This is a genomic window from Emergencia sp. (genome assembly GCF_048465375.1).
Lineage (GTDB): Bacteria > Bacillota > Clostridia > Peptostreptococcales > Anaerovoracaceae > Senimuribacter.
The window spans coordinates 168,934-226,604 of sequence record NZ_DBFWLQ010000008.1 but is presented as its reverse complement, the minus strand read 5'-3'; the positions used below and the strand labels follow the sequence as shown (position 1 = coordinate 226,604).

The 57,671-nt window shown below is 45.3% G+C and carries 57 protein-coding genes (2 of these 57 only partly in view); 42 read left to right on the top strand and 15 right to left on the bottom strand.

Annotated elements, in window-relative coordinates; all coding sequences use genetic code 11:
- Positions 1 to 475, bottom strand: partial view of a LysR family transcriptional regulator gene (locus tag ACMQ5W_RS07360; protein WP_419024576.1) — the 5' portion only. The gene continues 398 nt to the left of window position 1, outside the view; 475 of the gene's 873 nt are visible here — the first part of the coding sequence; it begins with the start codon at positions 473 to 475; the stop codon falls past the left edge of the window.
- Between the two features lie 226 nt (positions 476 to 701).
- Here ACMQ5W_RS07360 and ilvD point away from each other — a divergent pair, with 226 nt between their 5' ends.
- The 7 genes from ilvD to ACMQ5W_RS07325 all read left to right on the top strand — a co-directional run bounded on the left by ilvD (position 702) and on the right by ACMQ5W_RS07325 (position 9,724).
- Positions 702 to 2,381, top strand: coding sequence for a dihydroxy-acid dehydratase (gene ilvD / locus ACMQ5W_RS07355; protein ID WP_419024574.1), 1,680 nt, complete (start codon positions 702 to 704; stop codon positions 2,379 to 2,381).
- 19 nt (positions 2,382 to 2,400) lie between these two features.
- Positions 2,401 to 3,183, top strand: coding sequence for an aspartate/glutamate racemase family protein (locus ACMQ5W_RS07350; protein ID WP_419024572.1), 783 nt, complete (start codon positions 2,401 to 2,403; stop codon positions 3,181 to 3,183).
- Between the two features lie 22 nt (positions 3,184 to 3,205).
- Entirely contained in the window at positions 3,206 to 3,997 is a 792-nt protein-coding gene (locus ACMQ5W_RS07345) for an aspartate dehydrogenase domain-containing protein (RefSeq protein ID WP_419024570.1), read from the top strand.
- Positions 3,998 to 4,584: 587 nt separating this feature from the next.
- Complete coding sequence (locus tag ACMQ5W_RS07340; protein WP_148490510.1) at positions 4,585 to 5,457, top strand: LysR family transcriptional regulator; 873 nt, start codon at positions 4,585 to 4,587, stop codon at positions 5,455 to 5,457.
- 130 nt (positions 5,458 to 5,587) lie between these two features.
- Positions 5,588 to 7,963, top strand: coding sequence for a glycyl radical protein (locus ACMQ5W_RS07335; protein ID WP_148490511.1), 2,376 nt, complete (start codon positions 5,588 to 5,590; stop codon positions 7,961 to 7,963).
- Between the two features lie 16 nt (positions 7,964 to 7,979).
- Positions 7,980 to 8,900, top strand: a complete 921-nt coding sequence (locus ACMQ5W_RS07330; protein WP_419024568.1) for a glycyl-radical enzyme activating protein — start codon at positions 7,980 to 7,982, stop codon at positions 8,898 to 8,900.
- 14 nt (positions 8,901 to 8,914) lie between these two features.
- On the top strand, positions 8,915 to 9,724 hold the full coding sequence (locus ACMQ5W_RS07325) for a shikimate dehydrogenase family protein (protein ID WP_419024566.1): 810 nt from the start codon (positions 8,915 to 8,917) through the stop codon (positions 9,722 to 9,724).
- A 324-nt stretch (positions 9,725 to 10,048) separates the two neighbouring features.
- On the opposite strand, the gene ACMQ5W_RS07320 is transcribed toward ACMQ5W_RS07325, so the two are convergent.
- Entirely contained in the window at positions 10,049 to 11,332 is a 1,284-nt protein-coding gene (locus ACMQ5W_RS07320) for a sensor histidine kinase (RefSeq protein ID WP_419024564.1), read from the bottom strand.
- Complete coding sequence (locus tag ACMQ5W_RS07315; RefSeq protein ID WP_419024562.1) at positions 11,329 to 12,054, bottom strand: LytR/AlgR family response regulator transcription factor; 726 nt, start codon at positions 12,052 to 12,054, stop codon at positions 11,329 to 11,331. The genes ACMQ5W_RS07320 and ACMQ5W_RS07315 overlap by 4 nt, the downstream gene beginning before the upstream one ends.
- A gap of 175 nt (positions 12,055 to 12,229) precedes the next feature.
- Between ACMQ5W_RS07315 and ACMQ5W_RS07310 the strand changes: the two genes are divergently transcribed.
- Positions 12,230 to 12,376, top strand: a complete 147-nt coding sequence (locus ACMQ5W_RS07310) for a cyclic lactone autoinducer peptide (RefSeq protein ID WP_419024560.1) — start codon at positions 12,230 to 12,232, stop codon at positions 12,374 to 12,376.
- Positions 12,369 to 12,932, top strand: coding sequence for an accessory gene regulator B family protein (locus ACMQ5W_RS07305; protein ID WP_419024559.1), 564 nt, complete (start codon positions 12,369 to 12,371; stop codon positions 12,930 to 12,932). Before ACMQ5W_RS07310 ends, ACMQ5W_RS07305 begins: the two co-directional genes overlap by 8 nt.
- Positions 12,933 to 13,010: 78 nt before the next feature.
- Here the strand turns inward: ACMQ5W_RS07305 and ACMQ5W_RS07300 are convergent, their stop codons facing one another.
- A complete protein-coding gene (locus ACMQ5W_RS07300; protein WP_148490518.1) occupies positions 13,011 to 13,640 on the bottom strand; it encodes an anti-sigma factor family protein in 630 nt (209 codons plus the stop codon).
- Between the two features lie 10 nt (positions 13,641 to 13,650).
- On the bottom strand, positions 13,651 to 14,124 hold the full coding sequence (locus tag ACMQ5W_RS07295; protein WP_148490519.1) for an RNA polymerase sigma factor: 474 nt from the start codon (positions 14,122 to 14,124) through the stop codon (positions 13,651 to 13,653).
- 270 nt (positions 14,125 to 14,394) lie between these two features.
- On the opposite strand from ACMQ5W_RS07295, the gene ACMQ5W_RS07290 reads away from it, so the two are divergent.
- Positions 14,395 to 15,813, top strand: a complete 1,419-nt coding sequence (locus ACMQ5W_RS07290; protein ID WP_419024557.1) for an MATE family efflux transporter — start codon at positions 14,395 to 14,397, stop codon at positions 15,811 to 15,813.
- On the top strand, positions 15,803 to 16,387 hold the full coding sequence (locus tag ACMQ5W_RS07285; protein ID WP_419024555.1) for an AAA family ATPase: 585 nt from the start codon (positions 15,803 to 15,805) through the stop codon (positions 16,385 to 16,387). Before ACMQ5W_RS07290 ends, ACMQ5W_RS07285 begins: the two co-directional genes overlap by 11 nt.
- Positions 16,388 to 16,498: 111 nt before the next feature.
- Here ACMQ5W_RS07285 and trxA read toward each other — a convergent pair whose 3' ends face one another.
- Both trxA and ACMQ5W_RS07275 read right to left on the bottom strand, forming a co-directional pair.
- Entirely contained in the window at positions 16,499 to 16,810 is a 312-nt protein-coding gene (trxA, locus tag ACMQ5W_RS07280) for a thioredoxin (RefSeq protein ID WP_419024553.1), read from the bottom strand.
- A gap of 5 nt (positions 16,811 to 16,815) precedes the next feature.
- A complete protein-coding gene (locus ACMQ5W_RS07275; protein ID WP_148490523.1) occupies positions 16,816 to 17,583 on the bottom strand; it encodes a lysophospholipid acyltransferase family protein in 768 nt (255 codons plus the stop codon).
- Between the two features lie 115 nt (positions 17,584 to 17,698).
- Here ACMQ5W_RS07275 and ACMQ5W_RS07270 point away from each other — a divergent pair, with 115 nt between their 5' ends.
- The 8 genes from ACMQ5W_RS07270 (at position 17,699) to ACMQ5W_RS07235 (ending at position 22,967) form a co-directional block, all read left to right on the top strand.
- Positions 17,699 to 17,926: a hypothetical protein gene (locus ACMQ5W_RS07270; RefSeq protein WP_148490524.1), complete on the top strand. Its 228-nt coding sequence runs from the start codon at positions 17,699 to 17,701 to the stop codon at positions 17,924 to 17,926.
- A complete protein-coding gene (locus tag ACMQ5W_RS07265) occupies positions 17,907 to 18,218 on the top strand; it encodes a YbjQ family protein (protein ID WP_148490525.1) in 312 nt (103 codons plus the stop codon). The genes ACMQ5W_RS07270 and ACMQ5W_RS07265 overlap by 20 nt, the downstream gene beginning before the upstream one ends.
- Before the next feature lie 23 nt (positions 18,219 to 18,241).
- A complete protein-coding gene (locus ACMQ5W_RS07260; protein WP_419024551.1) occupies positions 18,242 to 18,886 on the top strand; it encodes a phosphatase PAP2 family protein in 645 nt (214 codons plus the stop codon).
- A complete protein-coding gene (gene cysK, locus ACMQ5W_RS07255; RefSeq protein ID WP_419024549.1) occupies positions 18,876 to 19,802 on the top strand; it encodes a cysteine synthase A in 927 nt (308 codons plus the stop codon). The genes ACMQ5W_RS07260 and cysK overlap by 11 nt, the downstream gene beginning before the upstream one ends.
- Positions 19,803 to 19,814: 12 nt before the next feature.
- Positions 19,815 to 20,996 carry a PucR family transcriptional regulator gene (locus tag ACMQ5W_RS07250; protein WP_148490528.1) on the top strand — a complete coding sequence of 394 codons (1,182 nt, stop codon included), beginning with the start codon at positions 19,815 to 19,817 and terminating at the stop codon, positions 20,994 to 20,996.
- Entirely contained in the window at positions 20,993 to 21,157 is a 165-nt protein-coding gene (gene rd, locus ACMQ5W_RS07245) for a rubredoxin (protein ID WP_148490529.1), read from the top strand. The genes ACMQ5W_RS07250 and rd overlap by 4 nt, the downstream gene beginning before the upstream one ends.
- A gap of 12 nt (positions 21,158 to 21,169) precedes the next feature.
- Complete coding sequence (locus ACMQ5W_RS07240) at positions 21,170 to 21,772, top strand: flavin reductase (RefSeq protein WP_148490530.1); 603 nt, start codon at positions 21,170 to 21,172, stop codon at positions 21,770 to 21,772.
- A 193-nt stretch (positions 21,773 to 21,965) separates the two neighbouring features.
- Positions 21,966 to 22,967, top strand: coding sequence for a GGDEF domain-containing protein (locus ACMQ5W_RS07235; RefSeq protein ID WP_419024546.1), 1,002 nt, complete (start codon positions 21,966 to 21,968; stop codon positions 22,965 to 22,967).
- A 406-nt stretch (positions 22,968 to 23,373) separates the two neighbouring features.
- On the opposite strand, the gene ACMQ5W_RS07230 is transcribed toward ACMQ5W_RS07235, so the two are convergent.
- The 4 genes from ACMQ5W_RS07230 to ACMQ5W_RS07215 form a co-directional block, all read right to left on the bottom strand.
- Positions 23,374 to 23,922 (bottom strand): ferredoxin domain-containing protein, encoded by a 549-nt coding sequence (locus ACMQ5W_RS07230; protein WP_419024544.1) that lies wholly within the window; start codon positions 23,920 to 23,922, stop codon positions 23,374 to 23,376.
- A gap of 134 nt (positions 23,923 to 24,056) precedes the next feature.
- Entirely contained in the window at positions 24,057 to 25,364 is a 1,308-nt protein-coding gene (locus tag ACMQ5W_RS07225) for an MFS transporter (RefSeq protein WP_419024542.1), read from the bottom strand.
- 75 nt (positions 25,365 to 25,439) lie between these two features.
- Positions 25,440 to 25,844 carry a VOC family protein gene (locus ACMQ5W_RS07220; protein WP_419024540.1) on the bottom strand — a complete coding sequence of 135 codons (405 nt, stop codon included), beginning with the start codon at positions 25,842 to 25,844 and terminating at the stop codon, positions 25,440 to 25,442.
- Positions 25,845 to 25,862: 18 nt separating this feature from the next.
- A complete protein-coding gene (locus ACMQ5W_RS07215; RefSeq protein ID WP_419024538.1) occupies positions 25,863 to 27,269 on the bottom strand; it encodes a hypothetical protein in 1,407 nt (468 codons plus the stop codon).
- Between the two features lie 160 nt (positions 27,270 to 27,429).
- On the opposite strand from ACMQ5W_RS07215, the gene ACMQ5W_RS07210 reads away from it, so the two are divergent.
- Positions 27,430 to 28,320, top strand: a complete 891-nt coding sequence (locus ACMQ5W_RS07210; protein WP_419024536.1) for a LysR family transcriptional regulator — start codon at positions 27,430 to 27,432, stop codon at positions 28,318 to 28,320.
- A gap of 102 nt (positions 28,321 to 28,422) precedes the next feature.
- On the opposite strand, the gene ACMQ5W_RS07205 is transcribed toward ACMQ5W_RS07210, so the two are convergent.
- Both ACMQ5W_RS07205 and ACMQ5W_RS07200 read right to left on the bottom strand, forming a co-directional pair.
- Complete coding sequence (locus ACMQ5W_RS07205) at positions 28,423 to 29,190, bottom strand: Uma2 family endonuclease (RefSeq protein ID WP_419024534.1); 768 nt, start codon at positions 29,188 to 29,190, stop codon at positions 28,423 to 28,425.
- A gap of 182 nt (positions 29,191 to 29,372) precedes the next feature.
- Positions 29,373 to 30,413, bottom strand: a complete 1,041-nt coding sequence (locus ACMQ5W_RS07200) for a zinc-dependent alcohol dehydrogenase (RefSeq protein WP_419024532.1) — start codon at positions 30,411 to 30,413, stop codon at positions 29,373 to 29,375.
- 234 nt (positions 30,414 to 30,647) lie between these two features.
- On the opposite strand from ACMQ5W_RS07200, the gene ACMQ5W_RS07195 reads away from it, so the two are divergent.
- The 6 genes from ACMQ5W_RS07195 (at position 30,648) to ACMQ5W_RS07170 (ending at position 36,294) form a co-directional block, all read left to right on the top strand.
- Positions 30,648 to 31,190, top strand: a complete 543-nt coding sequence (locus ACMQ5W_RS07195) for an RNA polymerase sigma factor (RefSeq protein WP_419024530.1) — start codon at positions 30,648 to 30,650, stop codon at positions 31,188 to 31,190.
- Positions 31,187 to 31,960, top strand: a complete 774-nt coding sequence (locus ACMQ5W_RS07190) for a hypothetical protein (RefSeq protein WP_419024528.1) — start codon at positions 31,187 to 31,189, stop codon at positions 31,958 to 31,960. Before ACMQ5W_RS07195 ends, ACMQ5W_RS07190 begins: the two co-directional genes overlap by 4 nt.
- Positions 31,945 to 32,823: an ABC transporter ATP-binding protein gene (locus ACMQ5W_RS07185; protein WP_419024526.1), complete on the top strand. Its 879-nt coding sequence runs from the start codon at positions 31,945 to 31,947 to the stop codon at positions 32,821 to 32,823. Before ACMQ5W_RS07190 ends, ACMQ5W_RS07185 begins: the two co-directional genes overlap by 16 nt.
- Positions 32,816 to 33,895, top strand: coding sequence for a hypothetical protein (locus ACMQ5W_RS07180; RefSeq protein WP_419024524.1), 1,080 nt, complete (start codon positions 32,816 to 32,818; stop codon positions 33,893 to 33,895). Before ACMQ5W_RS07185 ends, ACMQ5W_RS07180 begins: the two co-directional genes overlap by 8 nt.
- 183 nt (positions 33,896 to 34,078) lie before the next feature.
- The gene (locus ACMQ5W_RS07175; RefSeq protein WP_419024522.1) at positions 34,079 to 35,353 is read left to right on the top strand and encodes an ATP-binding protein; all 1,275 of its coding nucleotides are present in this window, start codon (positions 34,079 to 34,081) and stop codon (positions 35,351 to 35,353) included.
- Positions 35,354 to 35,373: 20 nt separating this feature from the next.
- On the top strand, positions 35,374 to 36,294 hold the full coding sequence (locus ACMQ5W_RS07170; RefSeq protein WP_419024520.1) for a sugar phosphate nucleotidyltransferase: 921 nt from the start codon (positions 35,374 to 35,376) through the stop codon (positions 36,292 to 36,294).
- A gap of 72 nt (positions 36,295 to 36,366) precedes the next feature.
- On the opposite strand, the gene ACMQ5W_RS07165 is transcribed toward ACMQ5W_RS07170, so the two are convergent.
- Positions 36,367 to 36,993 carry a GNAT family N-acetyltransferase gene (locus ACMQ5W_RS07165; protein WP_419024518.1) on the bottom strand — a complete coding sequence of 209 codons (627 nt, stop codon included), beginning with the start codon at positions 36,991 to 36,993 and terminating at the stop codon, positions 36,367 to 36,369.
- Positions 36,994 to 37,076: 83 nt separating this feature from the next.
- Here ACMQ5W_RS07165 and ACMQ5W_RS07160 point away from each other — a divergent pair, with 83 nt between their 5' ends.
- From ACMQ5W_RS07160 to ACMQ5W_RS07125, 8 genes are all read left to right on the top strand, one after another.
- Positions 37,077 to 37,892 (top strand): MerR family transcriptional regulator, encoded by an 816-nt coding sequence (locus ACMQ5W_RS07160; RefSeq protein ID WP_419024516.1) that lies wholly within the window; start codon positions 37,077 to 37,079, stop codon positions 37,890 to 37,892.
- Between the two features lie 147 nt (positions 37,893 to 38,039).
- Positions 38,040 to 38,327 (top strand): 30S ribosomal protein S6, encoded by a 288-nt coding sequence (gene rpsF, locus ACMQ5W_RS07155; protein ID WP_419024514.1) that lies wholly within the window; start codon positions 38,040 to 38,042, stop codon positions 38,325 to 38,327.
- 19 nt (positions 38,328 to 38,346) lie between these two features.
- Positions 38,347 to 38,814 (top strand): single-stranded DNA-binding protein, encoded by a 468-nt coding sequence (locus tag ACMQ5W_RS07150; protein WP_148490548.1) that lies wholly within the window; start codon positions 38,347 to 38,349, stop codon positions 38,812 to 38,814.
- An 18-nt stretch (positions 38,815 to 38,832) separates the two neighbouring features.
- A complete protein-coding gene (gene rpsR / locus ACMQ5W_RS07145; RefSeq protein ID WP_330385052.1) occupies positions 38,833 to 39,066 on the top strand; it encodes a 30S ribosomal protein S18 in 234 nt (77 codons plus the stop codon).
- Positions 39,067 to 39,325: 259 nt separating this feature from the next.
- On the top strand, positions 39,326 to 43,219 hold the full coding sequence (locus ACMQ5W_RS07140; protein WP_419024512.1) for a SpaA isopeptide-forming pilin-related protein: 3,894 nt from the start codon (positions 39,326 to 39,328) through the stop codon (positions 43,217 to 43,219).
- A gap of 159 nt (positions 43,220 to 43,378) precedes the next feature.
- Complete coding sequence (hisD, locus tag ACMQ5W_RS07135) at positions 43,379 to 44,638, top strand: histidinol dehydrogenase (protein WP_148490550.1); 1,260 nt, start codon at positions 43,379 to 43,381, stop codon at positions 44,636 to 44,638.
- A gap of 51 nt (positions 44,639 to 44,689) precedes the next feature.
- Positions 44,690 to 45,226 carry an RNA polymerase sigma factor gene (locus ACMQ5W_RS07130; RefSeq protein WP_419024510.1) on the top strand — a complete coding sequence of 179 codons (537 nt, stop codon included), beginning with the start codon at positions 44,690 to 44,692 and terminating at the stop codon, positions 45,224 to 45,226.
- A 5-nt stretch (positions 45,227 to 45,231) separates the two neighbouring features.
- Positions 45,232 to 45,903, top strand: a complete 672-nt coding sequence (locus ACMQ5W_RS07125) for a DUF4367 domain-containing protein (protein WP_419024508.1) — start codon at positions 45,232 to 45,234, stop codon at positions 45,901 to 45,903.
- A 106-nt stretch (positions 45,904 to 46,009) separates the two neighbouring features.
- On the opposite strand, the gene ACMQ5W_RS07120 is transcribed toward ACMQ5W_RS07125, so the two are convergent.
- On the bottom strand, positions 46,010 to 47,476 hold the full coding sequence (locus tag ACMQ5W_RS07120) for a L,D-transpeptidase (RefSeq protein ID WP_419024507.1): 1,467 nt from the start codon (positions 47,474 to 47,476) through the stop codon (positions 46,010 to 46,012).
- 683 nt (positions 47,477 to 48,159) lie between these two features.
- Between ACMQ5W_RS07120 and hutH the strand changes: the two genes are divergently transcribed.
- The 8 genes from hutH to ACMQ5W_RS07080 all read left to right on the top strand — a co-directional run.
- Positions 48,160 to 49,701: a histidine ammonia-lyase gene (gene hutH, locus ACMQ5W_RS07115; RefSeq protein ID WP_419024505.1), complete on the top strand. Its 1,542-nt coding sequence runs from the start codon at positions 48,160 to 48,162 to the stop codon at positions 49,699 to 49,701.
- Positions 49,702 to 49,750: 49 nt separating this feature from the next.
- Positions 49,751 to 51,775, top strand: coding sequence for a urocanate hydratase (locus tag ACMQ5W_RS07110; RefSeq protein ID WP_419024503.1), 2,025 nt, complete (start codon positions 49,751 to 49,753; stop codon positions 51,773 to 51,775).
- Between the two features lie 358 nt (positions 51,776 to 52,133).
- Entirely contained in the window at positions 52,134 to 52,574 is a 441-nt protein-coding gene (locus tag ACMQ5W_RS07105; RefSeq protein ID WP_419024501.1) for an HD domain-containing protein, read from the top strand.
- 16 nt (positions 52,575 to 52,590) lie between these two features.
- Positions 52,591 to 53,826: an imidazolonepropionase gene (gene hutI / locus ACMQ5W_RS07100; RefSeq protein WP_419024499.1), complete on the top strand. Its 1,236-nt coding sequence runs from the start codon at positions 52,591 to 52,593 to the stop codon at positions 53,824 to 53,826.
- Positions 53,826 to 54,452 carry a cyclodeaminase/cyclohydrolase family protein gene (locus tag ACMQ5W_RS07095; protein ID WP_419024497.1) on the top strand — a complete coding sequence of 209 codons (627 nt, stop codon included), beginning with the start codon at positions 53,826 to 53,828 and terminating at the stop codon, positions 54,450 to 54,452. The genes hutI and ACMQ5W_RS07095 overlap by 1 nt, the downstream gene beginning before the upstream one ends.
- A 24-nt stretch (positions 54,453 to 54,476) precedes the next feature.
- The gene (gene ftcD / locus ACMQ5W_RS07090) at positions 54,477 to 55,385 is read left to right on the top strand and encodes a glutamate formimidoyltransferase (RefSeq protein WP_148490560.1); all 909 of its coding nucleotides are present in this window, start codon (positions 54,477 to 54,479) and stop codon (positions 55,383 to 55,385) included.
- A 47-nt stretch (positions 55,386 to 55,432) separates the two neighbouring features.
- Entirely contained in the window at positions 55,433 to 56,101 is a 669-nt protein-coding gene (locus tag ACMQ5W_RS07085; protein ID WP_419024495.1) for a GntR family transcriptional regulator, read from the top strand.
- 183 nt (positions 56,102 to 56,284) lie between these two features.
- On the top strand, positions 56,285 to 57,671 hold the 5' portion of the coding sequence (locus ACMQ5W_RS07080; protein WP_419024493.1) for an HD domain-containing phosphohydrolase. The gene runs 1,124 nt beyond the window's last position; 1,387 of the gene's 2,511 nt are visible here — the first part of the coding sequence; it begins with the start codon at positions 56,285 to 56,287; the stop codon falls past the right edge of the window.

The window sequence follows — 57,671 nt, the reverse complement described above, 5'->3', positions numbered from 1 at the left end:
GCGGACGAAACTCATATTTGTTCGGCGTGGGCGGACTCATAAAAGCCAAGTCCAGGCTGCCGCTCATAAGATTCTGAGTTAAGTCAGAGTGAGAATACTCTTGTACAGAGATCTTGATATTGGAATAGGCACGAGAGAACTTTGCAATGATAGCAGGAACAGATGACAGCAGCGTAGAATTATAAGCACCAATATGAATGGAACCAGAGAGTAAGCCGTTGATGGCGTCAACTGTTTCTTGAAAATCGTTGGCGTTTTTTATAATCTGTCTGCAGTAATAGAGCAGTTGCTCACCGCCGTCCGTAGTTTTGATGGCATCTTTACTTCTGATCAAAAGAGGAAACCCGACTTCTTTTTCCAGAGAATCGAGCATATGGCTGATTCCTGGCTGGGAATACCCCATGGCCTGTGCTGCTTTTGTAATGCTTTTCATTTCTACAACTTTGATAAAAGCCTGATATTTGATAAGATTCATGTGCCCTCCTCGTCTCATTCAAGATTGGAATAAACAATATTGATTTATAGAATGGTAAGACCATAAAAGACTTGGAAGTGCTGGTGTTTTCCCCAGTTAAACCCCAGCCCTTTAGAAAGATCTTTTTCATTCATAACTTGAATAATTAATATATGATATATTCATTTTACACCTTTCTGCCCCCGTTGTAAACTGATTACAAAAGAACAGTAGAAAGGTAATTGAAATGGATTTCACAAACAAGATTTTTGATGGCCCGATAGCGACGCATTGCCGCGCTACGTATAAGGGCAGTGGATATGATCCGCGTGATTTGGCCAATCGGCCGCATATAGGGATTGCCAACGCATTTTCTGAGCACAGTCCTGGCCATAAGCCCCTGAGAGAACAAGTTGAAGCAATTAAAAATGGAATCTGGCAAGCAGGAGGAATTCCCTTCGAATTTGGTATTCCATCCACTTGTGCAGAGGTTGCCATCGGGCATTGCGGCATGGAGCAGGATATGGCCATGCGGGATTTAGTGGCCGGAAGCTGTGAATTGGTCTCAAATATTCAGCATTTTGACGGGCTGGTTCTGGCAGCTGGCTGTGACAACATTGTCCCTGGTACACTACTTGCAGCGGCTAGAACTGATAAGCCGACCATCTGCTTTGTCAGCGGTCCGATGCTATCGGGGAGGTTTGGCAAAGAGCCGCTGGCTTTAGGAGATGTTTTAGAAATGTCTGTCGGCGAGTTAAATAAAAACAAAGGGACCGTGGATGAAAGATACATGGAAAAGCTGGAAATGGGCGCTTGTCCGACCGGTGGTGCCTGTCCGCTGTTCGGCACGGCCAATACGATGCAGGTTCTTGTGGAAGCGTTGGGAATGACACCGGAATACTCCTCGACGATTCCGGCGGTATATACCGACAAAATGGTCAGCGCACAGCGCATTGGCAGACGTATTGTAGAGATGGTCTTTGAGGATCTGAGACCGTCGCAGATTATGACCAGAGAAGCCATTGAAAATGCCATCAGGCTGGACCTTGCCATTGGCGGTTCTCTCAATGCGATCCTTCATTTACTGGCTATCGGAAATGAATTGGGTATCCCGGAAATCACTTTGGATTTATTTGACCGAATGAGTCATGAGACGCCGTGCATCGTAAATATAAAGCCCTGCGGAGAGTATACAGTCGATAAACTGTTCTATCTCGGAGGTGTTCCGGCAATTATGAAACAGATTGAAGGGCAGCTGCATAAAGAGTGTCTCAATGTGTCAGGCCACACAATGGGAGAAATCTTGCAAAAGGCTCCCGCGGCCAGTAACGATGTGATTCATGGCATGGAGAACCCTTTGACGGAAGACGGAGGCCTTGCCGTACTGAAAGGAAACCTCGCTCCAAAGGGATGTGTCATGAGATCCTCTTCTGTTGCCCCTTCCATGCATCATTTCTGCGGCCAGGTTAGGGTGTATGACAGTGACGCAGCGGCATATGACGCGCTGATGAGCGGTGAGGTAAAGCCGGGTTCGGTGATTGTCGTCCGCTACGCCGGTCCTATCGGCGCACCTGGCATGGTGGAGGTGGAATGTACCGCTTCAGCGATTATCAACTTGAAGTTAGACGAAAGCGTTGCATTAGTGACAGATGGCAGATTTTCGGGCTTTAATCACGGTCCTATTGTAGGGCATGTATCGCCGGAAGCGGCGGCAGGCGGGCTGATTGCCTATGTAGAAAACGGAGATTTCATAGAAATCGACATTGAAAAACGTTCTATCAGTCTCCTGGTTGATGAAGAGGACATCAAAGAGAGAAAGAAACAGTATGTGCCCCCTGCCCCAAAATTGACGAGAGGATTTATGCGCACTTACGCAAAGAATTGTCTTCCAGCAGAGCTTGGCGGGGCAATGCAGAAATGGGATTGAATTTGAAAGGATGATAGGTATGAAAAATGTAAATGAATACGGCTACATGACGCCGTCTCACAAAGAAAATACGTGGATGGAGATGAAAAAGGGGCAGAATATCGCGGGCTACGGCATTGGCATTTTGCTCCTCGACAAGGTGTGGTATCCGATTGTACCGGGGAATGTGGTCAACGCCTGGACTTATAAATATCCCGTGCGCTTCAAAGCAGTAAAAGGGTTGGATACACCGACGCTGCACAGCGGCGCGCCAGAAGCCTATGAGGCTATTTTGGAGGCAGCAAAGGAACTGGAAGCGGAAGGTGTCAGAGCGATTTCCGGCGCCTGTGGATTCTTTGGGAACTTCCAAAAACGCCTTGCTGCAGACATGGACATTCCGGTCGCAATCTCAAGCATGGTCCAGGTTCCATGGATTCGTACACTTTTGAAACCGGGTGAAAAAATCGGTATCATGACTGCCAATGCAATCGCTATGAGTGAACAAATTTTTGAAAGTTGTGGCATTGATAAGACTGACGATCTGGTCATAGCCGATTTACGTCACGGCGAGAATTTCCACAATATCATGGAGGATCAGGGCAGCTTTGACAACACAGGCGTTCGCAACGACGTGGTGAATGCGGCGATGAAATTGGTAGAAGAAAATCCCGATGTGGGCGCGATTCTTCTCGAGTGCAGTGACATGCCTCCTTATGCCTGGGAAATTCAAAAAGCGACAAAGCGTCCCGTCTTTGATTTTATCACATTAATTAATTGGATGGAAAATGCGTGCCAGCAGCGACCATACGATGGCTGGATTTAAACGTTGAAAAGGAGAATGAATTATGAGAAAGAATAAGTTTGCAATGATTGGGAATGGTTTTCTAGCCAGCACTATCGCAGACGCATACTGCAGAGGTGCGATGCCTGAATATGAGCTGACAGCTGTTTTTGGCATTGGCGACGAAAGGTCACAGCAGATTGCAGAAAAATGCAGCTGTAAAGTGGCGCAGAACGTGGATGAACTTCTTGCGACAAAGCCGGATATCGTCGTAGAGGTGGCGTCCATAGAAGCTGTGCAGGAATACGTGGTGAAAGTTTTGGAACACGGCATTCCTTTTGTAGCACTGTCAATCGGTGCTTTTGTTGATGGACCGTTCTATGAAAAGGCCAAGCAGACAGCGCAGGAGCATAATACGAGGATTTACTTCTCATCAGGAGCCATAGGCGGCTTTGATGTCATGCAGACCATCGCTTTGATCGGCGGAGCGGAGGCAGAACTGACCCTGACAAGAGAGGCGTCTACATATAGAGATACGCCTGTATTTAGCCAAGCTGTGCTTGACTCTGGTGAAAGGGGGCTGTTGTTCGAGGGCACCGCAGCAGAGGCAATTCCTCTGCTGCCTAGAATGATCAATATCGGTGTGGCGACGTCTCTTGCGACGATTGGTCCCGACAAGACACGCATCAGAATTTACGGCGATCCCAATATGCCTAATGATGATGATGTGTATATCAAAGTCGCTTCAGAGCAGGCATCGGCAGAAATGAAAATCTACTCAAAGTCATCAATTCTAGTAGGCTGGAGTGTCGTGTCGCTGCTAAACAACCTAGTGTCACCCGTATATTTCTATTAGCTGAAAAGAGTCCGCAGTTGGTATGATTTAAAAAAATGTCCAGGACATTTTTCTTGAGAGTGTGCGACTGCGGACTAAAATCTGCTGTTGAGGCCGAGAAGAGTCCGCAACTGACACAGTTTAAAAAAATGTCTAGGACATTTTCTGCAAGAGTGTGCGACTGCGGACTAAAATCTGCCGCACAGGCTGAGAACAGTCTGCAACTGACATAATTTAAAAAAATGTCTAGAACATTTTCTGCGAGAGTGTGCGACTGCGGACTAAAATCTGCCGCACAGGCTGAGAACAGTCCGCAACTGGCATGGTTTAAAAAAATGCCTAGAATATTTTCTGCGAGAGTGTGCGACTGCGGACTAAAATCTGCCGCACAGGCCGAGAAGAGTCCGCAACTGACACAGTTTAAAAAAATGTCTAGAATATTTTCTGCGAGAGTGTGAGATTACGGACTAAAATCTGCCGCACAGGCTGAGAACAGTCCGCAGCTGGCATCTCCTATTTCAGCATTGACAATACAACCCAAGGCTTTTAAAATGAGCATAGTGAGATTTATCTTTTAACGCCAGAAATCGAAATGAAAGGGTGGAAAAATGGACTTAAAGAAATACGAGGTACTGCTGAAGGTGGTAGACCGTGGCAACATCAATAACGTAAGCTATGATCTGGGTTACACCCATTCTGGTATATCGAAAATGCTCAACAGTATGGAGGCCGAACTTGGATTCCAAATTATCAAAAGAAATAATAAGGGCATCACGCTTACACCAGAAGGAGAAAAGCTGATGCCGATTATTCGTAATATCGTAAAAGAAAACGAGAAACTTGAAGAAGAGATTTCTTTAATCAACGGCCTGGAGAAGGGAACTGTGCGAATCGGCTGTTTTCCGACGACTGCCTTTGTATTGATACCCGGTTTGCTGAAAAAATTCTATGACAAATATCCGAGAATTCAAATAGAGGTTTTGGAAGAGCACAGCCTCGATCAGTTAGAGCAGTGGCTCAATCGGGGAATCATCGATATTGGTATTTTCAGCCGGCAGCCCCACCATCACTTTGAATGGTTGAAAGAAATCGACGACGAGTATGTCGCACTTCTTCCTGCTGGACACCCTTTGTGCAGCCACGAAATCGTTCCAGTCAAAGAACTCTTTGAGGAGAGAGTGCTTTTGTTTAAATCTCACAAAGGTTTGGATCAGGATATCGTTCAAATCATGAAGTATGTGGACGTAAAAGAATATGAGGGCTACACTTCCAATTCAGATTTTACAGTTATCCGCATGGTAGAGCAAAATGGTTTCGCTGCCATCATGCCGAAACTGATTGCAAAATATGCTGTATCCCTGTTTGATGTGGAATATCGACCTATTGATGTGGATATGAATCGAAAGATCGGTTTTGCCGTCAAATCAAAAGCAGACATTTCCCCTTCGCTCAAACGATTCCTCAGCTGCATCAAAGACTGATAATTATGAGGGCTTCGTACGGATTGTCAACGTGATATTGACGTTTGTCCGCTACCATTAAGACTGGTTTTAAAGTATGATTTATATAAGATATAAATCATACTTTTTTTGATAGAAAGAGGAGCGGAAAATGAACAAAGATAGAATTGATATGATGAACGAACGTCTCAAAGATTCAAAGCCACAGCTTGATGTAGAAAGAGCTAAGCTGGTGACAGAAGCCTATGAGATATATGCAGACTGTACCCCGGTACTTCGCAGAGCACATGCATTCGCATATATTCTCGACAACATGGAGCCTAACATGCAGGAGGGAGAACTCCTCGTCGGAAGCCAGACCAAGAGAGTCAGAGGCGTACCTGTATTCCCTGAATTTGGTGCAAAGTGGGTCATCGACGAAATTGACATGTTCCCTACTCGCGGTACAGATCCAATCGTCGTTACACCAGAAACAAAAGCAGAGATTCTGCCGATTTTAGAAAGCTGGGGAGACAACACTTTTGACATGCAGTCAACTGCGGTTCTCGATCCATATGTATTAAAAGCACAGGAATGCGGCGTGCTGTCCGTAGGTGCGAGAACGACAGGCATGGGACATATCTCACCAGATTATCCGAGAATCCTGCCGATGGGACTTCGCGGCGTCATCAACCAGGCAAAAGAGATGATTGAAAAAACGCCGGTTTTAACACCGGAGGATATGAGAAAAGTAGACTTTTGGAACGCAAACATCATCTCCTGTGAAGCAGTAATCAGATTTGCCCATAAATTCTCTGACCACGCTGGCAAACTGGCAGAAACAGAAACAGATGCACAGCGCAAGAAGGAATTGCTGAAGATTGCAGACGTGTGCTCCAATGTACCTGAAAATGAACCGAGAGATTTCTGGGAAGCGCTGCAGTTCGTATGGTTCTTACAGCTGACGATTCAGATTGAAGACAACGGACACTCCATCGCAGTGGGCAGACTTGACCAGAACTTATATAAATACTACAAAAAATCAGTTGTCGATGGCGATATGCCTGCTGAAGATGCAGAAGAATTGCTGGCGGCATTATATATCAAATGTACAGAAATCCTCAAGCTGAGAGACGCTTTTGATTCCCTCGGATTCGCAGCTTATCCGATGTGGCAGCAGATGGCAATCGGCGGTTTGGGCAGAGACGGAAAAGATGCAACCAACGAACTGACATATTCCGTATTCAAGGCCTGGGATTTGGTGCAGACAGTACAGCCTACTATGGCTCTGCGTGTCAACGACAACACGCCGGATGAATTGATGGACGTTGCTCTGGCAATGGTACAGAAAGGTTATGCAATTCCTGCTTTCTACAACGACAACCTGGTTGGCAACCTTTTGAAGAACAAAGGCGCAACAGAAGAAGATTCCAGAGACTGGACTGTTCACGGTTGTGTAGAACCATATGTCATGGGCAAGTCTGACGGCCGTCCGAACGTAGGTTATGTAAATGCAGCAAAATGTATCGAACTGGTCATGAACAACGGCTGGGATCCAGTGGCTCAATGCGAAATGGGTCTCAAGACAGGTGATCCGAATACATTTACCAGCATCAAAGATTTTGAAGAGGCTCTGCACAAGCAGATCGTACACTTTGTCAAAATCATGTGCGAAGCTTATACAAAAGTTTGCGCAATGCACGCAGTCTATGTGCCAAAGGGATATGCGTCAGCCTTGGTAACAGATTGTATTGCAAGAGGTAAATCCCTGGAAGAGGGCGGCGCTCTGTACAACAGTTCTGGCGTATTCCTCGTCGCCATGGCAAATGGTGCTGACTGTCTGGAAGCCATCGACTATGTCGTCTTCCAGGAAAAAATGATGAATGCCGGTGAGTTTAACGAAGTTCTGCAAAACAACTTTGAAGGAAACGAAAGACTGCGCAACATCATCCTCAACAAAGTTGACAAATACGGAAACGACAGAGATAGAGTTGACGGATATGCCAACCGCATGATCCGTGCATATAACGAAGAAATGGTCAAATACCGTGACAGCCGCGGCGGTACATATGAGAACTGCATCTTGTCCACATCTTTTAATGTACTGCAGGGCAAGACCATTGGCGCTACTCCGGATGGAAGACTGGCAAGCGAACCTGTTTCTGACAATGCATCCCCGATGGTCGGCCGCGATGTAACAAGCCCGACTGCAACAATCAAATCTGTCGCATCTATCGATCAGAGCGATTGTAACAATGGTGCACTGTTTAACATCAAATTCGATCCAAACATCGTACAGGGTGAAGAAGGAAAACAGATTTTGAAAAATGTCATCAAGTCATACTTTGATATGAACGGCGAGCACATTCAGATCAACGTGGTGGATGCAGGAACACTTGAGGCTGCACAGGAGAATCCGCAGGATTACAAGAACCTCCTCGTCAGAGTAGCTGGTTACTCCGCATACTTTATCGAACTGGACAGAGATGTACAGAACAATATCATCGGCAGAACTGCTCACAAAAACGTAGGCGGATGCTGCTGCTAAGAATGGTGAATATTTAATGAAAAAAGGAACGATTTTTAATATACAGAAGATGTCCATCCACGACGGTCCGGGAATCAGAACGACGGTGTTTTTTAAAGGATGTCCTTTAAACTGCCTCTGGTGTTCTAATCCAGAAAGCCAGAAAGTGGAAAAAGAAGTAGCTTGCTTTCAAAGCAGATGTGTAACATGTGGGTATTGTGCCGAGGTTTGTCCGAAAGGATTGATCGAGGCACAGCCTCCTTTTGAAATTACAAATCGCGAGGAATGCGATTTATGTGAGATCTGTGTGAAAGAATGCTGTACCAACGCAAAAAAGGTGGTAGGTGAAGACTACACTGTGGATGAGCTCCTGAAAGAAATCATGAAAGATAAATCCTTCTATGACTCATCTGGCGGCGGAGTCACCTTTTCTGGCGGCGAGCCGCTGATGCAGTCTGCTTTTCTGAAAGAAATTCTGGCCGCCTGCCGGGAAAATGGCGTACATACGGCTATAGAGACCACAGGCATGACAGATACAGACAGCTTGATAGAAACCGCCGCTTTGCTAGATTTGATCTTCTATGATGTGAAACACATGGACGATGAAACCCATAGGGACATTACGGGAGTTTCCAATGAGAGAATTATCGCAAATCTCGCAGCATTAGCAAAGGCTCACGACAACATCGTGGTGAGAATACCAGTCATTCCTGGTATCAATGACAGCACAGAGAATCTGCGGAAGACGGCAGACTATGCCGCATCCCTCAATATCCCGTCAATTGAACTTCTGCCGTATCACAACCTTGGTGAAGTCAAATATGGTCAGCTGGGGCGGGAATATGCACTGGCTGATACACAGAAACCATCAGAAGAACGGATGAACGCCCTGGCCGATGAGATGAGAAACGCGGTGGGCGATAGAAATACCGAGATTACCATAATGAAATCCATGTAAGAGGAGATGTTTCTATGAAATATGGATCAATTGGTCAAAATATGACCTACAGCTATTCTAAGATCATTCACGAGGCTTTAGGCGCATACCCTTATGAACTGCGCTCTCTGGAGCCAGAGGAACTGAATGAGCTCCTTCAGAATAGGGACTTTAACGGTCTGTCAGTCACGATACCGTACAAGAAAACAGTGATCCCTTACTGTGATCATCTCTCGCAGCTGGCTGCTGAAATTGGGGCCGTCAATTGCCTCTATTTTGATGAAAACCATGAACTCCATGGAACCAATACAGATTATACAGGATTTTTGTATGCAATAGATACAGCCGGGATTTCTGTCCGCGGCAAGAAGGTGGTCATTTTGGGAAATGGCGCCACCTGCCAGACGATTAAGAAAGCGGTGACAGACAGAGGTGCCTCCGAACTTGTGATAGCCTCTAGGAAGGCGGCAGTGCCAACTGAAATGACGGTTGGCAGTTGTAACTGTCTCATGGTAAATTACGAGGATTTGTCCGATCATGCTGACGCTGAAATCGTTATTAACGCCACTCCGGTGGGTATGTACCCAGGTGTTTCTGATCGCCTGATTGATCTGAGGGCCTTTCCTTGTTGTAAAGGTGTGTTCGACGTGATATATAACCCGTATTATACGGCCCTCGTCAAGCAGGCAGTTGACCTTAATATTCCCTTTGCCAGCGGTCTTTCTATGCTGGTGGCGCAGGCCACAGCCGCCGCAGGCTATTTTACAGGGAAAGGAAGTTTCTACGAAAAGGAAAATGAGCGAATCATCTCTATGTTGAAGAGAGAGTTTGTTCAAAACAATTAACGCGGGTGATCAGAAGATTCCAGCCAAATCTTCTGTGTACTTATTATGAAGGCGATATCGACGCAATGGATGTCGCCAGAATATCAAAGAACGCACATTGCGAAGGGCTGCCCTTTACGGGCAGCATCTGTGCATAGGAATCTCCAAGCCCTAGCCCGATTTACTTAAAGTAAATCGTTGGCAGGTCTCATGCGAAAAGTCCCCAAATCTCCATTTGGCAGACTTGACCGTTCGGTTCCGTCATGCACGCGTTCTTTACAGCCAAAAGCGCGGCAGTTGCTCTCCATCTGCCGCGCTGATTTTTTTGTCCTCTGTATCTTCATTTCAGGCTGGAGGGTTGCGGCTGAGAAGGTAGAGAATTACTTCTACCGCAAAGATCCCTTGCTGAAAAGAGATATCTAAGGTTCCTTGATATTTGTGTACCACAGACTGTACATTTTTCAAGCCGATGCCGTGATATTGCTTGTTTGTTTTCGTCGTGCTGAGAGATTTCTTCCGCTTTCCAACATAAGAGTTTTTTAACTGTATGACCAGCCGCCCCTTGTCATAACTGATGAGCAGGGAGAGTTCTTTCTGTCCGCGACTTACCTCTTCGATGGCCTCTACGGCGTTATCAATCAGATTGCCGAGAATGATGGTTAAATCAAAATCATCGATAGGTAAATCCGGCGAAATATGTGGCAGGTAAGTCATTTTGACATCTTCTTCGCTCAAAGCCCCGAGTTTGTAATTGACCAGACTATCCAGAGCCAAAAGACCGGTATTGGAAATACTCTGCTTGCCCTGCAGCTGCTGTGTCAGGGACTGCGCGTACTGGGTCAGCCCATCTTTATTTCGCTCGTCTACCAAAGCGTCTAAGGCAGTTAAATGATTTTTCAGATCATGTCTCAGCGCGCGTGTTGCTTCTTCAGAGCCTTTCATGATCAATAACTGCTGTTCGTAGGATTTGTTCTGCTGTGCCATCATATAGTTTTCCATCTCCAGCTTCGTAAGACGGGAAATTCTGTCGTAAGTATAGAACCAGAGAATGTTGATGCCCAATATGATGATTGAGTCTATGATGACCAGGTTAGGGCTCGTATGCGCCGATAAACTGTTTAGAAGCAAGGTCAGGCTGCCGAAGGGTATCAAGATAATAGAGATCCAGTAAGAAGTTGCGATTTTAGCGCCATCTTTCAGATTAACAAAGTTCTCCAATAAAAGAACAATGAAGAATGTCAGGATGGTGATCGAGGTGATACCAAAAACAGAATTGTATTTCATTGCTGTGTCTAAATCCTGAACATAATAACCCGTTGCATAGTTTATGAATAATTCAATACAATTGATAATCAAGCAGATTAAAATAATCGATGCAAAGCGCGCTTTGGCAGAAGCAACATATAGAAATGTTAACAGGAAATATAAAATTGTGCTTAGAGATAAATATATGATGGGCGGTGTATCAAAGAATACTGTAATGCTGATAACGAAAGCATAGAAAAGATATGCCCCAATCTCAACTGGTTTCCCCACTCTTTTTTCGACGTAAAAAATTCGCAGCATACGATACAGCACATAAGCATAGAAAAAATTGTTGATGATGTAGGCGGTAGTGTATGTGTTCATTTCAGTAAACCCCTTGCTTCTAATTCACTTTTTTCAATCGCTCTAAGTTTCTTCCTATATGTTTGGCTGACCATAATTTCGATGTTATTTTGCATCAGTACAGAGCTTCCTAAAAATGCGGTTACCTTTTTAATATTGATGACATAGGAGCGGTGTATCTGAGTAAAATACTTTGGCAGATCAGAGAGTAATTCGTTGAGATTTCTGTAGAATTCAAAGCTTTTTGTTTCGGTTACGAGAAAAATTTTTCTTAGGCGGCTTTCGAAGTATAGAATTTCGCTAAACTTCAGTTTATAGTCTTGCCCTTTTATTTTGAAGCGAAAATACCCTTCTAATTCATCTGAAAGACGAAGTGCCAGCTCTAACGCTTCGATGATCGTTTCTTTTGTAAAAGGCTTTTCTATATAGCTTAAAGGACGCATGTCCAGCAACTGGCGTGTATACTGATTGGTTCCAGTGATGTATATGAGTTCGGTGTTGTAATCGTTTCTCTTTTTACGAATATCATATCCTACATCAATTCCGCTCATCGCAGTCATTTCAATATCTAAAAAAATCAGGTCGAATTGGATCCCTGCGTCGAGATGCTGGCAGAGCGCTTCACCACTGTAGAATACTTCTACTTCAATATGTAACTTATTTTCTTTCACGTAAGTGGCAATCATTTGGTCTATATGATTGCATATAGTTTTATCGTCATCACAAATGGCTATTCTAAACATTTTATCATATCCTTAAATTTGACTTCTGGGGCTATTCTAGCACAAGACATTGCAGGTGTTAAGTAGTTTTCTTATTTGGTTACAAAATAGCATAACCTTCGTTACATTGCTCCGCACAACATCTTATAATATGTATAATAATACCATAAATCATATTAAGGAAGAGGTGAATATAGTGAACATACTGAAAAAAAAATCAATGGAACTGCTTGCGAAGGAAGCGAAGTTGATGACAAAGTTTAACGTGAATTCAACGTGTAGAAGCATTACTTATCAGCCGCAGATGCCAAAAGGTGCGGACAAGCTAAAGAAATATGACTAGTATTTCTGAGAGGCTGTTAGGAAGTTTAATTAAAGAAAATATCATTTCTGCGGAAGATAGGGAAATATATTTATTTGGGATAAAAGAATTGCTTTCGCAGATTTTTACTTATTTCATTATGTTTGGAATTGGTGCTGCCTTGGGCATGTTGATAGAGACGATTGTTTTTACGGCAGTTTATATGTCACTGCGTGTTTATGCAGGAGGTTATCATGCATCAACACAGCTAAGATGCTACATTTTGTCGTTTGGGATGTTAATCGCAGCGTTGTTGGTTATCCGCTGGATTAATGTTTCTGAGATTGTAGCAGGAGGGGCTATCATTTTAATAGGCGGTATTATTTATTTTATGGCGCCGTCCGAACATAAGAATAAGCCGTTGTCGCAAAATGAAAAGAAGATTTATAAGAAAAAAGTAGGAAAAAGGGTTATTGTTTGTATTATGATTGCCTTTGCAGCAGCGGTAATTGATGTAGGAAAGATACTGGACACGATAGGAGTTGCAATGATGCTCCTCGTCATTATGATGATTTGTAATCGGCAAGAAAAGTGTTAGTATAGTTTGTGTGTGGATAAAAGATAAACTGCCGGTATGATATTTTTATTAATGTCATGCCGGCAGTTTTTAATGCTATTACAATTTTCCATCTGCTAAGTCTTTGATTTTGATCTTTACGTCTTTGTCTTTGTATTTGATAGTGACCACATCCTCGTCCGTCAGCTTGCGCTTGTTGCCATCTGTATTATAGATGGTGTCGTCATCGAGGAAGGTATAGCCGAAGTAAGCTCCTTTATGCGTCGGCTTTTTTAGTGGATTCTGGCGATGCATCTGCAGATTCACCTGTTCGCTGCCATCATCTAAGGAATAGTCTAGATAAGATTCCATGATCAGCTTTTCGTCCTTTGCAAAAAAACTCAATGTCACGACTTCTCCGACTTTTTCACATTTCACGGTGACGTCTCCTGAAGATGGCGTCCATTCATGTCCGTAGTAGTAAGCGGCGCCCCCAAACAGCAAGGCACATACCAAGACAGTTGCGCCGATGGCTTTCCAGGTTCTCTTTTTTAATTTTTTAAATGGGTTGATTTCCTTGGCGTTTGCGGTCTTAATCTCCGGTGCATCAACACTGGTCTGCATCTCTTCTAAATATTTTCTGCACGCAGGGCAAGTTTTCAGGTGCTCTTCGATCGCCCTGTTGCTCTCCTCGCTAGTCAATTCTTCAATGTAACTCGGGAGTAAGTCTCTGATTATTTCACACTTCATCTCTATTCACCTATCCTTTCGTAATCTTTTGTTTTGCACGGTAAAAGGTCACCCGCGCCCAGTTCTCGCTTTTTTCAAAAATGTCTCCGATTTCCCTGAAGGAAAAAGCACCAGTCAGCCTGAGAAGTACGATCTCTTTTTCGGTTTCAGATAAAACATGGACCTTGCGGAACAGTTCCATCTTCTCCTCCTTGAGACAGGCCTTGCTCTCCGGCGATGCTTCCTCTGAAACAATGCTGTCTGTCAGCTCTGATGGATCTCTGCGCTTTCGTTTGTCCAGCTCCTGGTACCATAGGTGCTTTGCGATTTGACAGAGCCAGGTGGAGACTTTGCACGTTCCGTCAAATTTTTCGGCACAGCGCACCGCCTGATAAAAAGTCTCCTGGGTCAGTTCTTCACTGGTGTGATCGTCATGACACAGGGTCATCAGGAATTTAAATACGGTCTGCGCATAGTCGTTGTACACGACGTCCATGTCTAACATGTTATCACCTCTCTTACTGCTTTACCCATATATCGTCAAATCGCAGGTTTCGTTACATTGATTATAAAAAATATTTTAACACAGAAGAAAAAAACTTTTGCAAAATATTTTTTCTATTGATATAATAGGGCTGTAACGTGTAGCGAAAGCGTAATCCCAGTTTTCGTCAGACGTTATTTTTTTGTTCTCATTTAGCGCGCAGCCAAAGGCGTAAGACCAGCTTACCCTTTGCCTGTGCGTTTTTTGTAAGTAAAAATAGGAGGTTTTTATATGAGCGAAGGAAATGTAAATTCATTTCTTGAAAAAGAGAAAATCGGCAGCCTGATGAGGAAATATGCGCTTCCATGTATTATATCACTTTTAGTCGCTGCCCTTTATAACATCGTGGACCAAATTTTTATTGCCAATGCGGACTATCTAGGTTCCTTTGGAAATGCCGCTAATACGGTGGTTTTTCCTCTGACAGTAGTCGCCCTGGCTATTGCAGTCATGATCGGCGACGGCTGCTGTGCATTTGTCAGCATCAGTTTAGGGGCGCGAAATGAGGAAAATGCCCACAGGAGCATTGGAAATTCAGTGGTGCTGTGTATCGGCGCCAGCATTTTGGTGACGGCCTTATACTTCTTATTCCAGGAGCCGATTTTGACCATGTTTGGCGGCAGAGTAAACGAAGAGACCTTTGCCCTGTCCAAAGAGTATTTTACCTATATCACCGTGGGAATCCCCTTTTATATGTTCGGCCAGGCCATGAACCCTGTCATCAGATCCGATGGCAGCCCTAAATTTGCCATGCTGTCTACTTTGGCAGGAGCGGTGGTCAATATCGTGCTCGACCCTATCTTCATCTTCGGATTGAAATGGGGTATGATGGGAGCCGCTGTCGCTACGGTCCTCGGGCAGATTTTAACGGCAGGGTTGGCAGTGTGGTATCTGTTTCATATAAAAACAGTAAAATTGCAAAAAGACAGTTTTTCTCTCCATGGTAAAGTGATTTCCCGCTTTCTTTCTTTGGGCATCTGCAGTTTTTTGTCACAGATATCCTTGGTTGCCGCCATGGCAGCGATCAATAACATGATTCAAAAATACGGCGCTATGGATGTCGTCTTTGGTCAGGCAGAATATGCACAGATCCCCATGGCAGTGGTAGGCATCGTCATGAAGTTCTTCCAGATTGTCATATCCATCGTGGTGGGCATGGCCGCCGGCTGCATTCCCATTGTGGGGTACAATATCGGCGCTGGCAGAAAGGACCGGGCCGGGAAACTATTTAAATATCTGCTCCTGGCAGAGGGCTGTGTAGGTCTTGCGGCCCTTCTCATTGTAGAATTCATGCCGAGACAGCTGATTGCAATCTTCGGCGCAGCTAACGAGAGCATTTATTACACCGATTTTGCAGTCAAAGCCTTCCGCGTCTATCTCTGTATGATTATTTTAGCATGCATCAACAAAGCGACGTTTATTTACCTGCAGTCTCTGGGAAAGGCGCTGCTCTCCACGCTGCTATCCATGGTCCGCGAAGTGCTGTTTGGCGTAGGCTTCGCATTGCTCCTGCCCGCATTTTTCGGACTTGACGGCGTATTATATTCCATGCCCATTGCAGATGGCGCCACCTTCATTATTTCGGCGGCAGTCATCGTGTATACCCATCGATTATTGAAAGAAACAGGAGGAACCGAACATGTCAAATAGAATTATCACCATAAGCCGAGAGTTCGGCAGCGGCGGCAGAACCATCGGCAGGCAGACTGCGAAAAAATTGGGGATTTCCTGCTATGATCAGGAGCTGTTAGATGAGATGGTAAAAGAGAGCGGTTTCGCCGCAGATTATGTAAAAGAAACCAGTGAATATTCGCCGCATAACAGCTGGCTGTCCCACGCATTTTCCAGCAGATCTATGGAGGGATTCTCTAACGAGGACTTCCTGTGGAAGCTGCAGGTGAAAATTATCAACGAAATAGCGGTAAAGGAGCCCTGCGTCATCGTAGGTCGGTGTGCCGACTATATTTTACGCGGCAAAGCCGATTTGCTCACGGTGTTCATTCATGCGGACCTTGCCTTTCGCAGTAAGCGAATCGTCCAGGTCTACGGTGAATCTGATGACGTTCCGGCAAAAAGACTGCGAGAGAAAGACAAACGCCGGCAGGCGTACTATCAGTTTTACACCGACATGAAATGGGGAGAGGCTCACAATTACCATATTTCGTTGGACAGCGGCATACTCGGCATTGAGAAGTGCGAGGAGCTGATAGCAGAACTATTCTGAACTGAAAGTGCTGCAATTTAAAAGAGAAGGGGCAGGCTCAATGCCGTGCTCCCTTCGCACTTTTAACTTTTTGAGGCTGCATGGAGGCAGCTCCTTAAAACCTTTTTAATTTTACAGTCCCAGCTGAGCAACCAATGCAGCTTTTGGCAATGCGCCCATGGTCTTCGCTTTGATTTCACCGCCTTCGAATTTAGCGACAGTCGGGAGGCTCATGATTCCGTACTGCAGAGCGACTTCCTGCTCATCGTCGGTGTTGAGCTTGCAGACCTTTACTTTGCCGGCGTATTCTTCTGCCAGCTGGTCGATGGTCGGCGCCAGGTTGACGCAGTGGCCGCACCAAGGTGCCCAAAAATCTACTAATACAGGAATGTCAGATTCTAAAACTTCCTTCTGGAAAGTGTCTTTTGTTAAGTTAATAATCATATTCTCTACTCCTTTTCCTTTGCAGCCGCTTCGCGTTGTTCGATCAGCTGCGTTAGTGTTGTCCTAATAGTATTATCAACTTCGTGAGTTATATTCGCAATCTGATGCCTGTCCAAAGAAGCTGTATCAATTGCGGGATGGATGACTACATCGATAACGGCACCGCCTGTAATGATGCTCCTGGTTTCGAAGAGATCATAAGAGCCATTGATGGTGATAGGAACGATAGGTACCTTTGCTTTGGTAGCCAGTTTAAAGCTTCCGGCTTTAAACTCGGCCATTCTAGGGCCGCGGCTCCTGGTCCCTTCTGGAAATATGACCAGAGAAAACCCATCTTTGAGGGTATCCACTCCGGCCTGTATGGATTTAAGCGCTTCTCTCGTGTTGCCCCTTTTAATAAAAACACCTCTGATTGTCCTGATCCATTTGCCAAAGTAGGGAACGTTCTCTAATGCATCTTTTGCGATAAAGCCGATCTGTCGTCCTTCCAGTGCCTTAAATAATACTACAATATCTCCATACCCCTCATGGTTGGAAATAAACACACATGGCCCATTTTCTGGCAAATTCTCTCTGCCACTGATATTGACGGTCAAATCAAAGAGGTCAATAACATTATCCACCCATAGACCTGTCCAATATGCAATCAGTTCGCGCTCTTTCTCGAAATCACCGGCCTGCCTGGCCGCAGCAATTTCCTTCATATGCTTATTAAATATACCAACGGATCGGAACAGCCTGATGCCGTTGGGGATGTTTCTGAATAATTTCAAATTCGTATACCTCCAATATAGAATTTCGCTCTCTACTAATATAACATAAAATCAGTGGAAATATCTACTCAAAAAGAGTATAATATTAGCATTAAGCGAATGAAAGGAGAACATCGTGGATAAGAGATATATTGCCCCTGTTGTCATCACGATACTGGCAGTTATTTATTTCCTGGGAATAGCCATTTGTTTTGCGTGTTCTATCTTTGAAGGCGTGCCGCTGGCGGCGGTTCTTTTGATGCTTTTCATTCCCATCGGAGCGGCGGCTCTGATTGTATATATGCTAATTCAAAGAATCAAAGAAATTAAGGGAGGCGAAGAAGATGAAGCTCGTAAATATTGATTACATTCCAGGACAGGAATTTGATGTCCTCGGCATGGTAAAAGGCAACGTTGTACAGTCGAAGAACCTGGGTAAGGATATCGGCGCAGGCTTTAAGACCCTCGTCGGAGGCGAACTGAAGGGCTATACGGATATGTTGCAGGAAGCTAGACAGATTGCAACAAAGAGAATGGTAGACGAAGCGGAGAGTTTGGGAGCCGATGCCATCGTCAACGTTAAATTTGCCTCATCTGCAATCATGCAGGGAGCTGCAGAAGTCATCGCTTATGGAACAGCAGTAAAATTTAAATAAACGAAATCAAAAGGGGAAATTTGATGGAGAGAATTGACAGAGAAAAACTAGTTTTACGGTCAGTTATCATAGGCGGAGCATTGATATGCTTCGCCTATATTGCATACACGGTGATGAGCTGTGATATCCTCGGCTTTGATACCGCAATCAGGGAATGGGTCTATGGCCTGCGAAGCCCGCTGCGTAATAAGATTTTGATCTGCATTACTTATCTGGGAAATTGGCAGACCATTGTAATGCTGGGATTGGCTTTATTGATTTATCCGGGCACCAGAAGAAAAATAGGTCTGCCATTTGCTGTAACTGCAATTTCTTCGACGGTGATATACAAAATAGCAAAGTCGATTTTTCAGAGACCAAGGCCGGACCTTTCGGTCCGTATCATCGAGGAAAGCGGCTATTCTTTTCCCAGCGGACATTCTATGAACTGCATGGTGATATACGGGATTCTGATCTATCTGACCAGGCGCTATTGCAAGAACAGAACTGCGGCAAATTGGATTACCGTTTTGCTGGGATTGTTAATTCTGGCTATCGGCTGCAGCCGGGTATACGTGGGCGTACATTTTCCGACAGACATTTTGGGAGGATGGAGCTTGGGCATCGCCGTGTTGACGGCGGCAATCATGATAATAGAGCGAATAAGAGGTGGAGAATATGATCATTGATTCAATTACAGAGGCGATTGGAAAAACGCCTTTGATGAGACTGAAAAAAATAGAGACGATAGAGCACGCGGAGGCAGCTATCTATGGGAAGCTGGAGGCCATGAATCCGGCGGGCAGCATCAAAGACAGGGCGGCACTGTGGATGATCAGAGATGCAGAGGAGAAGGGGCTGCTCAAGGAGGGCGGCACGATTATAGAACCGACTAGCGGAAATACGGGAATCGGTCTTGCAGCCATTGCTGCAGCAAAAGGATATCAGGCCGTATTTGTGCTTCCTGATACCATGAGCGTAGAGCGAAGGAAGCTTCTGGCCGCCTATGGGGCTCAATTGGTGCTTACTGAGGGGGCAAAAGGCATGCAGGGGTCCGTAGATAAAGCGGAAGAACTGCACCAGGCAATTCCCGGCAGTATCGTCGCTGGTCAGTTTGTAAACTTTGCCAACGCACAGGCTCATATCGATTCCACCGGACCGGAGATTTGGGAAGACCTTGACGGCAAGGTGGATCTGCTCGTGGCGGGTGTAGGCACTGGCGGCACGATTACTGGAATCAGCAGGTTTCTAAAAGAAAAGAATCCTTCGGCAAAGATTATCGCAGTTGAACCGAAGAACTCCCCTCTTCTGTCGGAAGGAAAGGCGGGACCGCATAATCTTCAAGGTATTGGCGCTAATTTTGTTCCCCCAGTGTTGGACCAGAATGTGATTGACGAAATTGTAACAGTTTTGGAAGAGGACGCTTATGATTTGGCAAGAAAACTGGCAAGGGAAGAAGGCTATCTGGCAGGCATCACGTCTGGTGCGGCCCTTTGGGCAGCGGTGCAGCTATCAAAACAGCCGGAAAATAAGGGGAAAAATATTGTCGTAGTATTACCTGATTCAGGAGAGCGGTATTTATCCACGGTTCTCTTTGACGAATAAAAAGGAGAAAATATGGCAGTTACGGTAAAAGACTTGCTGGGCCTCCCAATCATGAAGAACTTTAAGGTGATTGCTGGCAGCAAAGGATTGACAAAAACCATCACTACTACGGAGATTTTGGACTTTGAGTTTATCCGAGAGGGCTATAGGGAAAGAATCTTTGAGGGCAACAGTCTGGTTCTGTCCAGTCTGCTGTTTGCCAAAGATCAACCGGAATTGATTTTTGAGGCCATCAAAAAATTAGTTTATCTCAATGTGCACGCTTTTGCGTATAAGCCGGTCTTTTTCAATGCGCTGCCGCAGGAAGCTTTAGACTATGCGGAAAAAATGAGCTTCCCTATCTTAGAATTCGGTGATGATGAATTCTTCGAGGAAATCATCTTCAGCATTCGCGGTCTGGTCGAAAAGGATCATGCGTTGGGATTTATTGAACCGCTGCTAAAAGAGATGGTGAACAGAGACTTCACGAAAGAAGAAGCGGAGGCTGCGAGAGATCAGATAAACCCTCTGCTGCGGCCTGTCGTTGTGGCGTTATGTGTGAAAGTAAAAGGAATGGACGAATCGCAGGTGATGCATGTGATTCGCCGCAGCAAACCAGATGAAAGGCTCGCCAGTAAGACTTTTGTAGGTAAGTTAAACGATCGATTTATCATCCTGCTTTCCAGTGATGAACTGAATACGGCCAGATATCAAGCCATTTTTGAGGATGTGATGGTAGCTTACGGTTTAGCGGGAAATGAGTTTACCATTGGGATCGGTCATCCGAGAAATTTAGCAGAACGGTTCGAATTGAATATTCGCGAAGCCTACTGGGCGGAAAAAGTGGCAGAAATTGAAAATGAAGATGTTAAATATTATAAAGATTTGGGTATATACAAGCTAATCGTGACCCATATTAATTCTAAGAGAACAGAGGAATACATGCGGGACTATCTGGCGCCAATCTTTGACGAAGACGATAAAGATGCAGATTTGCTGCAGACTGCCATTGAATATGTTCTCGCAAAGGGAGACATGATAAAGGCTGCAGAACGGCTTTACTGCCATAAGAATACGATCAGATACCGCATTGGCAAGCTACAGGAGAAATTAGATCCTAATACCAATGAGAAGGAATTCTATCAAAATCTTGCTGCGGCAATCAAAGTATATTTATTATTGAATATGATAAGACAACAGGAGGAAGAGAAATGAAAGTATATGTATGTGGAGCGTGTGGTTATGAGTATGATCCAAAAGTCGGTGATCCAGACAATGGAATTGAACCGGGAACAGCATTTGAAGACCTTCCAGAGGATTGGGTATGCCCTCTCTGCGCACTTGGAAAAGACGTATTTGAAGAAAAAGCAGAGTAACGAGGTGTCTCTATGAATGCAATGCATAAGTTCAGCTACGGACTCTTTGTTCTAACAGCAAGGGACGGAGAAAAGGACAATGGCTGTATTATCAATACGGCAATTCAGGCTGCTGATAAGCCTAAACAGGTTTCTATCTGTGTGAACAAAGCCAACTACACCTGTGAAATGATAGAAAAGACTGGCGCCTTTACCTTATCTTTTTTAACAGAGGAAGCTGATTTTGACTTGTTTAAGCATTTCGGCTTTCAATGCGGCAGGGATGCGGATAAGTTTCAGGATTTTAAAGACGCCAAAAGAGGTGAAAACGGCATTTTATATCTGACAAAGGCCGTCAACGCTATGGTTTCTGTCAAGGTGGATCAGACGGTGGATTTGGGCTCCCACCTGATGTTTGTGGGGCAAGTCACTGAGGAGCAGGTCCTCTCTGACGTTCCATCGGTGACCTACCAATACTATTTTGACCATATCAAGCCGAAACCGGAAGCAAATTCGAAAGTAAAGGGCTGGGTCTGCAAGATTTGCGGATACGTATACGAAGGTGAAGAACTGCCGCCAGACTTTATTTGTCCACTCTGTAAACACGGTGCGGAAGACTTTGAACCCATAGGCTGAGAGCAGAGATCGTTTATTTACGCGAACCTGGTATAGAAAAGGTTCGCGTTTTTACTGTCTTCAATATATAGAAACGGTTTGCGATGAAAAAGCACGGTTTAAGAAATATTATTGTATTTGAAAAAAAAGATTGCTATACTGAAGAAAAGACTCTATATCATCAGTATGAATTTTACCAGGAGCGTGACGCCATATGAACGAAGATATCATAAAACTAAAACAAGAAAATGAACGGTTGAGCCGCATGGCGGAAATTGACTGGCTGACCGGATTATATAACCGGGGAACGAGTGAGCTGAAAATTAACCAGCTTTTAGAAAAGACGAGTATGGGCATTCTGTTTGTCATCGATGTCAATCATTTTAAACAAGTCAATGACCGGTACGGGCATATTGCAGGGGATCATCTGCTGCAGGAGATTGCTCGTATTTTAGGATTCATGGTCCTGCGCAAGGATCTATTGGGGCGTATCGGCGGGGATGAGTTCGTCGTCTATATGCCTATCGAGAGGGATAAGCACTTTGCGGAAGACAGAAGCCGCCAGATTAAAGAACGGCTGGCTGATATCCCGCTGGCTGATGCCAAGACAAAGCTTTCTGTTTCGATAGGATGGGCTGTTTTTCAAGAGGGCGACGACTATCAGACGCTCTTTGATCGGGCAGATCAGAGGCTGCTGAAGGAAAAACGTGCACGGGACAGAAAGAGCAGTGGCGATTTCAAGGCTGTAAACAACGGAATTGATATGGACATCAAACGGATACGGGCGGAACTTTCTGAACACGATTTAATTCAGGGCGCCTACTGTCAGGATTATGATACTTTTAAGAGCATCTATCGTTTTGTAGAGCGGCGGATGCAAAGAGTTCAAAGCAGCGCTTATATCATTCTCTTCACACTGACCGACGACGAGGGGGATTTTCCATCTCTCCGTGAACGGGAACGCCAGATGATGATTTTAAGTGAAAAAATTCAGGACAACCTTCGTGCTACAGACGTTTATACACAGTACACCAGCGGACAATTTCTTGTCATGGTTTCCGATGTAACGGCGGATTTGGCGGAAATGATTGCCAAGAGAATCCAAGAAGCGTTTTACAAAGACTTCGATGAGAAGAAAGAGCATATCTTGCTGCATCATTGCTATCCTCTCACTCCGGTGGAACCGATTATGAGAATCAGAAATACCGAAATTTAATAAAATAGATGGATATGTATTCGCAGTCGCTTTAGGAACGTTATAGAATTGATGGAGATTTCTGATGAAACCCTCTGATAGCTTTTTCTTTTTTGAGGATTTTGATAAAAAAATAACAGTTATTATGGAAAAAATAGGCTTTATAGAACAGATAAAGTCTATTTTTGTATAAAAAACAAAGAATTTTCCCAAAATTTATAAAATAATACAAAGACATAATTATTCGTTTTTGCTAAAATATAGTCATTATAGAGAAATAAGAAACGTTTGGGAAATTGTTTCTACCCATAATGAAGTCCTAAAAATAAGATAAAATCCTACACTTAATTAATCCATTAAAAAATCCAAAACACACACATACACAGAAAAGTTTCCCAAACGTCGCTTATTCTTTATTTTTTTGTGATTATCGTAAAACCGCACCGGGTCCCCGATCAAAATAGATACTCTTCGCGCCTGTATAAAGGGGAATTCCATAGCAGACTCTGACGTCCTGCGGAAAACATCCCATTCTGAGGGCCCCTCTTCCGGCAGAGTACATGACTCTATTGTCGATCCTATGATCTGCGGCGACGGAAACAGCGGAACCAATTGCAATCCCCAAATCTGTGATATTGAATGCGCAGTTCGCACCTGCCTTCTTCATCTCCCCACAGTTCTTAAAGCCGCACATCCCGCAGTTATCCAGTCCGAAAGGTACAGATGTCACGCCGATTAAGACGATACAGTGGCTGTTATCTACATTGACAGCATCTCTTTCTATAAAGTCCTCTTTGTATTCTTCTGCTGCTTCGTGCATCTTTTGAACGAGCAGATCCTTTTCTTCTCCCGTCAAAATAACAGTGATAACCTTATCCTTTCCGCTGCCCTTGGGCGCTGTTCTCGCGGCAGCAGCCATAAGGTCGGCAACGGATAACGCCGCATCTCTTTCAGCAGCTTCCATCGTTTTTAGCATGATTAAACCCTCCTTATTATGTATGAAAATATTGTATCACATTGTAGGCGGCTATGAAAGACGAAAAAGACTGCCCGCATCAGCGAGGCAGTCTTTTTCAATTTATCGAGTTTACGTATTGAAACCGAATGTTTTTATGCCGCTTTCTCGCCGTAGTCGCGGTCTGCAGCGTTGACATCCTTCATATTTAACATAGAAGCCGTTGCGACAATTCCCACTGCAATGACGACGAGCAGAATGATGTATCCAGTGTTAGCATGACCACTCTCGATGAAGCCTGCCATCATCTGACCGGCAAAGGCAGATGGAATCAGCTGGATGGCCATAATGATTCTGTTAGCCGACTGATACTCTCTGCGGCCGTAGCAGTAAGCTGTGATACATGGGTGCATCGTCGGGACACCACCTGTCATACATGCTACGCCGAAGCCCCACATAACCATGAGAGGAACACTGCCGCCCTCAGGCTGGAGCATCAGACCAAGCACAGGCAGCAATTCACACAGGCCCAGGATGATAGACGTTTTGACGGACCCCAGTTTGTCATCCAGCCAGCCAAAGATGTAGGACATCGGAATACCGAGAATTGCGCCGACAGATAACCACTTTAACGCTGCAAACCATACATATGGACCGGATTCATCCATACCCAGACTCATATAACGGGCAGCCATGGAACCCATGCAGGCATTGATGATGAAAGTAAATGCACCAAAGGCGATGATTAATTTCCAGCCCTTTACTGAGGACAGCACCTGACCGACTGTCAACTGTACTTCTTCAATTTCTGTTTCTGATTTAGGCGGCTGATCTGCACCGTCCGGATAGAGACCAGCTTCCTCTGGTGTATCCTTCAGACCGAACCAGGTGACTAAAGCCATAGCGATGATGACGACAGCGATACCGATGTAGAAGGGTCTGTAGTCTCCGCCCAGGTTGTTCTGAATAAAAGTAGTCATAACGGAAGTGCCGATGACAGAGAACAGCGGCGAACCTACAGTGATGATACCCATCACACGGCCTCTGTATCTGATGAACCAGTTAGCACAGAGCATGAAGCCGCCCATCTGGAAGATCATGCAGGTACATCTGACGACGAACATGGAGATGGCATATAGGGTATAATTTCCTTCACCGCCAAACGCTGTCAGGCCGCCTGCCATGGCGATACCTACGCAGCCTGCTGCGGATAGCACGAAGCAAGGCATTAAAGTCTTTCTGACGCCGAATTTGATGAAGAAGGTGCCGTAGATAAAGGTCAGCACAATGCAGGCAAAGTTCCCTGCTGTCAGGGGTGACATGGTCTTGTTGCTGTCCCATGCGCTGAACGTTTTAATGATGTTGATATGGTCGTTTTGCAGACCTGAGTACATGAACATGTATACGATACCGAGTATCATGAACAAAATCGCGTACTTCGAGAATTTTTTGTTCTGTAACATTTTACTTTCTCCTCTCGAAAATAAGGTGATAATAGCAAATATTTATTATGGAAGCGCTTCTCAATAATGATAGGGTTAGTTGTTTTGGATCAGCTCGATGAGGACACCGGAGTTGTCACGAATAAACATGACATTGTTCCCTTCCATCATGACCTCATGAGCAATTTCTACGTGATTCTTTTGCAGACGATCTTTCATTTCTGCTATGTTGTCAACCTCAAAGGCGACGTGCTTCGTACCCACAGTCTGGAGGTCATCGTTGGGCATTCTCCGTTCTGCCGGCAGCGGCTTGGGATGATCGTACTGGAATAATTCAATCTGATAATTCCCATTCTTAATAAAGCAGATTCTGGCATGAAGTGGCTCCACATAATCGTCGTCTACTAAGTCAAAATCCAGGTTTTCTTTATACCATACCAGCGCTTCATCCATGTTGAGTACGCTGATCCCGGTATGTAATGCTCTTGTAATTACAGCCATTTCGTTCCCTCCCCGGCTTTATTTTTCTGTAACGATCAGTTTGCCGCCGCTGGCAAGGGTATATTCTGCGGTTTCACTGGCAACAGCTTTGATGGTTACGCCTTCTGGTGCATCAATCTGTGCAGGGTTGATGTCGGCAATCATAATGACATTTGAGTCGGCTGTTGCAATCCACTTGCTGCCTGTGTCCATGGCCAAAGTCACGTTTTCCATCTTTCCTTTAATTAGAGTAGCGGCCAGCTCTGCCCACATGGCTCTGTCTGTATCCAGATGAATCAGGTCTCCCTCCACAGACATGTCTTTCATTTTTATATTGACGCCATAGACGGGTTCTGTTACTTTGGTGGCACAGGGATCATCGTTGACAATGGTTTTGACGAGAATGCCCTTTGCGGACTTGATATCCACATCGTGCAGATCGATCAGAACGTTGTGGCTCTTGACCAGAAACGCTTCCGCCTTTGTGCGGATTTTGCCTCCCGTTACGATTGCCTCTGCAACTTCTTCCTGCCAGCCGTTGACACAGTGCATCAGCCCGAAGTAGGATCCACATTTTGCTGTACAATTGTTGAAGGTCATATCGCTGTTGCCGGCGATAATCCCCATCATACAGCTGGTATCAATGCGGCAGTTATTGAAGACGTCGTGACAGCCCGGATCGGAATAAGCGCCGTATCCGCTTTTGGTGCAGACGATGTCACAGCCGTTGGCTTCTAGATATACATAACCTTCTGAGCTTTCTGTCGAGAGTGCTGCCCAACCATCACAGATGATTTTTGTATTGTAAAAGTAGGACTGAGAATTGCTCATGGTGCAGTGAGTGCGGGTATTTCCCTTAATTTCCAAGGCAGGCGGCGGTGTTGACATCAGTTCTGTCGGCTCTGGGATTTCGTCGCCAAAAGCCATGCCGTGAGACCATATAACGGAATCGTAAACTCGCAGTGTGGAATTCTCTTCCGCAGCTGTGGAGTATCTAGTTCTGCCGGTGGTATTGATGACTGCATTCTTAAGTGTCATGTTCGCGCCGTATTTGACAGCGGCACCGCTGGATGGACCGCCGATGCCGCTGCCGTCTCCTGCTGTACTGATATATGCCCCGTCTACTGTTACATTGGAAGCAGAACCTTCGGCGTAAATACCGCCTTCGGTGCCTTTATAGGCAGTGACTTTGATATCCCGCAGATTTTGGCCATCGATTTCGCCGCCATATAAAATCTCGTCCTGGGATAGGGATTTTTCATATCGGCCGTTTTTAATATGGATTGCAGCTTTTGCTGACGGATCTGGTGCAAACCAGTCGATTTCCGGCTTGCCAGGATTGAGAACGGCGTTAACACCTTTGATGATGTCAGCCATCATTGCAAGATTGGTAGATGCCTTTCTTGCAGGTTTGTCTATTGTAAGTCCTTTTATTGTCTTGTTCATTGCATCTCCTCATATTTGTAAACCGTTTCCAACTGGTTCCTTTGTTGTTTTTACTATACTAGATTCTTTGACTTGTGTAAAATTGATAATTTGGTATAATTATTATAACAAAAAAAGTATTATTCAGAAAATTCATAGTTTGGGGATGGAGGGGATTGCTTTGAATGATTTGCAGATTGATTATTTTTTGGCGGTAGCCAGGAATTTAAGCTTTACAAAAACTGCCGAGGAGATGTATGTATCTCAACCGGCGATCAGCAGACATATTTCTCATTTAGAAAAAGAACTGGGCTTTGCTCTCTTCGACCGCAGTAAGAAGACAACCCAATTGACTCCGGCGGGCGGTTTATTCTATGATTTTTTCTGTGAATACAGACAGAATCTAGCCAGAGCGAAGGATAGGGCGTATAAGTTAACCAATGAACAGGTGGGAAGCGTCAGGCTTGCCTGCATGGACGGCTGGAAAAACGTGGAGGCGATTCCCCTGGCTCTGCGTAATTTTCAGAACAGGTTTCAGAATGTGGACATATCCCTGAGCAGCTACGGCTTCAAGGGGCTTCTGAAGGCTCTGGGCTCGGACAAAGTAGATGTCATCATGGCCTTGGAGGGGACGACGGAGGATTACTCCGACATTATGACAAAGACTGTTACAGATGTGCCTCTAAAGCTGATTTATTCTGTCCATCACAAATTTGCGGGTCGAGAAGGGCTGACGCCTGTGGACTTTAAGGACGAGAAACTCTTTGTCCCGACGACGGAAGAATCAAAACAGGCAGAAGCCAATAACAAACGGTTTTGCAGACCTTATGGTTTTGTGCCGACACAGGTCATGGTGGACAATATCGAGTCCATGCTTCTCAACGTCCAGAATGGATTTGGCGTGGCAATTATCGACGAGTGGGCGCTGCAATCCGCTGGCAAAGATTTTTTATCTGTGGATCTTGGCGTTTCTAACGATGTCATTCTGGCCTGGAAGGAGACCAATTTGAATCCAGCCATCGGTGCGCTGGTAAGTGAAATGATTTTTATATTTAATCGGGAAAAGGAATAAAAAAGGAGCGCGAGGTCTGGCGCTCAGTTGGAATATGATAAAAAACGGGACAACCCACTGAGCAACTTTGTTTGCTTGCTGTATTGTCCCGTTTCTCGTGTTCTATATTTCTTCTTTTGCCCATTTTGCAATGCGTTCGAATTTCAAAACCAGCTTGCCGCCATAGATGCTGACAGGGACATCCGCATCAATGGGATAGATTGTAGGTCCGATTTCGCCGTCGAAAACGTAAACCAGGATTCTCTCTTGATAAGGATCCACGATCCAGTATTCCTTGACTTCGGCAGCGGCATATTTGGAAAGCTTGATGATGTGATCTCTCCGCCGCGTTCCCGGGGAGACGACTTCCAGCACAAAATCCGGCGCTCCTACGATATTGCTTCTGATGATTTGATCTCTATTGCAGATAATCACTACATCAGGTTGAATCATGGTCTTCTCGTCATTGTCCAGCTGTACATCCACTGGTGAAATAAATGGAATACAGCTGCCGCCTTGATCGAGAATAAAGTTGGCAATCTGCCTATGGAGTTCGCCTGCTATCAACTGATGAAAGGTGGTGGGCGCTGCCATATCGTAAAAATACCCGTCGATCAGTTCCACCCGCTGGTCATCTGGCAGAGCGCGGTAGTCCTCAATGGTATACTCGCCTGGTTTTTTACTCACCTGATATTCGGGCGTCGATTCCATAACTACCATCTTTTCCTTAAAAATTCGTTCCAGGGCCAAAATGGTGTCGTACCGTGGGCTCTTGGTCTCACCGTTGAAAATCTTCTGTACTGTGCCGAGGGGAACACCGGACAGATCGGCAATCTGCGCATAGGAATAGCCGAATTCTTTTTTCTTTTCTTTCATTACTTCAATTTTCATAATAAGCACCCCCTATCCTTTATTCTTTGAGGTCATCATACCATATTATAACCGATATATCAACCGCTGTATGATATAAAACGGTTAGAATACGGTCACAAAAAAGAAAACCAATTGCGAAAGCGAATTTCACTGATCGGTTTTCTTTTTTCTAGATCACTTAATATGCTTTGTAAAGGATGCTACCACTTAATGACGCCGCCTACAAGGGTCGGATCCAGATTCCACACCTGTTCATAGGCTGCAGGGATTTCGGTATAATCAAATCTGTGAGTAATCAGAGGCTTGATATTCAGCTTTCCGTAGTGAATCAGTTCCAGAAAGACTCTGATATCCTCGTCACAGGTCCAAACGTCGGTACCGGTATATCTGTATAGCCTGGAGTCCATCACAGGCGGCCAGGTGCCCTTGATGACCAGATCAGCGCGTTTTAAGGCAAACGGTTTGGAATTGACGTAGGTGCCGATGAGGCTGGCTCCTTTCTGCATCAGATTATCATCATAATTTGGCATGGTCTCACCGTGTACCTGTGAGATCATAACCACGCGGCCTCGTTCACTGACCAGGTCGAAGGCCTGTTCCAGCGGTTGTCTGGAACCGGTTGCTTCAAAGATGACTGGACATCCGCCCCTGTTCAAGGAATTGATCACCTCAGTCAGCCGTTCTGGTTCTTTAGCAGGATTGATTGCGAAGTCGACGCCCATTTCCCGGGCCATATCTAATCGGCCTTCATCTAAATCCGTTACGATGATTGGCAATGCCCCTGCGCATTTCGCACATTGTGCGGTGATGGCGCCTACAAAACCCTGACCCATGACGATGGCCGGCTCCCCCAATTGCAGATTAGATCTCCGCAGGGCATACATGCCTGTGTGACCGAGATTGAAGAAAGCTGCCTGCTCCATATCTATTCCCTTTGGCGCAGGGGTACAGTTGTACTCGTCCATAAGCAGGTACTGGGCGTGTTCACCGGTAGTGACCACGTTATCACCTACTGCAAAATCCGTGACGCCAGGACCGATTTCGATGACTTTGGCGGCCATACTATAGCCGATACTGGTAGGCAGGGGTACGATGTGTTCACCCATGAGACCATTTTCTGTACCAGGACTCATAGTGGAATACTGTGCCTCCAGAAGTAATTGCCCCTGGCCTGGTGCAGGCAGTTCCTTCTCTTGTAAAGTAACCTTACCAGGTTCAACTTGTGCAAATATTGTTTTCATTTTATTATCTCCTCCGTTGATTTGGGGACCAGTTTGGAAACTATTTTAATTTATGTTTATTGTTTCATATTTTGAGGTAAAATGCAATAGAACATTGAAATTTCAATGATATCGAAAAACAAATGTGAAGCATAACAAAAAAGTAATTGATTATTTTTTAAATCCTTTTGTTATGCTAAACAGGTTTACTATATAGAACGTTCGATTTTAAAAAGTGAGGAAGGAGCTCCCCCGGTGAAAGACGCAGAACTGATTACGAGAATTAAGCAGGGAGAAAGAGATTTGCTGGGAATCCTCATAGAAAGGTATTACGACCAGATTTTCAAATTCTGCTATTACAAGACGGGAGATGAGACGCTGGCCTGCGATTGCGCCCAGGATACTTTTCTGAGGATGATCCGCTACATGGATACTTATGTCGAAAAAGACAGGTTCAAGCCATACCTCTTTCAAATCGCCAGCAATGCCTGCAATGACGGTCTGCGCAAAAGGGGGGATTGTTTCATTGAGGATCTGGCGGAGGCAAAGGAGAAGCTGGCTGCCCGGGCAGACAGGGGCGATGCAGGCGAAGCGGTGGCCGTGGCGGAGGCCGTGAGGGCCGCCCTTGCGGCTTTGCCGCAGATGCAGAGAGACGTGATCATCCTGCGGTTTTATAGCGATCTGAAAATCAGCGAAATCGCCAAAGTCACGGGAGTCAGCATTCCGACGGTAAAATCCCGGCTCAGGCAGGGAAAAAACAAATTAAAGACGATATTAGAGAAGGAGGCGTTGTTTTGAGAAGTCATAGAGAAGACGAGCGGCTGCGGAAAGCGCTGCGCCAATATGAAGCCCCTGCGCCGAGGCAGGATCAAAAAGAACTGACAAAGCTGCTGGCGGCAAAGGCGCTTGCCAAGAAGCCGCTGACACAGGGAAAACCGCTTTCACAAAGACTGCTGGAACAGGCAGCCTATATCTCCCCCGTCACTTGGGCGCTACAGGCAATGGTGGTGCTGCTGGTGCTGGGCGGACTTGGCGCGGCTGGCGGAGCCATGTTTTTTTCGAGGATTTCGACGGCAGCGCCTCTGCTGGGCATCATCGGCGGCTGTGAACTGATCAGAAGCTACGGCCACAATATGTGGGAGCTGGAGATGTCGTGCAGACATAATCTGCGGAGCGTCTTTGCCGTAAAGATGCTGATTCTGGGAAGCGTGGATTTTCTGATCCTGGCAGCAGCCATCTGCGGAGCAGGCCTTGGAGGCAGCAGCTTCGCCCTGACGGCAGTCATGATTCTGGTGCCGTTCAATTTGTCCAACGGCCTGTATCTGTGGATGATCGTGAAGCTGCGTCACAGATGCACCAATTATGCGCTGGCAGGCACGGGGGTTTTTCTATCTTTGGTCATGCTGTGGATCAATAGCGGGCTGAGCCAGTCCCGGCTGGTGAGCGTCCTTTCACAGTACATGGTGACGATGCCGATATTGGCGGCAAGCCTGGCGCTGGTCATTGCTGCCGCGGCGATCTTATTACGAAACAGTGGAAAGGGGTATAATAAATGGAATTATATTTGAATCACATATCAAAGGTATATGATGTGAAGACAGCAGTGGATGACGTGACGCTGAAGCTGGAGCCTGGAATTTACGGGCTGCTGGGCGCTAACGGTGCAGGAAAGACGACTTTGATGCGGATTATCTGTGACATTCAGCAGGCTACAGGCGGACGGGTGGAATACGACCACCAGGATATCGCGGGTCTGGGGGAGGAATACAGGAATGTTCTCGGCTATCTGCCGCAGCATTTTGGTTATTATCCTGATTTTACCGCCTACAAGTTCATGCTGTATCTGGCATCTTTGAAGGGGCTCTCCAAAGGCTATGCAAGGGAACGTTCCCTACAGCTGCTGGACGAGGTGGGGCTTTCTGCGGACAGAGACCGGAAGATCAAAACCTTCTCGGGCGGCATGCTTCAGCGTCTTGGCATCGCCCAGGCTCTGCTTAACGATCCCAAGGTGCTGGTCCTGGATGAGCCGACGGTGGGTCTGGATCCCAAGGAAAGAGTCAAGTTCAGGAACATGATCAGTTCCCTTTCTGCCGGCAAAATTGTCATCTTTTCCACCCATATCGTCTCCGACGTGGAGTATATCGCCGACCAGATTCTGGTCATGAAGGACGGGAGGATCATGCATCAGGGACGGCCGGAGGAAATCACCAAAGAGGTGGCAGGGAAGGTCTGGGAATGCAGGATCCGTCCCAGGGACGTGGATCGCTTTGTGGAAAAGTGCAACGTGGGCAACTTGAAGCACGAGGACGGCTATACGATTTTGCGTATCGTGTCGGAGGAAAAGCCTATGGAGGACGCGCAGCCGGTTCCGCCGACCCTGGAAGATCTATATCTCTATTATTTTGAAGAGGCAGGTGAAGAACATGCGTAGACTGATTGGTTTTGAACTGGAAAAAATCCTGAAGAGGAAAATCGTCTGGGTGGGGCTGGCAGCTTTGATCGGACTGAACATCGTAATGTATATCTTTACGGGAATGCCCTCCGTGGAAGTGATGAACGACCAGGGCGGATACAGCAAAGGCGCCGAAGCCATCGCCGTGGACAGGGAGCTGACAAAGCCATATGAGGGTGTCTTCACCGATGACACGGTAAAGCAGATTTTTCTGGATCACAAGGAAAAGGCGGAGAGGACGAATCCTTTTGGCACGATGGATTTTGCCTATGATACCACTGCCAGAATCTTCTTGGACGATCAGGGCAATTACAATCAGCTGCCGGTCGAGGACGTTTTCGGCGAAGATGAGGCCATGCGGGAGTTTCGCTACGCCCTGGGCGAGCAGCAGTTTCTAAACTATATGCCGATGATTCTTCTGGTTCTGGGTTACGTTCTCATCATCGCCCTTTCGCCGGTCTTCTCCGACGAGTATATGCGGGGCACCGACGCGTTGATTCTCACGTCAAAGCTGGGCAAAAGGCAGTGTGCCATCGCGAAGGTGGCCGCGTCCATGCTCTTTGCCGCCATCCTCGCCGCGGTGATTATTTTGATCAACTGGCTGCTGATGGTAATCTTTTTCGGCACAGAGGGGTGGGACGCGAGTATCCAGGTGGCGTCCATAGCCTTTATGGAAGTGCCTTACGCACTGACAGTAGGACAGACCGTTGTCTTTGGCGTGCTGCTGTGGTCTGCCGCCACACTTGGTCTTGCGGGCCTGGTGATGATCTGCTCGTCGGTTGCCAGGACTTCCTTCATGACGCTGATTGTCACGCTGATTGTCTACACCGTGCCGTTGAGCGTTTCAACCCTCGATTACCAGTGGCTGCAACGGATTCTGGCCTTTATGCCGAGCACCATGAGCACCATCAAAGGGGTGGTCAGCTTCCCGCTCGTCGAGATCGGCGGCGTTGCCTTTAACTTCAGCTTGCTGCCGGTGGTGGCGCTGGTTCTCTTCGCGGCGCTGTCCTTCCCGGCCGCCCACAGAGCCTTCCAGAGGAAGATGGCGTGAGGCGGGTTGTGCCTGGGCATTGCCTCTGCGTGCGGGAGTTACCGCAAAAAGATAAAATGGATTGCCACAAAAAAGTAAAATAAATTATCACAAAAAGATAAAATACGTTAGCGCAAAAAATAAAAATTGATTGATAAACCGACCTCCCTGTGACATAATAACAGCAGGGAGGTAATTTTATAGATGAAAAATGAATACTTACCTAGAATTGTAGATAAGCTGCTAGCTGAGCGTTTGGAGGCAGTTGGAGCCGTTTTGCTGGTCGGACCCAAATGGTGCGGAAAGACGACGACTGCGCAGCAGCAGGCGAGAAGTGTGCTGAAGCTGCAGGACCCGGATAAGACAAAGGGGTACCTCGCTACAGCTGAGGTGAAACCTTCTCTGCTGCTGAAGGGAGAAAACCCAAGGCTGATCGACGAGTGGCGGATGGCGCCCGTGCTGTGGGATGCTGTCAGAAATACAGTGGACGAAAGAGGCGAGGAGGGTCTGTTTATTTTAACCGGCTCTACCGTCGTTGACGAAACTTCTATCATGCACTCTGGAACAGGACGAATCTCCAGACTGGTCATGCTGCCCATGAGCCTGTTTGAATCAAGGGAGTCTAACGGGGCGGTTTCTCTTGCTGCGTTGTTTGAGGAGCCGGAGCTTGACATAGATGGAGTGATGAGCGAACTGACGGTGGAGGCGTTGGTCTTTGCGGCGTGCCGGGGCGGCTGGCCCTCCAGCTTGAAGAAAAAGACAGAAAAGGCTGCTTTGTTTGAGGCAGAGAACTATGTCAACAACATCTGCGATACCGACGCGGGAGCAGTGGACGGCACAAGACGGAATCCGGAACGTGTGCGGGCAGTATTGCAGTCCTATTCTAGGAATATCTCTACTTTGGCATCGGACAAAACGATTTTGCAGGATGTTGCCGCAAGCTACAGTGATATTACTGCGCCGACCCTGGCAGCCTACCTGGACGCTTTGGAGAAACTGTACGTTATCAGTGATATTCCAGCCTGGTGTCCTTCCATCCGTTCCGCAACAGCCATGCGCAGCGGGCGGAAAAAGGAGTTTATCGATCCTTCCATTGCTGCAGCGGCATTAGGCCTGACGCCAGAGGGGTTGCTTTTGGATTTGAATACCTTTGGGTTCATTTTTGAATGCCTGTGCATTCGCGATCTGAAGGCTTATGCCACTGCCCTGGGAGGTCATGTTTCCTACTACCATGACCGCTACGGCCTGGAAGCAGACTGTGTACTGCATCTGGCTGACGGAAGATACGCACTGATTGAATTCAAGCTGGGAACCAGCGGAATCGAGGAAGGTGCTGAGCATCTGCTCAAATTACAGGAACTGATCAAAGCAGCGCAAATCAGGGAGCCTTCTTTGCTGATGGTGATCACCGGCGGGGAAATGGCTTATACAAGAAAAGACGGGGTGAAGATCATTCCGATTGGAACATTGAAAAACTAAGAGAGGAAGGATGACAATTTATGAATAAACCGACTTTGATTATCATGGCCGCAGGTATGGGCAGCCGGTACGGCGGGCTCAAGCAGATCGACCCGGTCAGCGACAAAGGTGAGATTATCCTGGACTTTTCACTTTACGACGCCATGATGGCGGGTTTTGAGAAGGTCATTTTTATTATCAAAAAAGAAAACGAAGGGGATTTTCGGGCTTTGATCGACGAAAGAGCCGGGAAACATCTACAGGTGGAGTATGCATTTCAGGAGCTTCCTGATATTCCCGCAGGGTACCAGGTTCCGGAGGGCAGAGTCAAGCCTTGGGGAACCTGTCACGCGGTGCTCAGCGCGCGCGATCTCATAGACGGGCCGTTTGCGGTCATCAATGCGGACGATTACTATGGACCTGGGGCTTTTCAATCCATCTACGACTACTTAGCGACAGCAAAAGATGATGAAAAATATAGATATTGTATGGTAGGGTATCTGCTGGAGAACACGTTGACGGAAAACGGCCATGTAGCCCGGGGCGTCTGCGAGGTTTCCCATGACGGCAAACTACAGGACATCGTAGAGCGGACAAAAATCATGTGGCGCAACGGGGAAATCGCGTATACGGAGGATGAAGGTGATTCTTGGTATCCGTTAGCGGAAGGAACGACCGTATCCATGAACTTCTGGGGATTTACAGAGTCCTTTGTCAGAGAGATGGAAGCGAGATTCCCAGCGTTTTTGGATAAAGCGTTGATGGAGAATCCGCTGAAGGGAGAATATTTTCTGCCGGGCGTTGTAGATCAACTGATCAAAGAAGATAAAGCATCTGTCAAGGTGCTGCAGTCACAAGACAGGTGGTACGGCGTCACTTATAAAGAAGACAAGGAAGGCGTGGTCAACGCCCTGCAGTCCATGAAGGACAAGGGGATTTATCCGGATAAGCTGTGGAAATAAGAGAACAAAAGATAACGGACAGCAACTTGCTGTCCGTATTTATATACTGTCATTAAAAGGGATTTGCTCCGCTTAAATTGTCATATCGTATACATAGAACTCCAACTCTCCTTTTTGCCCTCTCATATTGACAAACTGTTTATGCTGCTGCTGACGTTTCATCCCCTGATGTTCGTAGAAACCAAAATTGCAGCTGGTATCTGTATATAAATAGAACTCTTTGATACCCTCGCTCTGCATATAGTCCAGCAGACATTGGAACAGCTTTTTTCCAATGCCTAACCCCCTGTATTCTGGAGATAATGCAAACAGGGAAATTTCGCCCTTGTAATTTTTGTTGCAATTTTTCAGCAACCGGCTGTCTATGCCGTCGACACCTTTATAAAAGTTTAAAATATCGCGCCCCTCTTTTGAAAGCAGCAGCTGAATGATAGCGCTGGACTGCCGCAGACGGTATTTTAACGGACAATGGTGCGTTGCTATATTTTTGCCTAGTATTAAACCAGCAGGAATGCCGTCTACCTCTGCGACTCTCGCATAAGTTTGGTTCGCGAGGCAGGTTGACAAATATACTTTCGCCAGTTTTTCTGCCGCTTTAGGCGTGGCGAATTTATCGTAATCCCAAGTTTTTCTGATTACATTTTCTAATGCCTTAAAATCCGCTTTCCTCAATTCTCTCAATATTATCTTACTTGCCATTTCTCTATCCTTTCTATCTCTTTTAGTTTGGTATATACTAATGGTAAACTATCTAGTTAGTGTAAAGTCAAGGAGGACTTTTTGTGAAAAAAGAAATGATAAAGCTAACGATTGCTCAATTTGCAAAGCTGCATAACGTAAACAAGAGGACATTGCATTATTATGATCATATCGGCTTGTTTTCCCCGGCGTATAAAGGCGAAAACGGATACCGGTATTATGATTACTCGCAAAGCATAGATTTTGAATTTATACAAATGCTAAAAGAAATCAATCTCAGCATTGAGGAAATTAAACAATTTGTTCATTCCTTTGATGAAGAGGATTTCCTGCAGACAATCGTGCATAAGCAGAAGGACATTGATGAAGAAATCAAAAAGCTGAAGAGGGTGAAGGCTGTGCTGGCACAGAAACAGGAACAGCTTTTGCTCTGTCGGCAGATTACGGACATGGAAATACAAATGGTTGAGCAGAAAGCTGAGTATTTACGGACTGTTCCGTATCAGTTCGAAGACGATGACTTTATGAACGTGTTTCAATATGTACAAGACACATGGGCGCCCGAACAATACCGCGCAGGCGTTGGCAGCTATATTTCCTTAGAAAAAGTTAAAACAAAGCAATTTGACAAATATGATGGATTATATTCTCCGGTCATGAAAAGTGAAAGGAAGGAAAACGTCATGATAAAACCAAGCGGATTGTATCTGTGCGGGTACTTAGAAGGCCCATGGGGCAGACTGCCTGCGTTATATGAAAAGATGTTTGACTACGCAGATAAACGACAGCTTCATTTAACCGGCTATGCTTTTGAACGGGGGATCAATGACTTCACCATTGCCAGTGAAGACGAATACATTACACAGGTTGCCATTAGAATTAAAGATACTTCTGATTGATACTTGAAAAGGAGGTCTAGAAAGCTTTGAAAAAAATGTACTTGCATTTATCCCTTGATATGTGTATAATAATAAGGCGTGTTTAGACGCAAGATCTCTGCATAAGCATAGGGCTTATGCCATTTAGTCCACAGGGAGGTGAAACAGATGACAAATTATGAAGTTATGTTCATTCTCGATCCTACTTTAGAAGAGGAAAAAAGAGAAGCTACAATCGAAAAGGTTAAGACAATCATTGCTGCTGACGGAGAAGTCGGAAATGTAGATGCTTGGGGAATGAGAAAACTTGCTTATCCAATCGAAAAGAAGTTCGAAGGTTACTATGTTGTAATGGAATTCAAAGCAAGCACAGAATTACCTAAGGAATTGAACAGAAGAATGAGAATCTCTGACGATGTAATGAGACACATCATCATCAACAAAGACGCAAAATAGGAATGGGGTGTAGTTTAGAATGAATAGTGTTGTACTAATCGGAAGACTTACCCGAGACCCGGAAATCAGATATACTGCTGGCACACAGATGGCTGTAGCGACCTTTACTGTCGCTATCGACAGACCGGTTAGATCTGGCGGCGAAAAGCAGACAGACTTTCCGAGGGTAACTGTATTCGGCAAACAGGCCGAGAACTGCGAGAGATATCTGGCAAAAGGCAGACTCGTCGGTGTTCAGGGAAGAATCCAGACCGGAAGCTATCAGAACAAAGACGGCGTCACTGTTTATACGACCGATGTTGTAGCAGACAGAGTAGAATTTTTAGAGTGGGGAGACAGGCCGTCAGGCGGCAGTTCTGCTCCACGACAGAATACATCTTCAAATTATGGCGGCGGCAATGCCGGTGCCAGCGCTCCAAGAGGCAATGACATGCCTGAGGAGATGCCGGATTCGTTCCAGGCAATCGACGAAGATGTTCCATTCTAAGGAAAGGAGATATGAATCATGATGGATAGAAGACGTGGCGGCATGAGAAGAAAAAAAGTATGCCAGTTCTGCGCTGATAAGACAGAAGCAATCGATTACAAGGATGTTGAGAAGCTTAGAAAGTACATTACCGAAAGAGGTAAGATTCTTCCTAAGAGAATCACTGGAACTTGCGCTGTACATCAGAGAGAAGTAACGACAGCGATCAAAAGAGCCAGAATCGTTGCGCTGCTCCCATACGTTGCAGACTAATTTCATAAACGTAAATTAAAAGACTTTCCCAATTGGGAGAGTTTTTTTTATTATTGTTTTCTAAAAATATTACCAAAGCATGTTCGGAAGGCCCGCCTAGATGCCAAGCGGTTATTTGTCGGTTATTTATTGAAATTCCAACGTTTCTATTGATTAAAACCCTTTACGGATACGAATAAAAAAGGTAAAATAGCAATTATCAAAGCATCTAAGAATTTGTAAATAGATATAGATTAATTGTAGGTAAGGGAGAAAGAGTATGTTGAAGAAAGGTAAAAAGCTAATAGTAGTGTTACTGGCAATGAGCATCGTATTGGGCGGTGTCTGCCAGGTTGCTTTGGCCGATGAGCCAGGCATAGAAGGAGGACACGACGAGACCAGCGATATTATCCAGAACGAAGAGCTGCAGAACGGTCAGCTCAACGAAGATGATAAGCAAATGGATACTGAAACACCAAGCGATGAAGGCGGCGGTCAAGATGCGTCAGATCAAATAGAGGGAGAGAATTCAGAAGAAGCGGAAAGAACGGGTCGCGATGTCCAGTCATGGATTTCGGCTGATCTTCAGTTTGTCGATAATGACGGAAACGAATATAATGATGACAATCCAGTAAAGGATGGTGATCACGCAACGTTAAAATACAGTTTTGATATTATTGATGAAGAAGGCTATGATGTAGAGGCAGGAGATTATTTTGTCATATCTACGCTTCCTGATAACTTTAAAGGATTAGACAAATATGTTGGAAGCAATAATGCAATGGGCGGAGATTTTCCTGCATACTGGACGATAGATGACCAGGGACAGATCAAAGTAGTCTTTTCAGAGGGGATAGAACTTGTAAGCGGCGTCACGGGCTACTTCCATATCTCTTGCTACATTGAGGTAAAAGAGGGTTCCGATGAGATTATTACCATCAGCCTAGGCGGTGTTGCGGCGACTACAATCAGCTTTAAGACCTCACAAAAAGAACAGGTCGAAGAACACGCTGTTGCAGTAGAAAAGACTGGGGAACTGGGCAACGACGGTATTATCACGTGGACGATCAAGGCGACGCCTGATACCAAGACGACGGATTCCTCGTTGGCGAATTATACAATCACAGACGATTTTTCGGGTTATACGGGAAGAATGTCATATGTGAAAGGTACCTTTGCTGTCGATGGAAATTCTGTAGAGGATCCTCAGGTGAAAAACGGAAAATTCACTTACACCTTTAACGACGATGCTGGTGTGGGTGAAAGAACGATTACTTACCAGACAAAATTGACGAAATCGATTTATAACGGAGTATCTGAGAATGTGGAGGTCAAAAATACTGTAAAACTGTCCATGCCGGAGAATGAAGCGACGGCCAGCGCAATAGGAAAAGTGACGGCCAATTCCATCCGCAAGGATTTAAATAAACCGAATGCGGTTAAGAGAAACGACGACGGTACAATCTCTTTAAAATTTGTCGTAACTGTACATTATACGGGAACAAATGCGTATATCACGGATAACTTTGTAAGACCAGACAAATCCTTTGATCGAATTACAGTTAGCGATGCCGCATATGAAGACGTTAAAATCCAGTATGATGATGGTGAAACTGTATCCCTGGTAAATCCGGACGATTATACTGTAAGCCCCAAATCTATGGGATCAGGAGCTGACAAGTGGCAGACAAATCAGCTGAATGTGAAACTGAAAGACGGTTCACATCAAGCAAAGTTATCTTACACTATAAGGATTAAGAATGTTGAATCTACAGATAAGAATGACTTTCAAAATGTAAAGGTAAGAAATAAGGCGATTCTACATTTAGGAGATGCAACAGGAGAAGATTACGAAGACTGCACAATACCCATTGATGGGCAGGACGGAATTGTATATCTGACAAAGAACGGAACCTCGGTAACAGATGCCGATGGAAACATTTTTATCAATTGGACAATTAGTATAAATGATAAACATCACAATTTTGGAAACGCGGATCTGGTGATTACTGACACGCTCAAGAACCCTGGTAAGCATGAGTACGTGCCAGAAAGCATTATCGTCAAAGACGGCGCCGGGAATACGATTCAATCGGCAAAGATTACGCTTGGCGAAAACTCTTTTACCGTGAAGATTGAAAACCCAGGTGCCAAGAAATATGTAATCAAATATCAGACAAAAGCCATTAACGTGGGCATTGGAGATGTTAGTGGAACCCAGCAGTTCAAAAACGCAGTTAACATCCAGTGGGGCAATAAATCAGAGACGATTACTGGCAATGCAGAACAAAAGTGGAATGCACTTTTAAATAAAAGCGGAACCTATGATGTGGAAAACAGCGTTTATGGTAAAAAAGCCTTTTTCGACTGGACGATCAATTTCAACGGTAAAGGCTATGCTTTTAACAATACGGAGATAACAGATTTTTTACCTAATGGACATACGATTGCAGCGGGTAGTAAAATCTATGTAAACAATGAAGAAATCGACGCCCAGGAAAGCGACTCGAAAATATATTATGAAGTAACTGGCGAGGGTGAGAATAGAGCCATTATAATTCACTTTCCACAAACGATTACGACAAAACAGACGATTAAACTTCGCACAGAAAAAGTTTTTGATGAGGACGACAAACTGGGCTTAAATGAAATAAATACAGTTCAAGCTACAGCTGACGAAATTACAAATACCCTTACCGCGAAGGCACCAGTGAAAGTCAGTTTTCAGCCTTCTGTAGAAAAGCATACGGATTATGTCAAGGGCGATGTTGTGACTTGGGAGGTAGATTTAAATAAAAATGGAGCGATTATTTCAAGCCAGAATGCTACCTTAAGAGATGTTCTATCTGAAGAATTGTCCTATGTGAATGATTCTGCAAAGCTCGAGAAAATCGAGGGTAAGAATAAAACTGAACTAGACTTGAAGACGACGTATAATTCGCAGACAAGAGAACTGTTATTTACTATGCCAGATAATTTGAATCTTTCAGCACAGTACAAAGTGACTTTTGATACGGCAGTTGAGGCCAATGTTGAAGGCTTAAAAAATGTAGTCACGTTCAGCGCATCCGCAGAGACTGTTGAAAGCAGCAGCAACTCTGTCACGCTGAATTCAGCAAACGTTGATAGTGGAATTACTGGAGACAATATACGGCTGCAGATCACCAAAAAAGATGCGGCTGATCAGACAACTTTAGCGGGAGCTGAATTCGAACTTTATGATAATAGTGGTAAACATTTGGATACAGCAGTCAGCGACCAACATGGAATTGTCTCTTTTAAGAAAGCCTTAAAATATAACAGATCCTATACCTTCAAAGAAATCAAAGCACCGACCGGCTATGTCCTGGCTGATGAGGCACATACTTTGAAGATTGGTAAAAAACAAGACAAGGGAACAACTGTAACGATTGATGGGGTGGCGCAATCATGTGAACGTGATAGCAATAATACACTTCAAATCGCAGCAACAATTACAAATCATGCGACTGAAATTGGGTTTACCAAAGTTGAACAGATTGGAGAAACCACGACACCCGTCATTGGAGCGGAACTTACGATCTATAAAGCGGATCAAGAAGGCAACAAAACGAGTGAAAAAGTGACGAGCTGGACGAGTGACGGCAATGTTCATATCGTAAAAGGGATGTTACTGCCAGGGGAAATCTATGTCTTGGAAGAGACAAAGGCTCCGAAAGGTTATCAATATGCAGAAGATATTACCTTTAGAATCAACGAAAATGGGACTGTTGGAGTTATAAAAAACGGTGAACTCGATATTGATGGGAATGTTCAGATGACTGATGTAAAAATCGACGCATCTGAGCCGTCGGTACCAACACCGCCAATTACACCGCCGACGCCAACCCCTGTTCCGGATCCGGACCCAACGCCAGATCCAAAACCGCTTCCGCCAGACGAGAACTTGGAGGACCCAGAAAAGCCGGGAGATGACGATGTTTTGAGACCGGAGCTTCCAGATGACGAACATCTGGAAATTGAAGAGACGACAAAGAATAAGAAAAAAGACGAAACCAAATCGGCAAACGAGAATCCGGATCTGCCGCAGACTGGTGATAACAGTCAACTGATTCTGTGGATGGTACTGTTAATCACTTCGCTGTCAGCAGCAGCGGTCATTATTACCTATAGAAGAAAAGTAGAAAAGAAATAGGTGAACGCAGGGGCAGATGTCATATCTGCTCCTGGTTTTTATCTGATGAATTGACTCAAAAGTTTCTTCTCCCCCACTTGACAGGTCAGCGTTCTTTTGCTTTAATATAGTAATGTAATAAATTGAGGTGTGTTTGAATATAGACAAAGAGGTAGTATAATGAAAATCATAAAAAAATCAAAAGAAAGAACTGCAGAGGACAATCGTACCCTCCGTGACACGGTGACTGAAATCATAGATAATGTATGCGCGAGGGGAGACGAAGCATTACACGAGTACAACCAGCGCTTTGACGCATGCAAAAGAGAATTATTGCGTGTCAGCCGAGAAGAAATTGAAGAGGCCTATGATCAGATGACGGATCAGGAACTTCTGGACCTGAAAGAAGCGAAGGCCAATATTGAGGGTTTTGCGACGGCGCAGCGAGGAACCGTAACGGAACTGAAAAATTATTCGCCACAGCCCGGCATCTATCTCGGCCATAGAATTATTCCGGTGTCTTCCTGCTGCTGTTATGTCCCGGGAGGTGGATATCCTCTCTACTCCACTGCCCTGATGCTGATTACACCGGCAAAGGTGGCGGGAGTTACAAGAGTAGCAGCCTGTTCGCCGACGGTCAGCGGCACGTCCAAGATACACTATAAGACCTTGGTTGCGATGGATTTAGCGGGGGCCGATGAGATTTATGCGGTAGGTGGTGCCCAGGCAATCGCGGCATTTTCTTATGGAACAGAAGAAATTAAGCCGGTAGACATGATTGTCGGTCCGGGCAACAGGTATGTAACGGAGGCAAAGCGCCAGTGTTATGGACAAATCGGTATTGATTTTGTCGCTGGACCGAGTGAGGTATTGGTCATTGCCGACGACAAAGCTGACAGCAAAACCATTGCGGCAGACCTGCTGGCTCAGGCAGAACACGATCCGAATGCAAAAGGAATCTTAGTGACCACAGATGAGGATTTTGCGAAAAAGGTAATGGAAGATGTTGAAGAAGAACTAAAGACTCTCTCTACGGCAGGAATCGCCAAAAAATCCTGGGATGATTACGGTGAAATCCTCGTAGCGACCTCCCTGGAGGAAGCTGTCGCCATATCAAATGATTATGCGCCGGAACACTTAGAAGTTAACATTGAGAATCCAGATGATATTATTGAACGGCTATATAACTACGGGTCTTTATTTATCGGCGGAAATACTGCAGAAGTTTTTGGAGACTACGCTTCCGGAACGAACCACACCCTGCCGACAGTAAGGGCTTCCCGCTACACTGGCGGCGTTTGGGTCGGAACCTTCTTGAAGACCTGCACGCATCAAAGTATGAGTATGGAAGCGTCAAAAGCAATCTCCCCTCTTGTAGCCAGGATGGCATATGGTGAAGGCCTGGAGGGGCACGCTAAGGCCGCAGAAGCGAGGAAATAGTGATTGAAAACCGATGCTTTGTAATAGGATGGGGATACGGGATATTGTTTTATGATGAACCTATTTCTGACCCTTCTCGATTCTGAGGAGGAAAAGAGTAAATTTGAAAAAGTATATGAGAAATATAGAAAGCTGATGCACTATGTAGCAAAAGGCATTCTTGCTGACGACCAATTGGCAGAGGACGCAGTACAGGAGGCCTTTTTTCGCATTGCCAAAAATTTTTACAAGGTGGGTGAAATTGATTGTCCCCAAACTAAGAATTTCGTGGTTATTATAGTTAGGAACGCGGCACTGACGATTGTAAAGAAGGAAGAGACGGCAAGTTCTATAGAGGAAATTGACTCGCTGTCCGATGGGGAAGTGCGCCAAGATGACAGCACCTTCGAAAAGGTCGAGATCAGCGAATTAATTGGTGAAATTCTCAATTTGCCAGAGACTTACCGATATCCATTGTATCTGTATGGCGTGTACGACTACAAGATGGCAGAGATTGCAAATCTGCTTGGCATAACGACGGAGACTGCAAAGAAAAGAGTCCAGCGTGGCCGGCAGATATTAAGGAACAACCTGGAGAAAGGAGTGTGAGGCAGATGGAAAAGCAGCTGCGAGCTGCGTTAAGTGAGGCGATGAATCAAGAGTTTGACTCTGTTCCAGATGTTGATGATTTAAATCATCTGTACACTTTTTCTGACCATTTTCAAGCAGAAATGAGGCGGATATCCAGGCTTGCTGAAAGAAACTATGTTAGCGTGGGCAGACACCGAATCAGAAGGGCGGCAGCGATGGCGCTAATTGCAGCGATGATTTTGGCCGCGGCAGCTGGTGCTGCTGCTATCCGCAGACCTATTGTTCAGTGGTTTACGCAGAATAATGAAGCGGAAGGATCTTTAGATGTCTCTTTTGAAGTCGACGACCCTGACGGTCTGACCAAACAGTTTACTTACGTCAAGCCAGGAGTGCCTGAGGGTTATAAAATCATCTATGAGGACAAAGTTGATGGACAGCAGTATTCTATTATCTATCAAAATGAAGAAGGAATGGAAATCTCATATCTTCAGACTGGTGATATTGAGGGTATGGGTCTAGGTCTGGATAACGAGACCGGCGACCTGCAAGAGACCGAAGTCAACGGCTACAAGGGCTACTCCTATTCCAGCAAAGATAACAACAGTCTTATATGGTCAAACGGCATCTATCTCTTTAATATAGGAGGAACTTGCTCCATGGAGGTCATCCGGGAAATGGCAGAAAAAATAAATTAAGATGAGAAAAGGAGCGATGAAGCTGCTTCAAATGAAAAACCCCTGTGAGATTGAAAAATCGCGGCAGGGGTTTCTGATTTTTGAATTGATTTACGCTTTGCGGTTCTTATGGACTGACAGTCACTGTCAAAGTTTTCGACACCGTCTGATAGGGTGTGTACTGGTTTTTCACAGAATATTGAATCTTGTACTCGCCAACCTGGCTAAAGACATAGTTCTTAGCGGCATTTTGACTATAGCTGGTGTATGTTGTTTCACCAGGCGCTTGAATGGCAATCTTAATGCGGCTCGTAACATCTTTTCCGTTGTGCCTTGCTGTTACTCCTTCAAATGCGTTGCCGGCACCTAGAGCAACCGTCTTGTCACCTGGAACTGTCAGCACAGGGTCGGCATTGACCGCTCCCTTTTTGGAGGTGATCGTAATCGTCTTTGTTGCGGCTTTATACGGTGAATACTTGTTTTTTACTTGATACTTTATACGATATGTTCCTGTTTTACTAAAGACATAGTTCTTGGCGCTGGCATAGGAATAAACTTTATATTCGCTGCTGCCGGGCGCTTTGATATATGTTTTGATAGCGGAAGTTCTGCTGGCAGAAGCCTGCTTTGCAGTCACTTTGCCCAAAGCGTTCTTGTCTCCCCAGGTCACGGTACGGTTTTTGGCTCCCGAGATGACAGGTGATTTCAAATTGTCGACCACCTTGATTTTGATGGTCTTGGATGCTGATTTGCTATAAGGATCGTTAACTGTATAGGTAACCTTATATGTGCCCAGCGATTTGGTGGAGAAGGATGCTTTGAGATACTTCTTCTTAGCTGATGAGTATTTCAGCACTTTACTGACCTTTATTCTGGACTTCAGATTCATAAAGGTGTTGGGGTCCTTTGCGTTCACATAGGATTTCAAATCGTACTTGCTGCCGTACTGCACATTCAGCTTTTTCTTTGACGATACAGTGATTACTGGTTTTCGCATAATAAAGTACGGGTTTGCCGAATCGGGATCTGTTGGGTCCCAGTAGGTATAACGGCTCTGGGATACTTTGATCGGTTTGGGTTTTCCCAGCGGTCCTGAGGTTGAACTCCTGTAAACCGTGACCTTGGTTCCTACTTTGCAGTTGTTGTAAATCCATTTTGCATCCATGACAGAAAGCCTGATGCAGCCATGGGAAGCAGCGCTTCCCAGCAAGTTGAACTGACTCGTTACTTGTGTGTTTTTCTTATAGCATTCTTTATAATACACTGAATGGAACAAGATATCTCCAGTGATGTGCGTGCAATATTGACCATAGACATCGTTCATCAGTGCGCCCCAGCGCCATTTCCCCTGCGTATAAAAAGTCCCTTTTGGTGTGGTGCCGCCGATTCCAGTAGAACAGAGCATTGCTCGGACTGGCTTCCACTTGCCGTCAACCTTTTTATAGGCGGTAACGACATTTCTCTGTTCGTTAACCTTCAACCAGTATTTGCCTGTGTATGTAGCTGCATCTGAGATTGTTACGCTGCTAAATACAATGGAAAACACTAATGTCAGGATCAGCAGTATGCTGAGTGTTTTTTTTCTTTTCATCATCTCTTTTTCCCCTATTTATATTTGTGTTTTTTTAGCGAATCGTATTGCTTGCGCAATCCTCCTACGCTCGTTCCACTCACTCCGCTGTCCGTTTTGCCAGCCAAGCAAGCTTGGGGCAAAAAGGCAACGCCGAAAGATCGTGGAACCATTATACCATGTGCATTCCTCTGAAAATACAATCGCAGCACATGATTCAATGAACGCTTCATTACAGCGAAGCTGTAGAATCGTTGCGTTCATTATACCATTTTTGCCCTAGTTAGAATATAGGAAAAATCGAAATAAATGATGGACTTTTGCATAATTATTTAAATTTTCTTTTGGAATTATTAGGGGAGATTGCCTCAAGTATTGTATTTTTAATAATACAATACGGTTCGCATTGAAAACCGTTCCTGTCCAGTATTTTCAATTGATTGCCTGATAATTAAATTGTATTTAATAAATATACATAATAAAGTGATAACGCGATAAAGTTTTAAAGAGGGAAAATAAAAGGAAAAAATAGTAAAGAATTTTCTGAAATTACAGCTAGAGCGCTGATATTTTTAACTTTTTTAGTAAAAAAGTATGGAGTTATTTTCTGAAAAATTGTATAATATTAGTTATCGAAAAAACAATGTGATTGGTTAGTTATTATGCATATTAATGTATAAAAATTCAGAAGAAATGGAGAGATTACTATGGCAGTTGTTATTAATGGACGTGACCTCACAATTGAGGAAGTTATTCGCGTTTGCCGCGGAAATGAAAAAGTAGAAATCGCCCCTGAGGCGCAGAAAGCAATACAGAAGGCAAGAGATTATATTGAAAAGAAACTAGAAGAAGGAGCAGTCATCTATGGCTTGACCACTGGTTTTGGTAAATTTGCCAATGTATTGATTTCTAAAGAAGAAACTGCAGATTTGCAGAAGAACTTAATTATAAGTCATACCTGTGCTTTAGGCGAGCCATATCCACAGCAGTATGTGAGAGCGGCAATGCTGCTTCGCTGTAATGCTCTGTCAAGAGGTAATTCTGGAATCAGACTGTCTACCGTACAGACTCTGGTAGACATGCTGAACGCTGGAGTGCATCCGGTCATTCCAAGAAAGGGTTCCCTTGGCGCGTCGGGCGATCTGGCTCCGCTGTCTCACATTGCCCTCGGCCTGATTGGACTGGGCAAAGTTGAGTATAAGGGAGAAACTGTGGACGCAGCCGAAGCCATGAAAGAAGCTGGCATTGTTCCGGTAGAGCTGGCCGCAAAAGAAGGCCTGGCCCTCAACAACGGAACACAGATGATGACTGCAGTTGGTGTCAATGTACTTTGGGACGCTATGCGCCTGCTCAAAGTTGCAGATATCGCCACAGCCATGACTGCTGAAGCCTTACACGGAATAACCAAGGCATACGATCCAAAGGTACAGGAACTGAGAGGCCATGAAGGTCAGAAAATCGTGGCAGAGAATTTACTTGCTTTATTAGAAGGTAGTAAGAATGCCTTTGACGTGCAGCCGACAAAGGTGCAGGATCCATATTCCCTCAGATGTATCCCGCAGGTACACGGTGCATCAAGAGACGCGATCAAATACGTATATGACGTCGTTTCTAAAGAAATCAACGCGGTTACAGACAACCCGCTGGTATTCCCAGACGAAGACGAAGTTATTTCAGGCGGAAATTTCCACGGACAGCCGATGGCCCTGGCTTTTGATTTCATGAAAATGGCTATTTCCGAGTTAGCTGATGTTTCAGAGAGAAGAGCCGAGAGACTGATCAACCCAGCCCTTTCCGAAGGCCTGCCTGGCTTCCTGACAAAGCATGGCGGTGTCTGCTCTGGCTTTATGATCGCTCAGTATGCGGCTGCTTCGATGGTGTCAGAGAACAAAGTCTACGATCACCCTGCCTGTGTGGACTCGATTCCGTCCTCCGGAAACCAGGAAGACCACGTATCTATGGGCACGACTTCTGCTAGAACGGCGGCTATGGTTCTCGACAACGCACAGAAAGTCATCGGTATCGAGCTTGCATCTGCCGCACAGGGCATCTGGCTGAGAGAAGAAATCGGTGAAAGCAAGGTGGATAATCTGGCTCCAGCGACAAAGGCGGCTTACGATTACATCAGAACCTTATCTGATCCAATCGATCAGGACATCATCATGCACGATGAGCTGGTGAAGTTTGACGAGATGATCAAAGACAACAGCCTGCTCGAAGCAGTGGAAAAAGTTGTAACGTTAAAATAAATAATTGTGGTACAATAAAATAAGAAATTTCACAGAGGGAGGATTTAAGATGCTAGATAATAAAACAATTGCAGGTGCTATGACCATCAAACTTGATGCTGAATATCCTGACTATCCAAAGTTTGAAGAAGGAATCAGAAGAGCACCAGATAGAGGGTTCAGACTGACCAAGGAACAGACGAAGATTGCGCTGAAAAATGCACTTCGTTACGTACCGGAGGAACTTCATGAGAAGCTGGCTCCGGAGTTCATGGAAGAACTGACGACGCGCGGCAGAATCTATGCCTATAGATATAGACCGACGGGCAGAATGTACGGAAAACCAATTGACGAATACAAGGGTAAATGCCTCGCTGGCAAAGCGTTTCAGGTTATGATTGAAAACAACCTGGACTTTGATGTTGCGCTTTATCCTTATGAACTGGTTACATACGGTGAGACTGGCCAGGTCTGCCAGAACTGGCTGCAGTATAGATTGATCAAAAAGTATTTGGAAGAGTTGACAGAGGACCAGACTCTCGTAGTAGAATCAGGTCATCCTCTCGGACTTTTCCCATCAAAACCGACGGCACCGAGAGTCATTATCACCAACTCCATCATGGTTGGTCAGTATGACAATCTGGATGATTGGGAAATCGCAGAGGAAATGGGTGTTGCCAACTATGGACAGATGACGGCTGGCGGCTGGATGTACATTGGACCGCAGGGCATCGTCCATGGAACCTTCAATACCATCCTCAACGCAGGCAGAAAGTATTTGGGCGTGGCGGAACAGGGAGACCTGGCAGGACATACCTTCGTATCTTCCGGCCTTGGAGGCATGAGTGGCGCACAGCCAAAGGCGGCAAATATCGCCAATGCAGTTGGTATTTTTGCAGAGGTGGATTACTCCAGAATTGAAACGAGACACAGCCAGGGCTGGGTTGACGTGGTCATGGACGATATCGACGAAATTTTCAAGACAGCGAACGAAAAACTGGCTGCAAAAGAAAGCATTTCCATCGCCTATCACGGAAATATCGTAGATTTGTTAGAAGCGGCTGTGGAAAAGAACTTCCATATCGATCTCTTATCTGACCAGACTTCATGCCATAACGTATATAACGGCGGATACTGTCCTGTTGGCCTGACTTTTGATGAGAGAACGGAGCTGCTTCACGAAGACAGAGACCTGTTCTGCAAGAAAGTTGATGAAACCTTGCACAGACATTACGATGCAATTAAGGCTTTGACGGAAGAAGGAACTTATTTCTTTGACTATGGCAACTCCTTTATGAAAGCGATGTATGACGCGGGCATCAAAGAAATTTCCAAGAACGGCCGAGATGATAAAGACGGATTTATCTGGCCTTCTTATGTGGAAGATATCATGGGACCAGTTCTCTTTGACTACGGCTATGGACCTTTCAGATGGGTCTGCTTGTCAAGAAAACCAGAGGATCTGGAAGCAACCGACAAGGCTGCTATGGACTGCATCAACCCTGAGAGAAGGGCGCAGGACAGAGATAACTGGGTATGGGTAAGAGACGCCAAGAAGAACAAATTGGTCGTCGGTACGCAGGCCAGAATTCTCTATCAAGATGCAGAAGGCAGAAGAGATATCGCGCTGGCTTTCAACAAGTTGGTCAGAGAGGGCAAGTGTGGTCCGATTATGATGGGCAGAGACCATCATGACGTATCTGGCACAGACTCTCCATTCAGAGAGACATCCAACATCAAAGACGGTTCCAACGTCATGGCGGACATGGCGGTGCAGTGCTTTGCCGGAAATGCAGCCAGAGGCATGTCCCTTTGCGCACTGCATAACGGCGGCGGCGTTGGCATCGGTAAAGCCATTAACGGCGGATTTGGCCTGCTCCTTGACGGAAGCGCGCGAGTAGACGAAATCATCAACTCTGCAATGATGTGGGACGTTATGGGCGGCGTTGCCAGAAGAAACTGGGCGAGAAATGAAAATGCTGTCTCCACATCCGTAGAATATAACAAAAACTACGACGGTAAGGGCCATATCACCATTCCATACATGGCAGATGAAGATCTCGTTGACAAGACTGTGGACGAATTTGTAAAATAAGATATGATAAAATTGGCGAGGGGCTGTATTTATGCAGTCTCTCGCAGTCTGTGGCAAGCGCCATGATACGACGCATTCCCAGCCAGCTGAACGCGAAATAAGCTGCACTTCTACGCAACTTTCGTTGCTTCGCTGTCTCATTTTCCATTGCAGCTAATGATGCGGAAAATCGGCAAGCTGGGGAATGCCAGCATAAGGTCTGCCCTAGCCAAAACAAGTTTTGGGGCAGAACCATTAGTACGACAAAATCCACCCAATCGGACATCGCCAGAGGCTCGTTCTCTTGGGGATTTAAAGCATAAGGTCTGCCTAGCCGCTCGCTTTGCTTGCGGGGCAGGACCATTAGGAGGAAAAGAAAATGATTTATACACCTTTAACAGAAGCAGCGATGAAGATGGCATATAGAGGACATCACGGACAGACGGATAAGAGCGGTATTCCGTACATTTTCCATCCTGCCCATATCGCAGAAGAGATGAAAGACGAAGTGACAACCTGTGTTGCACTGCTTCACGACATTTTAGAAGACACCATATACAAAAAAGCTGATCTGGCTGAGAAGTTTCCGCCGGAAGTTGTAGAAGCTGTAATCCTATTGACTCACGGAAAAGAAGATTATTACGATTATATCCGGGCGATCAAAAGCAATCCGATCGCAAAAGAAGTTAAAATTGCTGACTTGAAGCACAATCTGGATGAATCCAGAAATGCACGTTCACGCTCCGTTACCATCTCTCAAAAGGGCTGGTATAAGGAAAAGTATGAGAGAGCCTTGGAAATTCTTTTGGATGAGAAATAATATAGAGGGAAAATAAATGGCGACATTATTAGTGAAAAATATCGGCTGCCTGCAAACGCCAGTTGGCAGTTACAGCCATAAAGGAAAACAGCAGGCGGAGAACCTGAAGCTGCAGGATGCGGCGATTCTGATCGAGGATGGGGTAATCAAGGAAATTACTTCCGAGGGAAATCTCCCGACAGATGCGGAAGAAGCGGACGCAGTGATAGATGCCGAGGGCAATCTAGTCACACCGGGGCTGGTAGAAGGTCATACCCACATGGTCTTCGGCGGTTATCGACAGAATGAGATTCCGCTCAAGCTGAAAGGCGCGGGTTATCTGGATATTCTCAGAGCTGGCGGCGGCATTCTGGACACAGTGCGAAAGACCAGAGCGGCTAGTTTTGAAGAACTATATCAGAAAACGGAAGGCTTTCTCGATGAGATGATGGGATTCGGTGTCACCACTTGTGAAGCCAAGAGCGGATATGGTCTCGATTTTGATACAGAAGTCAAGATGCTGGAGGTTCTGAAAAAGCTCAATGAAGATCATCCGATGGATATCGTCTCCACGTTCATGGGCGCGCATGCGATTCCAGAAGAGTACAAAGACAGGGCGGATGCGTTTATCGACATGCTCTGTGAAAAACTGCTCCCTTATGTAAAAGAACATGATCTGGCCGAGTTTGCTGACGTATTTACAGAGGATTCGGTTTTCAACTACGAGCAGAGCAGGAAGTATTTGGAATGTGCCAAAGGGCACGGGTTTGACTTGAAAATTCATGCGGACGAAATTGAGGCGATCGGCGGTTCTGTGTTGGCTGGGGAAATGGGAGCTGTCAGCTGTGAACACCTGATTGCTATCAATGAAGAGGGTCTTGCTTCCATGGCTGAGGCAGGAACTACTGCCATGTGCCTGCCGGCAACGTCCTTTTATCTGGGAGCGGATTTTGCGCCGGCGAGAAAGATGATTGAATTGGGAATTCCAGTGGCTATGGCATCAGACTTTAACCCGGGTTCCTGTCCTTCTCTCAATCTGCAGTTCGTCATGAATCTGGGCTGTCTGAAGTATAAGATGCTGCCAGAGGAAATTTTGACGGCAGTGACGATTAATCCGGCCTGTGCCATCAATCGTGGCGACAAAGTAGGCACATTGGAGCCGGGCAAGAAAGGTGACCTGGTCATCTGGGATGCGCCGAATATGGAAATGTTGTGTTATCGCTTTGGATCGAACTTAGCGTTACAAGTTATAAAGGAAGGGAACTTAGTATAATGAAATTAGTTGATATGCAGGTAAAGGAATATCTCGATGTCTTAAAGTCTGATGCGCCGGCACCGGGCGGCGGCTCTGTCAGTGCCCTTGCTGGCGCACAGGGCGTAGCGCTGTTCATGATGGTGGCTGACCTGACCCTTGGCAAGGAAAAGTATGCCGATTATCAGGAAGTCTGCCAGAATGCAAAAGAAAAGGGCAAACCTCTCTATGAGGAACTGCTGGAGGGAATCGATAAGGATACAGAAGCTTTTAATCTGGTTGCGGCTGCATTTAAGATGCCAAAGGGAACTGATGAGGAAAAGGCGGCCAGGAAGCAGGCCATCGCCGATGGAACCTTAGTTTCTACAGAAGTTCCTTTTAGAACCATGCAGTTGGGTTACGAAGGTCTGATGCTGGCCAAGACCATGATCGGCAAATCTAACTCCAACGCAGCCAGTGATCTGGGAGTTGCAATCCTCAATCTGACTGGATGCATCAAAGGCGCTTGGCTCAATGTGAAGATCAATCTACCAGGCGTCAAAGACGAAGCCAAGGCAAAGTATTATGCCGAGGAAGGGCAGAAGATGTTTGACGAAGCCGATGGCATCGCTCACGAACTTTACAATCAGGTAGCAGAGAGCTTATAATTTTTTGTAGATAGGAGATTTAAAATGGCACAGATTATTGAAAGTATACCAAACATCAGTGAGGGAAGAAGACCGGAAGTTATCGAAGCGTGTGTGGATCAGATCAGAACTACGCCGGGCTGCACACTGCTGAATTATTCATCCGATGAAAGCCACAATAGAACGGTAATCACCTATATCGGCGATGCCAAAGGAGTGGAAGAAGCCAGTGTGAAACTGGTAAAGAAAGCAGCTGAATTGATCGATCTGACACAGCACACTGGCGAACATCCGAGAATGGGCGCGGTTGACGTTATGCCATTTCTGGCCATCAAAGACTGCACCACAGAGGATTGCGTAGAACTTTCCAAAGTTGTAGGTGCGAGAATTGCTGAAGAAGCAGGTGTACCGGTATTCCTCTATGAATATTCTGCGACAAGACCGGAAAGACAAAATCTGGTGAAAATCAGAAAAGGACAATTCGAAGGGATGGCTGAAAAAGTACAAGAACCTGATTGGGAACCTGATTTTGGCGGCAGAAAGATTCATCCTACTGCAGGTGTTATGGCTGTAGGAGCCAGACCGCCACTCGTCGCATATAATCTGAATCTGAATACTGACGATGTGCAGATTGCCAAGAACATCGCCAAGATCATCAGAGAGAAAGACGGTGGCCTCAAATGCGTCAAGGCCATGGGTTTTGATATTGAAGACGAAGTGACCGGCAAGAAGTACGCACAGGTTTCGATTAACATGACAAACTATGAGCAGACACCACTTTACCGGGTAACGGAACTGGTGAAGGCTGAAGCCAAGAGATATGGCGTAGTCGTCACTGGTACGGAAATCATCGGCCTCTGTCCGATGAAAGCTCTGGTCGACTCCGCAGAGTATTATCTGCAGATAAAAGATTTCGACTTCCGCACACAAGTACTTGAAAATCATATCCTATAATGATATAAATATAGGGTAGATAATTTTTCGGTAACAAGGAGCGAAGTATGACTGGCAGCAATCAATTCTCTAACACGTTTTCACTGACTGACGAAATCGCAGATATTATCAGGGACAGAATCCTCAAGGGTGAATACAAGATTGGAGAAAAGATCAAAGAAAATCAGATAGCAACGGAACTAAGAGTGAGCAGGACGCCCATCAGAGAGGCATTCAAGCAGTTAGAAAACGAAGGTTTGATTGATTACATACCCAATCGTGGCTGCTTTGCAAAAGGCTTCACAAAGCAGGATATCGAAGATATCTATGCTGTCAGAAAGGCGCTGGAAGTTTTATCTGTAGAATGGGCAGTCAACAGGATTACACCCGAAGAAATCAGCAATCTCCAGGATCAAAGCGATCTGATGGAGTTTTATACGACGAGAAAAGACGGCAGAAAAGTCTTGGAAATCAATACGGATTTTCATGATATCATTTATAATGCTACAGGCAGTCGTTTTATGGCCCAGGTTCTGCGCTCCTATAAAGAATATATCGAACAGACCAGAAAGGTGCTCTTCTATGAGCAGGAATATCTGGATGAAATTTTTCAAGAACACAAAGCGATACTGGACGCCATCAAAGAAGGAGATGCTGCAAAAGCCAAAGAAGCGATGGCAAGACATCTGGATGGATCCAAGAGAAGAGCACAGGTTGTTTATAAAATAAAAGATTGAAAAAAAGGAATCTCCAGGGAGATTCCTTTTTTAGTAATAACGACAAAAAAGACTATTTGCTCATGACAGCCTTCGTAAGCATACAATAAAAATACAAGACTTTATATAGTTTTTGTTGAAATACACAGTCATTATATAGTATCATTAAATATACTCGCGAGTAAACAGAAGGAGGAAATGAATATGTATAGTTTTTCTATTGTACCAGTCACGGCGCTCCTCTGTTACATTTTTCAGATGATATCTCTTCTGACTGCGAAACGGAACAGCCAGATTGACGGATTTATGGGTCTGCTGCTCACAATGATCATATGGACAGGCGGTTCCTGGTTTATGCGGATGGGCTACTGGCCATCCGTTGGTTTTTGGTTTCATGTATCGCTGACCGGCCTTTTGACAATCCCGCTTGCTTTCTTCATCTTTCTGAGAAGATTTATGGAAGTAGAAAAAACCTACCACATTCATCTCTGGTTAGCGGCCATTGTGTTGCTGCTTGTCTTCAACTACAAAACAGAGCTTCTTCTAAAGGCGCCAGAAGTAATCAGCTCCGCGACAGGAGATGCCTATGTATATGACTTCTCATGGCCAGTAATCTTCTTTTTTATCTGTGCGGCAGGCGCTTTGTTTGAATGTGCTAGAATGGTTCGAGAAAACGGCAGCAAGAATGCCTTTCTCAGAAAACAGCTCCATGCGATCTGGCTGGGACTTTTTATGTTAATCATGGGCAATAGCTTGATTCTCTGTCCCCTATTCAAAGGGTTTCCTATCGATATCTGTTCGGGGATATTCATGGCGGGGTGCTTGTATTATGCGCTCTATAAGAAAAGATTATTTAAGCTGGATGCTTTGATGTCGAAGGCAAACTGTTATTGTGTGGCTTTTCTATTTTCTATGTTGATTATATATCGCATCATTCCTGAGTATGAAAAGTTTTTGCTGAAGTCATTTTCCATGTCGGAAACAAAAATTACGATTTTTATTGCTTTTACCGTCAGCGTTGTTACGATTTTAATCTATATGGTCCTGCATCTTATTCTGGACAAAATCTTCGAAAAAGAAGAGAACGTTCAGTCAAAGAGTATTGTAGATTTCAGTAAAAAGATGTCTAACCTCATGAGCCTTGCGGAAATTCTTTCTGAGTTGATGGAGGTCATCGCCGACACGATTTCTTCTGAATATATCTACATTTTTCTGAAGGATGAAAGAGGGGATTTTCAGCTGAAACTAAGCAATGCGAAGCTCTTCGGCGGCTATACGGTGTCTGCCGATACTGACTTTATCCGTCTGCTGAAGGATGCCAACGGTCACATGCTGCTGAAAGACTATATGGAGACTTCTTATTATTGGGACTTGAGCGAGGAGGAGAGGAAGCATCTGCTGGTCAGCCAAATTGAGTGCTTCGTAGGTATTGGCGATGAGAAGGAATTTCTCGGCATTATTCTGCTGTCTGCAAAGAGCAATGGACGTCACTACACGCAGAAAGATGTCAGTTTCCTTTCGTCCATTAATTCTGTGGCTTCTATCGCCATCAAAAACTCCAGTCTTTATGAGACTGCATATGAAGAAGCGC

What these genes read in the sequence shown, in the direction of transcription:
- ftcD (WP_148490560.1), top strand. Translation starts at nt 54,477, where the DNA reads ATGGCACAGATTATTGAAAGTATACCAAACATCAGTGAGGGAAGAAGA.
- hutH (WP_419024505.1), top strand. Translation starts at nt 48,160, where the DNA reads ATGGCAGTTGTTATTAATGGACGTGACCTCACAATTGAGGAAGTTATT.
- rpsF (WP_419024514.1), top strand. Translation starts at nt 38,040, where the DNA reads ATGACAAATTATGAAGTTATGTTCATTCTCGATCCTACTTTAGAAGAG.
- ACMQ5W_RS07260 (WP_419024551.1), top strand. Translation starts at nt 18,242, where the DNA reads ATGGAGAGAATTGACAGAGAAAAACTAGTTTTACGGTCAGTTATCATA.
- rpsR (WP_330385052.1), top strand. Translation starts at nt 38,833, where the DNA reads ATGATGGATAGAAGACGTGGCGGCATGAGAAGAAAAAAAGTATGCCAG.
- ACMQ5W_RS07200 (WP_419024532.1), bottom strand. Translation starts at nt 30,413, where the DNA reads ATGAAAACAATATTTGCACAAGTTGAACCTGGTAAGGTTACTTTACAA.
- ACMQ5W_RS07150 (WP_148490548.1), top strand. Translation starts at nt 38,347, where the DNA reads ATGAATAGTGTTGTACTAATCGGAAGACTTACCCGAGACCCGGAAATC.
- ACMQ5W_RS07330 (WP_419024568.1), top strand. Translation starts at nt 7,980, where the DNA reads ATGAAAAAAGGAACGATTTTTAATATACAGAAGATGTCCATCCACGAC.
- rd (WP_148490529.1), top strand. Translation starts at nt 20,993, where the DNA reads ATGAAAGTATATGTATGTGGAGCGTGTGGTTATGAGTATGATCCAAAA.
- ACMQ5W_RS07170 (WP_419024520.1), top strand. Translation starts at nt 35,374, where the DNA reads ATGAATAAACCGACTTTGATTATCATGGCCGCAGGTATGGGCAGCCGG.
- ACMQ5W_RS07110 (WP_419024503.1), top strand. Translation starts at nt 49,751, where the DNA reads ATGCTAGATAATAAAACAATTGCAGGTGCTATGACCATCAAACTTGAT.
- ACMQ5W_RS07105 (WP_419024501.1), top strand. Translation starts at nt 52,134, where the DNA reads ATGATTTATACACCTTTAACAGAAGCAGCGATGAAGATGGCATATAGA.
- ACMQ5W_RS07285 (WP_419024555.1), top strand. Translation starts at nt 15,803, where the DNA reads ATGTCAAATAGAATTATCACCATAAGCCGAGAGTTCGGCAGCGGCGGC.
- ACMQ5W_RS07095 (WP_419024497.1), top strand. Translation starts at nt 53,826, where the DNA reads ATGAAATTAGTTGATATGCAGGTAAAGGAATATCTCGATGTCTTAAAG.
- ACMQ5W_RS07250 (WP_148490528.1), top strand. Translation starts at nt 19,815, where the DNA reads ATGGCAGTTACGGTAAAAGACTTGCTGGGCCTCCCAATCATGAAGAAC.
- ACMQ5W_RS07295 (WP_148490519.1), bottom strand. Translation starts at nt 14,124, where the DNA reads ATGTTAGACATGGACGTCGTGTACAACGACTATGCGCAGACCGTATTT.
- ACMQ5W_RS07235 (WP_419024546.1), top strand. Translation starts at nt 21,966, where the DNA reads ATGAACGAAGATATCATAAAACTAAAACAAGAAAATGAACGGTTGAGC.
- ACMQ5W_RS07265 (WP_148490525.1), top strand. Translation starts at nt 17,907, where the DNA reads ATGAAGCTCGTAAATATTGATTACATTCCAGGACAGGAATTTGATGTC.
- ACMQ5W_RS07320 (WP_419024564.1), bottom strand. Translation starts at nt 11,332, where the DNA reads ATGAACACATACACTACCGCCTACATCATCAACAATTTTTTCTATGCT.
- ACMQ5W_RS07345 (WP_419024570.1), top strand. Translation starts at nt 3,206, where the DNA reads ATGAGAAAGAATAAGTTTGCAATGATTGGGAATGGTTTTCTAGCCAGC.
- trxA (WP_419024553.1), bottom strand. Translation starts at nt 16,810, where the DNA reads ATGATTATTAACTTAACAAAAGACACTTTCCAGAAGGAAGTTTTAGAA.
- ACMQ5W_RS07225 (WP_419024542.1), bottom strand. Translation starts at nt 25,364, where the DNA reads ATGTTACAGAACAAAAAATTCTCGAAGTACGCGATTTTGTTCATGATA.
- ACMQ5W_RS07305 (WP_419024559.1), top strand. Translation starts at nt 12,369, where the DNA reads ATGACTAGTATTTCTGAGAGGCTGTTAGGAAGTTTAATTAAAGAAAAT.
- ACMQ5W_RS07165 (WP_419024518.1), bottom strand. Translation starts at nt 36,993, where the DNA reads ATGGCAAGTAAGATAATATTGAGAGAATTGAGGAAAGCGGATTTTAAG.
- hisD (WP_148490550.1), top strand. Translation starts at nt 43,379, where the DNA reads ATGAAAATCATAAAAAAATCAAAAGAAAGAACTGCAGAGGACAATCGT.
- ACMQ5W_RS07180 (WP_419024524.1), top strand. Translation starts at nt 32,816, where the DNA reads ATGCGTAGACTGATTGGTTTTGAACTGGAAAAAATCCTGAAGAGGAAA.
- ACMQ5W_RS07240 (WP_148490530.1), top strand. Translation starts at nt 21,170, where the DNA reads ATGAATGCAATGCATAAGTTCAGCTACGGACTCTTTGTTCTAACAGCA.
- ACMQ5W_RS07335 (WP_148490511.1), top strand. Translation starts at nt 5,588, where the DNA reads ATGAACAAAGATAGAATTGATATGATGAACGAACGTCTCAAAGATTCA.
- ACMQ5W_RS07185 (WP_419024526.1), top strand. Translation starts at nt 31,945, where the DNA reads ATGGAATTATATTTGAATCACATATCAAAGGTATATGATGTGAAGACA.
- ACMQ5W_RS07140 (WP_419024512.1), top strand. Translation starts at nt 39,326, where the DNA reads ATGTTGAAGAAAGGTAAAAAGCTAATAGTAGTGTTACTGGCAATGAGC.
- ACMQ5W_RS07125 (WP_419024508.1), top strand. Translation starts at nt 45,232, where the DNA reads ATGGAAAAGCAGCTGCGAGCTGCGTTAAGTGAGGCGATGAATCAAGAG.
- ACMQ5W_RS07350 (WP_419024572.1), top strand. Translation starts at nt 2,401, where the DNA reads ATGAAAAATGTAAATGAATACGGCTACATGACGCCGTCTCACAAAGAA.
- ACMQ5W_RS07085 (WP_419024495.1), top strand. Translation starts at nt 55,433, where the DNA reads ATGACTGGCAGCAATCAATTCTCTAACACGTTTTCACTGACTGACGAA.
- ACMQ5W_RS07325 (WP_419024566.1), top strand. Translation starts at nt 8,915, where the DNA reads ATGAAATATGGATCAATTGGTCAAAATATGACCTACAGCTATTCTAAG.
- ACMQ5W_RS07120 (WP_419024507.1), bottom strand. Translation starts at nt 47,476, where the DNA reads ATGATGAAAAGAAAAAAAACACTCAGCATACTGCTGATCCTGACATTA.
- ACMQ5W_RS07340 (WP_148490510.1), top strand. Translation starts at nt 4,585, where the DNA reads ATGGACTTAAAGAAATACGAGGTACTGCTGAAGGTGGTAGACCGTGGC.
- ACMQ5W_RS07220 (WP_419024540.1), bottom strand. Translation starts at nt 25,844, where the DNA reads ATGGCTGTAATTACAAGAGCATTACATACCGGGATCAGCGTACTCAAC.
- hutI (WP_419024499.1), top strand. Translation starts at nt 52,591, where the DNA reads ATGGCGACATTATTAGTGAAAAATATCGGCTGCCTGCAAACGCCAGTT.
- ACMQ5W_RS07175 (WP_419024522.1), top strand. Translation starts at nt 34,079, where the DNA reads ATGAAAAATGAATACTTACCTAGAATTGTAGATAAGCTGCTAGCTGAG.
- ACMQ5W_RS07215 (WP_419024538.1), bottom strand. Translation starts at nt 27,269, where the DNA reads ATGAACAAGACAATAAAAGGACTTACAATAGACAAACCTGCAAGAAAG.
- ACMQ5W_RS07130 (WP_419024510.1), top strand. Translation starts at nt 44,690, where the DNA reads ATGATGAACCTATTTCTGACCCTTCTCGATTCTGAGGAGGAAAAGAGT.
- cysK (WP_419024549.1), top strand. Translation starts at nt 18,876, where the DNA reads ATGATCATTGATTCAATTACAGAGGCGATTGGAAAAACGCCTTTGATG.
- ilvD (WP_419024574.1), top strand. Translation starts at nt 702, where the DNA reads ATGGATTTCACAAACAAGATTTTTGATGGCCCGATAGCGACGCATTGC.
- ACMQ5W_RS07205 (WP_419024534.1), bottom strand. Translation starts at nt 29,190, where the DNA reads ATGAAAATTGAAGTAATGAAAGAAAAGAAAAAAGAATTCGGCTATTCC.
- ACMQ5W_RS07315 (WP_419024562.1), bottom strand. Translation starts at nt 12,054, where the DNA reads ATGTTTAGAATAGCCATTTGTGATGACGATAAAACTATATGCAATCAT.
- ACMQ5W_RS07290 (WP_419024557.1), top strand. Translation starts at nt 14,395, where the DNA reads ATGAGCGAAGGAAATGTAAATTCATTTCTTGAAAAAGAGAAAATCGGC.
- ACMQ5W_RS07300 (WP_148490518.1), bottom strand. Translation starts at nt 13,640, where the DNA reads ATGAAGTGTGAAATAATCAGAGACTTACTCCCGAGTTACATTGAAGAA.
- ACMQ5W_RS07230 (WP_419024544.1), bottom strand. Translation starts at nt 23,922, where the DNA reads ATGCTAAAAACGATGGAAGCTGCTGAAAGAGATGCGGCGTTATCCGTT.